The sequence below is a fragment of the Ignavibacteria bacterium genome (assembly GCA_017302895.1).
Taxonomy (GTDB): Bacteria; Bacteroidota; Ignavibacteria; order Ignavibacteriales; family Ignavibacteriaceae; genus UTCHB3.
In genome coordinates this window covers 1,326,445-1,384,115 of the sequence record JAFLBV010000001.1, presented here as the reverse complement: position 1 = coordinate 1,384,115, position 57,671 = coordinate 1,326,445, and the positions used below count along the sequence as shown (strand labels likewise).

The following is a 57,671-nucleotide window of genomic DNA, read 5'->3' as shown; positions in this document are numbered from 1 at the left end:
CCGTTTTGTCGTTCAAGGGAGTCGAAGTTCCGTGGGCATTTATGTAGTCAATTTTTTCAAGTGGAACACCTGCATCCCTCAAAGCTTCCTTCATTGCCCTGACGGCACCACTTCCTTCAGGATCGGGAGCTGTCATGTGGTAGGCATCGCCCGTTAAACCGATACCCGCAAGTTCGGCGTAAATTTTTGCACCGCGTCTTTTTGCGTGTTCATACTCTTCAAGAATAACAGACCCCGAGCCTTCACCCAGTACAAATCCGTTCCTGTCCTTATCAAATGGTCTGCTCGCTTCCTTGTAGCGGTCGTTCCATGTCGAGATTGCCCGCATGGCACCAAATCCGCCAATTCCGAGTTCTGTAGCAGCAGCTTCAGCACCCCCGCAAATCATCGCATCTGCAGCCCCGCGCTGAATGAGCATGAAGGCGTCCGCAATTGCATGGGATGATGTGGCACAGGCAGATGTAGTGGAATAGTTGGGACCCTTCAAACCATATTTAATGGAGATGTGTCCGCCGGCTATATCCGCTATCATCATGGTAACAAAGAAGGGGGAGAGTTTTTTTGGGGAATTGTCGTTGTAGAAAACCTGAAACTGATTCTCAAGTGATTTCAATCCGCCGATACCACTTCCAAAAATCACTCCGAACCGCTCGGGATCATACGAACCCTCGGGAAATGCAGCGTCATCCCAAGCCTGCGTGGCAGATGCAAGGGCATACACCGAAAAAGTGTCGATTCGTTTGAGGTTTTTGAAATCTACATAAAGACCGGGATCGAAGTTCTTAACCTCGGCAGCAAATTTTGTGTCGAAGTTAGTGGTGTCAAATTTTGTGATCAGTTCTACTCCGTTTCTGCCGGAGAGGAGCCCGTCCCAATATTCATGAAGGTTGTTCCCGACGGGTGTAACCGAACCCAGACCGGTAACAACTACCCTTCTGTTATTCATAGGTGAGTGCCTGAAAAAAGTAAAGCCGGGTATCACTGCTCACTTCTGGGCAGCCCACCCGGCAAAAGAGAAGTTATTTTTTGCTTGTTTCTTCTTTGATGAAGGCAAGTGCAGCACCAACTGTATCAAGTTTTTCAACCTGATCTTCGGGTGCCTGAATGTTAAATTCTGATTCGAAAGCCATGAAAAGCTCCATGAGATCGAGTGAATCTGCCTGAAGATCGTTTCTGAAGCTTGCTTCAGGTGTGATCTGTGATTCTTCTACGCCAAGTTTGTCTTGAATAATTTGATTGAATTTTACTTCAATGTCCATTATCTACTCCTATTTGTTAAGTTAATAATAAAAAATTACATCGTCATCCCGCCATCGACGGCTATAACCTGTCCGGTTATATAGTCGGCAGCCGGAGAAACGAGGAACGCAACAGTTTTAGCGATGTGTCCGGGTTCTCCGAGAGCTTTTAGCGGAATATGATTTAATAATTCTTGTTTGATATCGTCTTTAAGTTTCGCAGTCATGTCAGTCTGAATAAAACCGGGGGCAACTGCATTACAAGTAATATTTCTGGAAGCAACTTCCTTTGCAACAGATTTGGTAAAGCCTATCATGCCCGCCTTGCTGGCTGCATAATTGGACTGTCCGGCATTTCCGGTAAGACCCACAACAGAAGTGATGTTGATGATTCTTCCAAATCTCTGCGACATCATCGGCTTCATTACAGCCTTTGTGTAGTTAAAAACACTCTTAAGATTGGCATCCATTACTTCGGTGAAATCGGCTTCTTTCATCATCATCAGAAATTTGTCACGGGTAATTCCTGCATTGTTCACCAGAAAGTCACATCCGCCGAGATTCTGAATCGTGAAATCGACCGCTTTTTGAGCATCCTCGAAACTTGCAGCATCAGCCTTGAATCCGAGTACTTTTCTTCCTTCGGCAGCGTGCTCAGCCTCGATGGCTTTTGCAGCTTCTTCCGAGGACTGATAAGTAAAAACGACAGAGCAGCCCTGTTTTGCCAGCTCTTCAACTATCGCTTTTCCGATTCCTCTGGAGCCGCCTGTTACGAGTGCTCTCTTCTCTTTTAATTCTGTCATATTGGGTTCGAAATATATTAAATATTAGTTAATAATGAATATAGAGCTATAAATATTTTTCAATATCTGCGTATTTATCTATTCCGGCGGTTGCAACAGAGGGGTCAATCCTCTTTACAAGACCTTGCAACACTCTTCCCGGACCCACTTCGACAAATTCATCGAAGCCGTCAGCTATCATGTTGCGAATTGTATCCTCCCACAAAACAGGTGCAGTTACCTGTAAAAAGAGATTTTTCTTTATCTCTTCCTTCTCTGTGACGGGTTTGGCGGTCACATTTGCGTAAACCGGAAATTTTGCGTCATAGAAATGAACTGTATCAAGTTTTGCTTCGAGTTTGTCTTTTGCAGATTGCATAAGCGGGGAATGAAATGCTCCCGAAACGGGAAGCTGAGTGACAAGCCTTGCCTTGGCTGCTTTTGCGAGTTCCATCGCTTTCAAGACACCATCGACACTTCCCGAAAGTACAATCTGTCCGGGCGAATTGAAGTTGGCACATTGAACTATGCCTGTTGCGGATGCCTCGGCACAAATCTCTTCGAGAGCGGGTCTGTCGAGACCGATTACCGCAGCCATTGTACCGGGAAAATCGGTTCCTGCCTGCTGCATTGCCTGACCTCTGAACCTCACGAGCTTTACAGCATCATAAAATTGCACGGCGTTGCAGGCAACCAGAGCTGAATATTCACCGAGTGAATGCCCCGCAGCTCCTTCAAAATCGAGTCGTCTTAGAAGTGATGCAAGCACAACGCTGTGAACAAAAATTGCAGGCTGTGTATATTCAGTCTGCTTCAGATCGGTTTCGGGACCGTTAAACATTATAAAGGAAAGGGGAACTCCGAGCGCATCATCTGCGGTCTTGATCATTTCTTTGGCTTCAACAGAATTGTCGTAGAGGTCTTTTGCCATTCCGACATACTGCGAACCCTGTCCGGGAAAAAGTAGAGCCCTCTTTGCCATTTTAGTCCATGCTCCAGGTAAGATAAATCGAACCCCATGTAAATCCGGCACCAAAGGCGGCAAGAATCACATTATCACCCTTTTTTACTTTTCCGGCTCTGTAATATTCTGCCAGACAGGTGGGGATGGTGCCCGAGGTTGTATTTCCATATTTTTCAATATTCAGCATCACTTTGTCCATACCGACTCCCATTCTGCTCGCAGTGGAATCGATGATGCGAAGGTTTGCCTGATGTGGTGCGAGCCAAGCCACATCCTCACCCTTCAAACCGTTTTTCTCCATAATCTCAGCCGACACTTCTGCCATTCCGAGAACCGCTCTTTTGTAAACGGCTTTCCCTTCCTGATAGAGGTAGTGCATCTTGTTGTCAACGGTCTCATGTGATGGTGGATTAAGGCTTCCGCCACCTTTCATGTGCAAATAATCGGCTCCTGAACCGTCAACATGAAGTATCGAATCCTTTATTCCGAGGGATTTATCCTCAGTCGGCTCAAGCAAAACCGCTCCGGCTGCATCTCCGAACAATATACAATTGTTCCTGTCAGAGTAGTCCACAATGGAACTCATCTTGTCAGCACCGATTACGACCACCTTCTTATATGCGCCCGATGCCACAAGACTGGCACCTGTCTGAAGCGCAAAAAGGAATCCTGAGCATGCTGCTGAAAGGTCGAATCCCCAGGCGTTTTTCGCTCCGATTTTTTCCTGTACCAGGCATGCGGTTGCAGGGAAAAGCATGTCGGGGGTCACGGTGGCTACAATAATTGCGTCAATCTCTTCGGCTTTCAGATCCGAAGAGTCCATTAAATCTTTTAAGGCACCATAAGCGAGGTCGCTTGTGGCACCATTTCTTAAAATTCTTCTCTCTTTAATTCCGGTTCTCGAAACTATCCATTCATCATTCGTATCAAGGTAACTTGAAAAATAATCATTGTCGAGCACCTCATCAGGCACATACATGCCTACCGCGGTAATCGTGGCATTTATTTTGGAATTGTTGGTCATTCGGGGTTTCCTTCGTTGTGGTCGATATTACGGGTTGCAATCGCACTCGCGAGTTTCGCAAGCAGGTCTTTCCGGTGTGCTTCTGCAGCTTTGTGTATCATATTTTTAATTGCAAGAGGTGAACTTGATCCGTGTCCTATTATCGTTATCCCGTTCACACCGAGAAGCGGCACACCACCGTAATTTTCATAGTTGAGCTTTGAAAAGATCGATTTTAATGAACTTTTGAACAAGCCAACTTTAATTTTATTAAAAATGCCCTGATCTGCATACTCTTTAAAGAGATGCTTCAGCAGGTACATTACTCCTTCTGCAAATTTTAAAAGGATATTGCCGGTAAAACCGTCGCAAACGGCTACATCCACATTTCCTTTAAATATATCCTTCCCCTCCACATTCCCTATAAAATTGAGACCGAGGGGTTTTATCATCTGCAGGGCTTTTTTTGAAACTTCGTTCCCTTTGCTTTCTTCCTCACCCACACTTATAACACCGACTCTTGGATTCGGTTTTCCAAGCATCTCTTCGGCATAAATGGAACCGAGGACGGCATATTCCGCAAGGTGATGGGCTTTCGAATCAACACTCGCACCGGCATCGAATATTGTGCAAAAACCGCCGATACATGGCATCAGTGTGCCAATCGTAGGGCGGTCTATTCCTTTAATTTTCCGGTAAATCAATGTTGAAAACAACATGACAGCACCGGTGTTTCCGGCACTCACAAATGCATCAGCGTTGCCGTCTTTTACTAAACGCAATCCGACAGCCAATGAAGAATCCTGTTTCGCCTTGTATGCCTGAGCAGGCTGGTCACTCATCGCTACAACCTGACTTGAGTTTATGATACGGTTTTTGTCGAATTGAAGATTGTTCTCCGCAAGCACCTGCTCTATCCGGTTTTTATCTCCGGTGAGCCACACTTCCAGATCTTTGTCTTCCCTCTCCGCATCAATAGCCCCTTTTATCTCGTTCAGGGGGGCAAAATCCCCACCCATCGCATCAAGCACAACTCTACACTTGCCGGATATTTTTCCGGGGCTTTGCATCTTATTCGCCGGTCAGACTATTTCTTGGGCAGAAACATCGATCTTCCTGCATAATATCCGCAGGAAGGGCATGCATGGTGATTCATCTTTACTTCACCACAATTTGGACATGAACCTACTGAAGGAGCAACAGCTTTATAGTGTGTTCTTCTTTTGTCTCTTCTGGTTCTCGACATTTTTCTTTTAGGATTTGGCATCGCTAATTTCCGTCAATTTAAGTTATTAATTAATCTTCTTTAAAATCGTCTTTTAGTTTCTCAAGATCCGCCCATACAGGGTTTATCGGGTCTTTTTCACATTTACAATCACTTTTGTTCAGGTCTGTTCCGCAGCGGGGGCAAAGTCCTTTGCAATCCTCACTGCACAATTTCTTGAACGGTATATCCAGATATGCATAGTCGTACAACTCGGTTGTAATATCTATTTTATCCGCTTCCCTCGATAAATAATTTACATCGGGATCATCCGTCTCCTGACTTCTTTCATCAAAAAGATAGAGAAGTGTAAAGCTGATATCCCGCTTCGACTCGAAGTCTGTCGTGCACCTGTCGCACTCAAATTTCGCATTTACAAGCAAATTCACATCCACCAATAGCTGCTGATGTGTCTTGTCAATCGATATAAAAAGTTCGTAATTACCGTAAAATGGCGCTTCCAGACCAAGTTCTGACACATTTCCTGTGTAATCCAACTCGTTCCTGCCAAACTCCAATGCGGATATCTTTATTTTCAACGCAATTGTCCAAAAAATCGAACTACAAATATAAGAACCCAAGACCATTATTACAAATAATTTATTGCAGCGAGTAGAGCCCTTGTGGCGATATATGGGTAGAACCTGGGCGACACTTCAAAATGAGCCCTTGTGGCGACATATGGGTAGGGGACGCAGATACACGCAGATTAAACAGATTAACGCAGAGAGGCTTATGGTAACACGGATTTCACGGATGTAACACGGATCCCCACGGATGGAAGAATGGAACACGGATTTAACGGATGTAACGTGCCGAAGGCATCCCTTTGGGAGATTCTCACGGATTTTCAATCTGTATTGTTTATTCACAAATTATCATAATCTGAAAAGGAGCGACAATCGTCCTCGATTGTCCTACCGACAAACTCGCGAAATCTGAAAAGGAGCGACAATCGTCCTCGATTGTCCTACCGACAAACTCTCATAATCTGAAAAGGAGCGACAATCGTCCTCGATTGTCATACCGACAAACCCGCGAAATCTGAAAAGGAGCGACAATCGTCCTCGATTGTCCTGCCGACAAACTCTCTAAATCTGAAAAGGAGCGACAATCGTCCTCGATTGTCCTACCGACAAACCTTCGAAATCTGAAAAGGAGTGACAATTCCGCAATTATTGGATCACTTGTCAAGTGTTTTTTCTTGAATTATCTCTTTCAGTTTCTTCCTTCAACCTGAAAGCAACAATTTTTTGGATGAGTTCGACCGGAAGCGGTTGACCTAACGGGAATTGTATCGTGCCTTTCGAACACTTCCATTGTTTCAATTCCTCTGCAAATGTTGCAACACCCGACGCTCCGGGGAAAAGGCTGACATGATTTTTGAAAGCTGCAAAATACACAACCACCCGCCTGAGACGAAATGCCGGCATGCCGTAACTTATGCACTCTGTTGTACCGGGTGCAGCATTAGAAATTATTTCGCGCAGCGAACGAAGCATTTCCTTTGCGTTTTCATCAGCTTCAGAAATGTACTGATCTATCGAGGAGAGGTCTTTTCTCATACATCGGACTCCTTCAATGATTAATAAAATTCATCTGCCTAAAATACAACTCTGCGGGTAAAGATAAAATTTTCTCAGCATCAATCCCCCCTCTCTCCCCGATAATCATCCCCCCAAAAATAGTTATATTTGGCATTGTTCAAAAGAGATTTCTTCACTGGTTATTCACTGGGGGTGTTTCATAAAATAACAGGACTGATCCTTCAGCACTTGGGAAATACTCCTCAAAAGTTATGGTACCAAATAATGTTAAAGTGGAGGGGAGCGTTGATATCGATACAACAACTGTCGCTCTTTACCCAAGAGCCAACCGGTGGGATTATGTCATCGGATTTAACGGCAAGGTCATATTTGTGGAAGTTCATCCGGCAACCACTGGCGAAGTGGATGTGGTACTAAAGAAATTGGATTGGCTCAAGAACTGGTTAAACTCAAAGGCTCCGGATATTGCAAAATTAAGAGCACCGGAACCCTTCTATTGGGTTCAGTCAAAAAATTTCCAAATATTAAAGCATACTCCAAAATATCGAAGAGCTGTTCAGAAAGGAATTCTGCCGGTTTCGAAAGTGACGCTTAATCCGGGTTGAGACTATCCAAGCAGGCGATAAATATCTGTAGTACTTTAACGCCGGAAAGGTACACTATACTCTGCACTACCTGATGCCCGAAAACTTTTTGCCGATGAGCATTGATCAAAGTGCTCTGGAAAGAAAAAATATATTTTTCGAAGCTCAACTATGAGGATTAGAGAGAAATATTCTCGCCATGATATCTTAATTCCTTATTTAATTATCTTACTTTTTGGTGAACCAGTACAAACCTTTTCAGGGGACAGATAAGGGCAAGGCTTTAAAGGATTAGTATGCCAATTTTAAAATCACCACACTAGAAGCCCGGGTTTCCAAAGTTATACTATTTAATAATTTCAGAAACTGTAAGTGAGCGTGTTTTTTGAATGTGTGTATAATCCATTACTCCACCTTTACCATTATGGATTCTTCCACTTAACGCAACCTCTGAAGTAACATCGGTTTTTAATTTCTGAAGTTTGCCAAGATCGTCATTATAGAATATTCTCCCATCGTAGGTAAACTTAGTCCTGTCAAATTTTACACCCTGTTCCTTAAGTTGAGGAAATAAATCGCAAGAGAAATCATACCCCACCTCAATTACAGAGATGTTGCTTCCTTTATATTTACCTTTTTCTCTCAAGGTATAAAGTATGGTGGTATTTAAGTTGTACCCGCCAATAATGTTTTTTTCAGGTCTCTTGTCTTTGAAGGTTTCGTTTGCCTTAAGTGACCCAGGAGAGAACGATACGAATACCTGCCTGATTATATCTTCGAGACGACTTTTTATCAAATCGGCAGTTATATTTTTATGATCTGAATCCATTTCACCATCCCTCTGAATGGTTATGGCATCTACTATACTGTTTATCCCAAATATTTCGCGAATTCCTCCGTTCTTGTCGATTCTCACAAAAAACGGGTGGGAGGTTAAAGCCTTTTCAGACCTATAGTCAACCTCTTTCGCAGAGTCGAGTTTGTCGCCCGTCCTGTACTCACTAATTTCACCATTAATTTTCGACTTTATATTAATGCTTCTGATGGTCACTTTTACTTCTGCTATCTTGGTTATATCTACATTCTTGACCTCGAAATCGACAAGGTGTACATATTTGAGATGCATTTTTGTGTCAACTACTTGCTCTGTTTTCGCATCGAGGGAGAAATCTATGATGGAAGTAATCTTATAAGTGAATTTATCCCCCTTTAAGAGTTTGTATTCGAACTTCGATTTACCTTTTGCCGGTTCAACATCCTCGAGAGTCAGATAGCCCGTATCCATATCTATATAATTCTTGAGGATATGGGACACGTCTGAAGTATCAGTACTTTGTAAACTTACATCTCTCACAGGTGTACTGTCACCGAATACTCCAACGGGGGTAATAGTGAAAATATATTTCTCTACTGTCGGGTCTTTTTGTATACTTACTGTACCATAATCATACCAAGACTGAAGATCGTCAAAATGTTTATTAAAGGATTCCGCATCTCCTTCAGGGTTTTTTAGATCAACTATGATCGTACCCCGTTCGGTTGTAAGTTTGACCTGATCCCTTGGATGAGGTAAGATTATGGTGAATAAAATTATTGCAAAAAAAAATGATTTTTTCATCTATCTCCATTCAATGCCTATTAAGGGCACTGTACTGGTTCACCAAAAAGTAGAATAGTTAGTTATGAAGTTAAGATTAAGCATTAGAAACCGTCAACTATAATGAATGTATTAGTTGTTATTTTAATACTATCATTTTTTTCGTATTCTGAAATCTCAGCCCACCTTCAAGTGCATATGCCTCAAGTGAATAGAAATAAACTCCACTTGCAAATCCTGATCCATCAAATTCGATTTCATAATTATTTGCTCCCTGTATTTCATTAACAATTTGTTTAACCATTTCACCTAAAGAGTTATAAATCCGAATTTTTACCGTGCTTGTATTTGGGATGGAATACCTGATCTTTGTTACTGGATTAAACGGATTGGGAAAATTTTGAAATAAAGCAAAATTCACAGGAACACCATGAAAGTCAACTTGTATGGTCGGTGTATAAGTAAATGATCCATCATAATCAATCTGCTTTACCCGATAAAAATACAGATCCTCTTCTATCGGAGAATCGATAAAACTGTAGCCTCTCGGTTTGGTGGTAGTTCCATTGCCGTCGATAAAACCTATCCTTGTGAAATCCTTTTCATTTAGGTTTTTCCTTTCAATTTCAAAACCCCTGTTATTTGTCTCTGTTTGTGTTTCCCATTTTAATGAAATCTTATTTCCACTCTGAACTCCGGTAAAAGATGTCAATTCAACAGGTACAAACCCCTCCCCATTTATTTTGAAATAAACCGTGTCAGATTTTCCCTTGTAGCTGACTATTGCACAGGTTTCCCCGTTTCCAACAGCTTCAAATGTTTTTTCGCTATCGTTAAACCTTACAATATTTTCATTTTCAACAACGGTAGAGATACATGTTCCCTGAGTACCAATTTCAGAAAGAAATGTATCGAAAACGCCCTTAAAGTTAGGGGTCTGTCTATCCCCTTTACGCATTTTAAATACTTTTTGAGTTACATTGAATGATATCAGACTTTCATCCGTTGATACAATTACCGGTATTTCCTTGGTTGATAGTATTACCGAATCACCCCTTTGATAAAATGCATAAATTAAAACCTTTTGTGTATCTAAATAATTACCATCCGTTTGTACACTAAAATTATAACTAAAATTCTTTTCTGAAGTTTGAAAACTATTAGTCTGAAATATGATACCGACATTTGACAAACCGGTTGTATCACTAATATAAAATGAAATGTTTTTATTACTGTTCACATTGAAAGAAGAAAATGGAATGGGTTCGAAAGGAGTTATGAATGTAGTATCTAATTTCGATATCACTGCAGTATTGATTTTATCTGCCAATTTTGTACTGGTAGAGTAAGTTTGGGAGAAGTACCCTAAAAGTGGCGAATCAATACTTGAATTCAATATCTCAATTACTTTATTATAGGTAGCATTAACAATGCCCGGCGAACCTGTTAATTGAGAATGGAAATATCCACTAATGTAGGATATATTTGAGGCTGTTATATCAGGATCCGATCCCTGGCTGTTTGTACTAACAATAAAATCACTATTAGCTATAAAATCATTTTGGTTATTAAATGAATAAAGATTTTCGTTAATTTTCTTCAAAAAATTTCTTTTTGAAAAATAAAATGGTTTATTATGAAACAGGTCTAAAAAGGATAAGCCGATGGGAAAAAATTTATTATAATTTAATTGGTCAATAATTGAATTTGGAATATTGTTTATATCCGGTTCATTGCCATCTATCATATCACCCACTATTGCATTAGCTTTAATAGCAGAGGTATTAAATTTTACTCCGCCGTTAATTCTCAAATCATTAACCGCCGGCGATACTCGATAGTTAAAATCAAAAAACGCATTGAGAAAAAATCCTGGACAAAGACTGAAAATTTTTGCGATATAGGCACCGGATGTATTTAGACTATATAAATAATCTGCCCAAGGCGAACCTCTATGCGGCGTATCAATTGTGATGAGTTTATTAATAAAACCACTATTATAATTTCTGGGTGTCTTAAAACTACTGTTCAGATAGGTTTCACAATAGCGGGGTAATATGCCTCCCATACTATGACCAACATAATATAACTGATTACAGGCAACCCGTTTATCCACTCTCGTTGATTCGATTACATCTTCAAAAGAATCTCCATCAAGAGAATTATTCAACTTTAATAAGCCTTTCGCATTATACTCATAATGGTCTCTATTGCCGATTGGTGGAGTCGAAATAATTGGAAATAAATAACTATATTCAATCTTTAGAGGATAATGATCCCATAAAACTGGGTAGTCACCCAAACCATGTACTAACATTAAAGGGGGTCGGTAAATTTTAATGGGATTAACAGGTACGATTTCAAAAGTGTTATCTGTATATGTCGCATTTATTGTTAATTGTACCTCTCTGGAACCATCAAATTCATCCCCGTAGCCGGTTCTGACGAAATCGTCAGGAGCTACATACCATACCCAAAATGTATCGTTAATTGCAGAATTAACTGACGCTGAAAGTAAATTCGCTCCATTTGCCTCATCAGACCACTGATCAATAACAGATGCAACTTTTAACTTTCCATTAGTTCTCAAATCAGAAGTTCCATCATTCAGTGAAAATTCTACTTTGCTTATATCCTTACCCGTGCTTGGATTTATTTTATATAAACGGATATAAATCCTTGAAATTCCATCTGCCACACACCCGATTGGTTTTCCCAGCCGGTTGTTATAACTGTAATCCCACATGAAATCCGCTTTAAGATTGGTGAGTGCCTGATTTGAAACTGTAAATACTGCGCTTACTTCGTTTCTGGAAGTGTTATAAAAATCGATAATTTTAATTCTATAATTTTGTCCCGGCTGATCTAGGCTAATACCTTTGTTTAGATTTACAAATTCATCTATTGGGCCTAAACCATACAAACTATCTTTTCTATTCCATGTCGAGCCACCATCAGAAGATAAATCAATAAAATATTTGTACTTTCTCCAGGCACCAACCATTGGATAATTAGATGATAAACTCATTTTATCTGTCCATGAGACTCTAAACTCCTGTCCGGGATAGGCCATATATCCACTGGAAGGCGCAGTTACTTTAATGGAATAAATAACAGGCGCACTGGAAATGATTTCAAATGATCTATTAATTGTGTATTTATTTGTTGTTATATCGTAACCAACTACATTATAATTGCCAGGCGGATAAGTTGAAGCATTAAAATTATAACTAATTTCTCCGTTTGAATTTACATTCATTATTACTTGTGGAATATTAACCCCTGAAGAGCTTGTGAATCCCAAAGATACCTGTCCTCCGTGAGTAAATTGATTACCGGTAATTTCAAGGACGCCAGATTGGATAATTGTAGAGGAAGATATTTGTATGTGTGGAAATGTCGTGATTGCAATCATTTCAGAAAGTGGACGACGCCAAACCCTATGCCAAAATGTTCCTGCAAACAGATTTACTCCACTGAGAGCAAGAGCAGAAATAATCAAATCAGTACCAGGTAATCCACTATTTACAGCAGTCCAACTCGTTCCATTATTAGTTGAGAGATATACTCCACCATAATAGGTCGCTGCAAACAGATTTGCTCCACTGACAGCAAAACCATTAACCATCGATCCATCAGGTAATCCATTATTTACAGCAGTCCAACTTGTCCCATTATTTGTTGAGAGATATACTCCACCACCTCGAGTCCCTGCAAACATATTTGTTCCAATGAAAGCAAAATGATCAACATACATTGCAATACCAGTTAATCCACTATTTACAGGAGCCCAGGTTGTTCCATTATTAGTTGAGAGATATACTCCATGACTATAAGTCCCGGCAAACAGATTTGTTCCACTGACAGCAAATGCACTAACAATCAATCCATCAGGTAGTCCATTATTTACAGGAGTCCAGCTGGTTCCATTATTTGTCGAGAGATATACTCCTAGAACATAAATCCCTGCAAACAGATTTGTTCCACTGACAGCAAGAGAAGTAACCTCCCATCCATCAGGTAGTCCATTATTTACAGGAGTCCAGCTGGTTCCATTATTTGTCGAGAGATATACTCCACCCCGAGTCCCTGCAAACAAATTTGTGCCATCGACAGCAAGAGCATTAACAAACAACCCACGACCAGTTATTCCATTATTGACCCCTGTCCAGCTTGTTCCATGATCTGTTGAGAGATATATTCCTGGTCCAAAATTTCCAGAAGAAATAGTCCCAGCAAACAGATTTGTTCCACAGACAGCCAAGCATCTTACCATTTGATCTGGTCCGTTGGTTTGTACCCATTGAGCTAATGTGAAACTTGATGAAAGTAACATATAAATGATAATATAGACAAATGTGCTCTTGGATTTCATTGAATACTCCTAAAAACATTTTATGCACAAATATTATACATGTGGATTGATTCAGTTGCCCGAAATACGATGCCGGTCCACTAAAAAGTTGAATAATCAGTTTAAATTAAGAAAATATATCGAGAATATTTCTCTTTGATATTAATAGTTGAGATTCAAACAATTTACTTTTTCTTTCAGCAATTCTTTGATCGTTTCTTCTGAGCAAAAAGTCTTCAGAATTGGAAAATGCAGAACTCTGTGTAGTCTTTCGATTCCATTGTTCTCAATCTATCTTGTGCGCTGATTTTCGCATCATTATTGTCAAAACCGGGTTTAATTTCAGACACTCATGAGAATTTAACCTTTAAGAAATTCCTTCTTACTGTTTGTTTATGGATAATCTGCTTCTCACCGGCTTTTCTATTTACAGGTGCCTCGAAGATACCCATGGCTCTCTCAAACTAACGCATTTTCCTTTGAAGAATTACAGGTACCGGAAAATCGTACTTCCTGGAAGCATCTGATACTTTCATTCCGCCATCCATAATATCACTTAATAACTCTTTCTTCTTTATTAAAATATATTTGGACTTTTTAGCATTTTAGGAAGCGCCAAATTTATTTAACTAAATTCATGAAATTCTACTTTCTTGTGAAGATTAACAATACCACAAGAGGAGCTACAAATAGCAATCATCAATCAGGTAAATAACCCTCGAGAGAAACATTTCCTGAAAGGCTGTATAATGTCTGGGAATTAGTAGTATTACTGATTATTTTAGATATAATCAATATTATTACAAAATAAATTCGTAAACCTACTAATTTTTGATACGACTCAAACTAAAATTTATGGAAAAAGCATTATACATTGAATCAAAAAAAGATTTTGTTAAATCAATTTGGCTTAACTTAACCATCTTTAGATCAAAAAGCAAGTACTTTTCCACTAAAACAAGGAAATATATGAATATTTTGTAAATATATTCTTTAAATAATTACGAATGTTTATTATAACAATTCTTAATTATCTAAAATATTTTTCAAATCCTCCTTTATAATAAAAAAAAACCCATCATGTTTTCGATGCTTTTCTTATAACACAATTGACTATTTCGTACTTGTTTCCTAAAAAGTCTAATTATTGGTTTCTAACTTAAAAATCATATCGTGGAAATTCCCTGTGACCAAATTAGTCGAAATCAAGTCAATTAATTTTTTCTTCACTCGAAACGATTTCGAAAATCCAATCCACATCTTCAAAATCCTACTCCCCCCTAAACGCCCTCTGCAACTCTGCCTGAAAATTGTCATCCAGTTCTTTCAGTTGGGACTGCATTTTTTGTTTGAGCGTATCTGTTATTTCCGCCTGAAAATTGACCACCTGACAAACAAAAATTTTTATAGTTGTAGATGGATGACAATAAAAGTACTCAAGAAGAAGAACCCCGGGATGAGTAATCGAGAGATTGCCCGTCAGTTAAAATGTTCACATAATACTGTGAAAGCAGCTCTTTCCAAAGATGAATCACCGGTATACAAGCGTCCCCCAAAAGTCAATCAGCAATTAAACGGGTATTCTGAGTATATACGGGAGCTGCGGTTAAAGAAACATCTTAAAGGTTCCAGGATATTCGAGGAGCTAAAGAGCAAAGGATATACGGGAGGGAAAACAACACTCTACTCATATCTCAAAGAGATAGATGAGATTGCCTCACAACCCAAAGGATATACCCGTTATGAGACAGCCCCCGGAGAGCAATCCCAATTCGATTGGTCTGACTACACAGTAATGATCGGCGGGAGCCTGACGAAGGTACATGTATTCACCTACATAAACGGATACTCCCGGTTCAGAGTCTTTGAGGCATCCCTTGATGTAACTCAGGGAAGTACTTTTGATGCACTGCAGAAGTCTCTCAGGGAGTCTGGAGGAGTCCCGGAAAGAATACAGACCGACAATGCATCTGTCTTTATTACAAATGCATCGGTAAACAACTTCAGAATAAATCCTCACTATGCATCTTTGTCGGCACACTACGGGTTTGAGGTGACACGGTCATTACCGGGACATCCCTGGAGTAAGGGAAAGGTAGAGAAGTCGAATCAGTATCTCGAAGATCATTTTATTTCGGGTAATGAGTACTTCACATTTGAAGAGTTCTTAAGACAACTAAAGGAGTTCCAGCATAAGGTAAACGACAGGGCGCATTCAACCACAAAAGGGATTCCCTCTTTAATGATTGAAGAAGAGAGAGACTCCTTCATTCCTCTGCCTGTCAAAGACTTTATCAGTGTCAGGGAGGTAATCCGAAAGATATCCTCTGACGGGATGCTCTCTTTTGGCGGGAGCAGGTATTCTGTTCCTCTTGAATATGCAAACAAGCAAGCCTGGATAAAGGTATCACGGGGATACTTCCTTGAGGTTTACTCTGAAAAAGGGAAACTTATCGCATCACACAGAATATCCCTGACCAAAAATGAAGTGATAATCAACAAAGATCACTTTGCTCCAAGACTGCATCATCTGCGAACCGCAACAGGACTGAAGGGAATAATTCTGTTGCAATATCCCGAACTCGAAGAATATGTCAGTCGTCTCCTTATACAGAACAAGAAACATCCCACTACAGCCATCAAGGGAGTAGTCTCAGTAATGAATCTGTACAACAGAGAAGATTTTATTGCCGCATGCAGGGAATGCATAAGATACAATACCTTCTCCCTGTCGGTCTTGAACGGATTTTTGCAGTCGGTTAAACCGGAGATAAAGGTAAATGAGACAGGCACAAAAGCAGTACTTCCCAAAGGGGAAGGACTGACCAGGAGATTGAATGAATACAAACTTTTCTAATCTTTTTGAAAGGGAGAAGGAGATGACAGGTTATTCACTTCTCTCCCCTTCGCAAAGATTTTGTTTTTTGTTCCACTTAAAAATAATCAACAAGGATTAAATTATGAAGAAGAATGTTGAATTGCCGCCCGGTAATCTTACCATCAATCAGAAAGTGGAAGGAATACTCAAGTCCCTCGCACTTCACAGAATAGCAGAATGTTATCTGAGGGAAGCCGAGATGGCGGTAAATACGAAGGTATCATATCAGGAGTATCTCCTTAAACTTCTTGAGGAACAGGTTACCAACAGAATTGAGAGATCAATTAACAGAAAGATGCAGATTGCGGGCTTCCCCCAGATTAAGAGGCTTGAAGAGTTTGACTTTACATATCAGCCAAAGTTGAATGAGAGTCTGATCAGAGAACTTGCAAATTGCAGCTATATAGGCAAAGGAGTCAATGTCATCTTTGTCGGACCTCCGGGAGTCGGTAAAACACACCTTGCTATCGCTCTTGGAATAAAGGCTGTCTCTCAAAGATACAGGGTACTCTATACACAAGCTCAGAATCTTCTGGAACAACTTGTCGCTGCTGAGGCTGCCGGAGTCCTGAATAAAACTCTTGATGCTTTATCACGATATGACTTGTTGATCATTGATGAACTGGGTTACCTTTCGTTTGCAAAAGATGCATCAAGAATATTCTTTCAACTCATATCTAAAAAGTATGAGAAAACCTCTTGTATTCTTACGACCAATAAACCTTTTGAACTTTGGGGAGAGATCTTTAACGATGAGATTGTGGCTTCCGCGATTCTTGACAGGCTTTTACATCATTCTCATCCTGTTTTGATATCCGGAAAAAGCTTCAGAATGAAAAATATTCTCGATAATTAATTATATTTAGCCGGTCAATTTTCAGCGAATTATTGGTCAGTTTTCAGACGAAATAAACAAGAAGGAGAGATATCATGTCAAACAATTATATTGAAGCGATTACAACAAATAAAAAGTTGGTGCTTAGAATCTGTCTAGGTGCAGTTATTCTATTGGTGTTAATAGTCGCTACGAAGCAGATACTATACCCGATATTTGACAGCCAATTTGTAGTGGTTGAAGGAAAAACATTTGAGTACAGGGGACAGAGTTGGTCAAAATTTGAGATCGCTAAATTCGAAGTAACTCAAGAGTTGTGGGAGAGTGTAATGGCGAAAAACCATTCAACTTTTAAAGGAAGTAAAAGACCCGCCAATGATTTTAATTGGTATCTCGCGGTGGAATTTTGTAATAAACTAAGTGAAAAAGAAGGTCTGCAGCGGGTATACTCAGGTCGTGGCAAGGAAATTACATGTGATTTCACCGCGAACGGGTACAGATTACCAACCGAGGAAGAATGGGAATATGCTGCAAGTGGAGGCAATAAGAGTAAAGGTTATGTGTATTCAGGTAGTAATAATCTTGAAGAAGTTGGTTGGTATTCCTGCAGTGGAACAGAGGAAGTGGGTAAGAAAAAGCCAAATGAACTTGGACTATATGACATGAGTGGGAATGCACCAGAGTGGTGTTGGGATATGGGCGACTATAGTTTCTCGCGTGTTCTGCGTGGTGGTGGTTGGGACACTAGTGAAGAGTACTGCAGGGTGTCTCGAAGTAGAAATGTAGGAGCCTCACATACTAATAACGGACGAAGAGGTTTACGGCTAGTAAGGACAAGGTGATAGCATTTTATAGAAGCAGATAAGACCACCCCTTTTAAGCCGAGAGGAAAGATGAAAAAGTCCTCTTTTTCTTGGAGACTGTTCAAAGTTTTGGAGAATGTCCGGGAGTGTCAGTGGTTTTGTGTAATTTGAAATAGTCTATAGTTTTGGTAGGAGCTCATGAACCCATTTTTGGGTACAGTCAAAAAATTTACGAATATTCAAATATACTCCACAGTATCGGAGAGCTATTCAGAAAGGGATCCTCCCGGTCTCGAAAGTGACGCTTAATCCGGGTTGAGACTATCCAAGCAGGCGATAAATATGTGTAATACTTTAGTGGCGGAAAGGTACACTGTTCTCTGCATTACCTGATGCCTAATTACTTTTTTCTTGGAAGAATTCATAAAAGTATTACGGAGGAAAAATTATCTTGTTAGAGGCTCAACAGTTAAAATCAGTGAGATATATTCATTCAATGATATCTTAATTCATTAACCAATTAATCTACTTATCGGTGAACCATTACAATTTAGCGTTGGCTATAGGCATAATTTCACCTCCAAAATAAGCCAAACTCTTAACACCACCTTTTTTTCAGCCGAAACGAGGGAATAACAAAGATTCTTAACTAAACTGATTTATGTTACCTATTATTTCATCATCTATTATTGTATATATTCCTGACCCAGTAGGCCACTTCCCATAATTATTACGATTATCCCCACCCATAATGTTTTTCTCACATAAAACAGTCCAGATTATTCTATAATCATGCCTCTCTAAAAATTCCATTATTGCAGATTTTCTAAAGTACAAGCACGAATCACCCGAATCCCCCTCTGAGTTGTCAAAGCATACCAATTCTCCATTTTCAGAATACATATAACTTTCATTGATTTTATATGAAAGCTTAAGTAATTCAACAATCCGACCACATGGCTTTAATAATCGTAACACTTTTTCTTTTGAAAAATCATATTCAGCTTCCCATAAATACGATTCGGTAGTGACGATAATATCTCCGATTTCTTTGTCATTTTCTCTATCATATAATTTGCTTACATGTTCTCCGCCGTAATATTCTTTTTTGAAAAACTGATGCGCCGGAGACCAGTAATATTCCCTGTTAAATATTTCATATCTATCCTGCGATTCTGGCATCCATCTTCCCATAAAGTTTTTGTCAAGCAACCATTTGCAGACATTTTCATACTGGTCTGCAGGGACAAGATAGCTCTTGATAATATACCAAAAACTTTTCTGCGGAATTGAATAGTATTCATGACCCAATATTCTCTCTTCAGTTAAATCATAATGACCCTCAAGCATTACCCATTCTTTTGAGCTATTTTCTATCAATAATTTTGGATCCGGTATATCCGAAATGCTTTTCAACCATTGATGATTATCTGTGCTCCAATTGTTATATTCAATTTTTGGTTGGATATTCAATAAATTGGTTACAGAGTATTTACCGATTGTTGAAGGATCAATATCTCTTGAGAAAGGTTCCCATGGACCACAATAATCTATCAATTCTATCTCATCACCCCATAACCAAGGTACCTTCATTGGGTAATTATCTGATACCTGTGCCAAAAGCTCATGCAAAGCAATCCACTGGTATTTTTTCCCAATTCTTTCTGCTTCATGGTAATGACGGTCGCGATATCCTATTTTGTGATCAAACGAACCATGTTTCTCTGCACAATAACCCATATCAAAAATCTTTTTGATGGCAATGTTTTTCAGATCGGAGATATTAAGTTCCTCCCAATAATTAAATGCACTCTGAAAAACATACCTTCCAAAATCTCCGTAATGCACATTTTTACCATTTCTTGAATGTTCAACTTCCATTGAATAAAGTATTTTATTGATACTCCAATAATAATCTCTGAAGTTAGAACTATTATGATCAATTTCGTATTTCTCTATTTCAATATCCTGAGGTATAGGTGGGAAATTACTTTTATACGGGGGCTGAATCAATTTTACATCAATATTCAACTCTATTCCCAAGGTTAAAGTATATTCTATGATGTTTCGGGCATAATCTCTCATTAACACATGTGGATATACTTTCTCTTGATGGAAAATTGTTTCGTATATATACTCACTTAATTCTTTAAAGTTTTGCCTTGTTTCACTTCGTAAGATACAACCATATGCAGAAGCATAGATACGCTCATTGACATACGGATCATTGACATCCGCAAATTTTTTCAGCAAATTGATCACGATATGAATTCTATTTTCCAGAATACAAATGAGGGCTTTTGTCGCTGAATCCCTTAGTTTACGATTGGAACTTGTTAGAAACCAAGCGAGCATTGTTGCGGCCAATTCGATGGATTCATCAGAGATGTGATTTTTACCTTCTGACGACCAAGCCCAATCTATCAATCTCTTTACTGACCAATCATCATTATACCAGCTATGTATTAATTGGGTCCACCATTCGTCGCGTCCAGCTAATGAATAACGACTAAGCACCGCATGAGTTTTATTTGCATTGAAGCAATGTTTAGGATTGATAGCCACTGCAATTATTGTATCCCAATAATAATCATGCGTCCCCTCAAAGTTTAGAACTACATTATTTATATAGTCAACTACTCTCTCCTCAATCAATGATTTGTTCTTCCTCCAAAGTAGGCTGCTAACAAATGCTTCAGCTATTTCATAATTATCATTCTCTCTTAATAACTCAAATAATTCAATTCCGTACTTTTCAGGTAATTGAATTGAGAGTGCTTCGATTATTCCTCTATTTTGATTAATCGCATATTCATCTTTTATAAAGTTAAATAATGCACCCTGAGATTCAAAACACTCCTTAATTTTTTCATTTGATACTTTTTCTAAGATTTCAGAAACGACTAAATGATCATCAAAGCGCTCATACGATATATATATACCTTCTTCATAACTTCCTTTTTCTTTCCAAAATAGATTTTTTGAAAAAATCCCTTCGGCAATCAACTCTTCAGCCAAATTCCCATTAATATTATATTTTCTTTGGATTTCAGTTATAATTTCAACTGCAGTATCGAGTGGCACATAAAATAAATTGTGAATCGATTTATACTTTGTTATTTCATGTATAATTTTTTTAACTAGATTTAATTCCTGTAAATAATTAAAATTTTTGGGCAAAGAAAGCTTTTTATTAATACTGGAGATAAAAAAATCAAAAACTTGAGTAATACCGTCAATCCCGTCTGGAATTTTTGTGAACCCCGCCTTATTAAGTCCCTCGCAGAAAATTTTTAAAAAGAGAGGATTCTGAAATTCAGGATGCAAAAGTGGAACACTTGGCAATTCAATGTTGTAATTCTTGAAGAATAATTTTGATGCTTCATACTCAACATTCCTGAATCCAAAATGAGTAAATTGTATAAGTTCCCTAGATAAATTTTTAATATTATCTTCAAATAATTTAAGATAGGATGAACGAATTGAAATAACCAATCCTAACCAGCTGTACTTTGAAATCGATTTAATGAAGCCGTTCAAGTTATCCGGCCAAAACTTTCTACCAGCCCCCTCATTGATAGCATCAATTATTATCATTAATCTAGTCCTTGAAATTTGGGCCTTACAATTTAACGCCTCAAGAAATTCGTCAAATCTACAATTTAAATCCAACTGATCTAATATTTGTTTCTGCGGATTTTCCTCTCGATTGAAATGTTGGCCAAGAAGTAAAATTGAATATTTCCCTTCTTTTTGACGAATATTGGCTATGTCTGCTAGTAGATGCGATTTACCTACACCAGCCTCTCCGTCTAACAATAGGTATGGTTTATTAAATAAGCCTACTGTTTTGCTGACTATAAATGACTCAAAATTTACAATTTGCGAATAAGCATTTCTTAAATTGTATTTCAAATACTCAAGACTTTCTTTAGATCTTTGATTTAATTTAGGAATTAACTCATCAATTATTTTATCAATACTATTTAGAATTGATGTTACTTCTTTCATCTTAGATACCAATATTCCAAAATCGTACTGGTTCTCTTTAATCGAAATTATATTTATATATTCCTGGTTAAGAGAATCACAAAAACGAGTCAAAGTACTAAATTGCTTTGATAATTCACTATCCTCATATCCTGATTTAATTTTTTTGAGACTGATTAGGAGATCATCGAATTGTTTGTGTAATTGTGCATAAAATTTATTGTCACGAGCTATACCATCAAATATTTTAACAATATCTAATTCAAAGTTTATCTCTGATGTATAACGATTTCCCAAGTTAGCGATCGATATTTCAAGTTTATCTTCAAACCATTCGTCATTAAAGTATTCTTTATCAAACCAAAATTTTAAAAAACCCGCATTCTCCTGTTTTTGAAATCTTTGAATGAAATCAGAATGCCACCAAGGAATGAATTCAATGGTAAGATTTCGCAATTTTGCCCATCCTTGCCATTTTACAATATGTTCATCCCATTTCTGAAGGAGAGATTTTCTTCCTTCAACTCTCGCATCGGGAGGATCTATTGGGATTGCGATTATATATTTAACAACTTTTGGGTGCTTACTCATCACTGTTTTCACAGATTCATCAAGTTGTTTCCATTGGCTAGTATCAAGACTGGATGTGAAATATTTTGCCTGCCAAGCCCATTCTGTGTCATCATTCAGAATCCATAGGCATTCAACTCCAGCATCAGGTTTACCTATTCTGAAGTAATGTCTCTTATTCGAAATATCTTCTTTTCGAGCTAACTGGGAAACTAGTTCTTCGAATCCTTCTTTTTGATCACCATTTATTGGTCTGATATTGTGCCAGTTAATGCTCATACATTCCTCTTTTATCATTCATGAACTGTATGGATGTGGTGTGTTCTAACGGTGGAGTTGAGAAATATCCCATGTACTGCATATATATTTTCTATAAAAGGTCTTGGTACTTTGCTCAACATAAAACTCTTGCTTTCAGGATTGTAATATTTTACCTGGTCACCAAAAAGTGGAATAGTTAGTTAATTAATACGGATACCATTTAAAGATGTTTCGTTGATATCTTAATAGTTGAGCTTCAACCAATTTATTTTCTCTTTCTTCACTTGAAACGATTCTAATAAAATCCAATCCACATCTCTAAACTTCTACTCCCCCCCTAAACGACCTCTGAAGCTGTGCCTGAAAATTGTTTTGCAGTTCTCTTAATTGGGTTTGCATTTTTTGTTTTAACGATTCGGTATTTTGAACTATTTCTGAAAATTGACTTTGCAATGCAATTGGTGGAGAGTAAACAGAAGTTTCATTCAAGCTCCTTGAATTTACTCTAGGCAAATTTGCCCCTACCGTACATTTTATCATTTGTGATACGAAATAATCGGACCGAATCAAATAACAAATAAAATGCTTTTGTGATTTATCTTTTATAGGCATTAACGGCAAAATATCTGTTGAGCAAATGCCTTCACGCTGGGGTAGTGCTACTTTATTCAAATAAGGACGAAGTTTTCCATAAAGCACATTTTCGTTTGTGAATACGAATTTTGTACTTTTTAATAAAGCAGAATTGGATGAAGAAGTTTTGATAATCCTTCCAGTTTCCTTTTCAATATCTTCCAGTCCAATATAATAGTCACTATTTTTAATTTTAATAGGAGATATTTGTTCTTTCTCAATTTTGCAAATATCCTCAAATTTAACTTTCTCCCACCCCTTCGGATTACTGACCGGATCCCCAAACATATCCAGGAAAACTGCTTTTATATAGTCATCCAAATATGAAATTGCTTGTTTTCGTTTTTCAATGAGTGATTGAGCCAGATCAAGAATTTTTACAATGCGGTGTTGTTCTTCGATTGTTGGGAGAGGAATCGGGTATTCTTTCACAATCGTGGCAGATATATTTTGAAGAGCCACTCCTCGTGCTAAGCCGATAAGTTCAGATTTTGAATAATCTAGCCAATACTTTAAATACTTAAAGTATAGCACTTCCGGATTTTTCGGAATAAGACCCAAAATTGCTTGATTCGTTGACATCTCTCTACCAGCAATCGCAGTCTTACCAACAGAGCCATAGAGTGCCAAAAAGATTGTGTCCTTTTTAAATATTTTGTTGTTGATGGATTTAAGACCATCTTGGGTTATTGATTCTTTAGTGGTGAAAAGATAACCACCCTCGGCATTTTCAATATCCCCAATTTTTGCCCATGGGACATCACCACCATAATATCCATCAATACCCCGGCGAGGCGTTCCACCGCTAAACACTTTACAAATATCGCCTATTTTTTTTATTGGACTATCTGAGCTCATAACCCCTTCAACTCATTAATCCCCAGAACAATCTCCTCCTCAAGAGCCTCAATCTTAGCCAAGATTTCCTTCGGGTCTTGATACACAACCTCTTTATGTTCTGCCACCTTATACCGGTTGATGCTTAAATCGAGGTCGTTATTTTCAATTTCGGTTTTTTCGACATGGAAGAATTTACTGCCTCTGTCATTCTCTGTTTGTTCCGTTCTTGAATTCCATTTTGTAACGATATCGCTCAGATCGTTGGCATCAATTTTATTCCTTTTGTCATCAAGACTGTAACCGTCAGCCTGCATATCGTAAAACCACACTTTTTCGGTAGTTCCGCCTTTAACGAAAACCAAAATGGCGGTACTCACTCCCGCATAGGGCTTAAATATTCCACTTGGCATCGAAATAATCCCCTGAAGTTCACAGTCATCAAGGAGCATTTTTCTCGCCTGCTTGTGGGCATTGCTCGAACCGAACAAAACGCCGTCAGGAACAATTACCCCTGCCCTGCCTCCGGTTTTTAAGGAATTGATGATTCTGTTCAAAAACAGCAGCTCCGTTTTTGTGGTTTGCAGCGACAGGGAATCGTTGATATCTCCCTTGTCAATGCTCCCCTTAAACGGCGGATTTGCCATGATAACATCATAAATCCCGTCCTCATTGTAGTATTTGGAAAGTGTATCCTTCTGCTCGATATTCGGACTTGAGATGCCATGCATCATAAGATTCATTAAAGCGATGCGAACCATGCTTTCATCGGCATCATATCCGTAAAAAGTCTTCTCCTTCAGATGAGTCCACTGTCTTTCATCCGTGAGTTTGTCGCCAAGCAGTCCACGCACCAGGCCGTTTTCATCAACCTGTCGATTCTGATCACTCGTAAATTGTGTGATGATATGTTGATATGCCCCCAGTAAAAAGCCGGCGGTTCCCGCTGCGGGGTCACAGATGGTGTCACCCAGCTTGGGGTTTACCAGTTCACACATAAGTTGAATAATATGCCTTGGGGTTCTGAACTGCCCCAGTTTACCCGCAGTAGTGATTTCGGAAAGTAAAAACTCGTAGAGGTCGCCCTGTGTATCCTGAAAGCCCTGCCCTTCCATCTGTTGCTTTAAAATCTCTTCAAAAATTTCATCAATAATTGATACAGCTTCAACCAGGAGAGAGGGTTTCGAAATGATAAAAACAGCATTGGTCATATATTTTGCAAATGGAGCATCATCTTTCCCCAGTTTTTTGAGGAACGGAAAGACATTATTTTGAATGTGATCGCGCATCTCTCCCCCCTCCAGTTGTCGAAAATGGCTCCACCTCAGAACCTCTTTTTCCCCTTCAAAAAGGGATTGATAAGATTCTCCCGTAAAATCCGAATCCTGTTTCTTTTTAAGATCAAGTTCGTCCAGTCGTTTCATAAACAACAGGTATGAAATCTGTTCAATTGCGGTAAGAGGATTTGCAATTCCCCCGCTCCAAAGTTTATCCCATAAACGGTTGATCGATGATTTTAGAGTCTGATTAAGCATAGTTTAAAATTCTGTCCGTTAATTGTAAAATTTCCTGTTGCAGTTGATGATCAAACAGCCCCAAAAAGCCGTTATTGTGGAATTTTGTGAATGGTTCGGAAACCAGATCCTTTTTACTTAGTTCTCCATTTTCAATGATAAATGATTGAAGAGTCTGAATAAACTGAATCTGTTTTGTTGTTAAATTATTGTGTTCGGCTATAAATCCGTCAAAAGCGGTTGTTACCTTTTGCGGGAAAGTAACCAGTCCGCTGACACCCATGATATATTTTATCAGGTCGAGAAATTTAACTTTTCGTGCTTCATACGCCTTTTGTAAATTTTCCTCAGTGGGATACGGATCATTTTCCTGTAAGGTGGCAGCGAGCTGGTTTAATTCTTCATCCGTTATGCTTTCACCAAGTTTGATTTTGCGAAGCACGACATTTTTTTGTTCAAGGTTTTTGATGAGAGCTTCCACACGGTCACGGTATTTTTGCACGGTGATTCTTTCGTGTCCGGCACCAAACTTGATGTATCCTTTCTCATGTGTAACATCCTCCAGATCGAGTGACACCTGGCTTTGTTTTACGGGGTCACGCAACTTCATCAGGGGACCCAGTTTTTCAACAAGGTTGTTTAACTCAGGCTCACCCCCTTTTTGCAGATAACCGCCTGTGAGGACGTAATTAATCAAATCCTTCTCTTTTGCCACCACATTTACATTCAGAGGAAGATCAGCAACCATTTCGATTATTGCATTTGAAGTTCTCAAAAGCAGGTTCTCCCTTAACTTCTTTTCCTGCTTTTCATCAATTTTTGCGATTGAGTATAACAGCACCTTCAATTCGAAATACATTGCATCAAAATCTTCACCCGAACGGGTACGCATCAGAGGAGCTATCTCATTCTGCAGGAACTCCGTTTTTTCTTTTGTCAGGTCTGACCAGTAATTATCATCGATCCGGTCAAGTTTCGTTTTTGCATCAAGGATCACCACATTGTTTTGGGGCAAGGAGGCTATTTCAGCTTTCAGCCTGTTTATGCAATCTTCAATGACCGGGGTCTTTTTTAACGACTGAGCCAAAGTCAGTTTTTGAAGCCGGGTTAAAAACAGTCTGACGGGTAACGGAATGGATGGTTTCTCAGTTACCCCGCCGGGTTCAATCATGAAATAGTCAAAGTTTCCCCAGCAGTCGATTATCAAAAATTTATCTTTTGTTTTACACCAGGGTTTTATCTTTTTTGGTTCGAGAAGGCGGGTTCCCCGTCCGATCATCTGCCAGAATTTGGTGTATGAAAAGACAGGTTTAGCAAAAACAAGATTGACCAGTTCCCTGACATCAAGACCCGTGTCGAGCATATCAACACTGATTGCGATGCGGGGGAAGTTTTTATTCACAAATTGATCGAGTAATCCCCCCTTGCCGTAAACCTTTGGGTCCTCCGATACAATTACTTTTGCGATCTCCCCTTTATACTCGGGAAACAGGTCATCAAAAACTTCCCGAAGTCTTTGGGCATGTGCGATTGTCATTGCAAAAAATATGGTTTTCCCCGGAAGAACTCCACTTTCGTCCTTTATACACTCTTCCATAAATTCCCTGACAATCAGGGTATTGGTGCCAAGATTTGTGACACTTTTCTCGATTTCGGTACCTTCGAAATTAATTTCCTCGGGTTCTTTCCCGGCTTTGAGTAATCGCTTTTGATCCTCAATCGAAATTGTCTCTTTTCTGATCCCCTCTTTTAAGAATCTCGTTCTGATTTTCAGAACCTCAAAATCGCAGAGATAGGGAGGATTGTTTTTTAATGCCTCTTCATAGGAATACGCAAATGTCGGGAGTCCGTCTTCACACTGAAAAAGTTTAAATGTATTCCGTTCAAGAGCATCTTTTGGGGTGGCCGTTAAACCAGTTTGAAGGGCATCAAAATAATCGAATATGTTTTTGTAAACATTGTAAATCGACCGGTGACTTTCGTCGGCAACAATCAAATCAAAAAAGAAGGGACTCAGCCTGTAATCGTCATCTTCAATGATATTGAGCATTGTCTGGTAGGTTGTCACATAAACTCTCCGGTTTGTGACAAATTTGGTTTCACCCCTCTGAGGCCAAAGGGGAGCATTGGGGAGATATTCCCTGAACGCATCAAGTGCCTGATTCATCAGGGCAATTCTGTCAACCAGAAACAAAACTCTTTGCACCCTGTTTGTCCTCATGAGAACATCAATCATCGACACACAGGTACGGGTTTTTCCGGTACCTGTTGCCATCACCAAAAGAAATTTCCTTCTTGCGTGGTCGATTCCTTCAAATACAGAACGGATCGCCTCAATTTGATATGGTCTGCCACTGATCTCAGTATTGATAAGTTCTTTGGAGAGAGGTTTTTCATGTTCCCGCAGGAACATCAACCTTTCGAGGTCTTTTTTTGTGGGGAATCCATAAACTTTGCGTGGGGGGTATTTCTCGGTATCCCAGAAATAGATGTCATTGCCGTTAGTGTAAAAAACGAACGGAAGTCTACCTTTTAGTTGAGCCTGAATGTTTTTTGCGTATTGCTTAGCCTGTTCCTGGCCAATTCTTGCATCACGGGAGGATTTTTTTGCTTCAACAACCGCCAAAGGATAACCGTCATCACCGAGAAGAGCATAGTCAGCATAACGATGCCCGTCATACAGATGCCCATCTTCCTGTACGGAATCCGGGCTTTTGATCTTTATATCCAGTTCTCTTTTGACTTGGGCAGGATTGTTTACATTCCAACCGGCTTTGGCGAGCCGATGGTCAATTATATCCTGGCGCGTTTTAGCTTCGTTCATAATAAAATTCAATAATTTAGATTCTGCTAAATTATGAATATTGTTGGAATATCCAAACATCTCTAAAGCCGGTTAAAGCTTTATTTTCATTCCGTACCACTCACACCTCCCCCCTCCATCATCCCCTAAAAAATAGTTATATTTGGAATCGTTCAAAAAGAGATTATTTCAACCGGTTCAATTGTAAAATGAAAAAGCAAAAAATATCCAACTGGGGCAGATTCCCCTCGGTTGAAGCTGAAATTTATGACCTGACCGACGAGGTTCGTGCCCGGCAACGAGTAAAATCCCTCAATCCTGTAATTGCGCGGGGTCTTGGCAGATCCTACGGCGACAGCTCCCTCGGTGAGAACATCATTTCGACTGTCGATTACAACCGTTTTATCTCTTTTGACGAGGCTGCGGGGGTTCTGAAATGTGAAGCCGGGGTCTCGTTTGCTGACATTCTGGAGGTTTTTGTGCCAAAAGGGTGGTTTTTGCCTGTTACGCCCGGAACAAAGTATATAACGGTTGGCGGCGCAATTGCATCCGATGTCCACGGTAAAAATCACCACAAAGAGGGTTCTTTTGGCGACTGGGTAAGGGAGATGAAAATTCTGGTGGCTTCGGGTGAAGTTCTGCTCTGCTCCCCCTCCCAAAACGAGGATCTCTTTTTTGCTACAATCGGCGGTATGGGGCTTACGGGTGTGATACTCGAAGCGGAATTTGCGCTGAAGAAAATCGAGACTTCCTTCATTTCGCAGGAGACACTTCCCGCTGAGAATCTTGAAAAAGTGATGCAGCTTTTCAGCGAATCAAAGAAATTCACTTATTCGGTAGCGTGGATCGACTGTCTGGCAAAAGGGAAAAATCTGGGAAAATCGATCCTTTATCTCGGTGAACACGCACCATTATCCACCATTGAGGAGACAGTTTTCAAAGATATTCCGCTTTGGTATCACGGAAAAGGAAAGCTCGGAGTCCCCTTTGATTTTCCCTCGGGTTCGCTTAACTCCCTGACGGTTAAAATGTTCAACGGTCTTTATTATGAAATGAACAAACTGAAGGGAAACGGCATAGTCCACCTTGATCCTTTCTTTTATCCTCTGGATTCCGTGAACAACTGGAACCGCATCTATGGCAAAAAAGGCTTCCTGCAATATCAGTTCGTACTTCCGCTGAACAAAAGTTTTGAGGGGATGACAGAAGTGCTGCAGACCATCGCTAAAGAAGGCAGAGGCTCGTTCCTCGCCGTACTTAAACTGTTCGGCAGACAGGATTCCCTGATCTCCTTCCCGATGGAGGGTTACACCCTGGCTCTCGATTTTCCGATTATGCCGGGACTGATGAAATTCCTCACCAGACTTGATGAAATTGTCCTGAAATATGACGGCAGATTCTACTTTACGAAGGATTCCCGCCTGAAAGCGGATGTTTTTAAGAAGGGTTATCCGCATCTGAACGACTTTCTCGAAATAAAACGAAAATATGACCCGCAAAATATCTTTGCATCTACACAATCAAAAAGGCTGGAGTTGACATGAAATTTGTTCTAATCATAGGTGCCGGAAGTGGAATAGCCAAGGCTACCGCTGCTGAATTTGCAAAAGCCTGCTATGGTCTCTATCTCGCCGGGCGAAACATGGACGACCTCAAAAAAACGGCCTCCGACCTTGCAATCAGACACAACACAGATGCCAAAGCCCTCCATTTTGATGTGCTCGACTACAACTCCCACAAATCTTTTTTCGACGAACTCGACCCGAAGCCTTCGATAGTAATAACCGCCGCGGGACTTCTCGGTGACCAGACAGAAGCTCAAAATGATTTTGCCGCAGCTCAGAAAACTCTGGATACTAATCTTACCGGGCTCGTAAGCATCCTGAACATCGCAGCGAACCACTTCGAGGCTGAAGGAAAAGGCTCGATAATCGGCATTTCCAGTGTGGCAGGTGACCGCGGAAGAATGAAAAACTACATCTACGGAGCAGCAAAAGCGGGCTTTACTGCATATCTTTCAGGTATGAGGCAACGCCTCAACAAAAAAGGCGTTTTTGTAATGTCGGTTCAACCGGGATTTGTGAATACAAAAATGATAGAGGGTCTCGAAACTCCAAAACCCCTGACAGCACAGCCGGAACAGGTCGCAAAACTTATCTACAACGGCTGGAAAGCAAGGAAACCGGTGATTTACACACCCGGTTACTGGCGACTGATTATGTTCGTTGTCAGATCGATTCCCGAGAAAATTTTCCAAAAACTCGACCTGTGATTTGTGTTGCACCCCTCTTATGGTGCAAATTCAAACCGTAAAATTCCTTAACTTGTCGTTTCAATTTATTCGAAATTTGTAAAGCACAGAGAAAATGAGAGAAAACTATCTTGTATTTGGCAGTCCCGTTATAGAACAGGAAGAAATTGACGAAGTAGTAAATACATTAAAGTCGGGTTGGATTGGAACGGGTCCAAAAGTTGCACAGTTTGAAGAAGAATTCAAAGAATATGTCGGTGCAAAGTATGCAATAGCAGTTGCAAGCTGCACGGCAGGGCTCCACCTTAGTGTAGTGGCTCTCGGAATTAAAGAGGGTGACGAGGTAATCGTTCCGGCTCTTACCTTCGCAGCAACCGCCAATGCAGTTATACATTCAGGTGCCAAACCCGTTTTCGCTGATGTTGACCGCGATACAATGACTCTCGATTTCGATGATGTTAGACGCAAGATAACCTCCCGCACCAAGGCAATAATCCCCGTTCACTTCGCCGGAAGAGCAGTGGACATGGAAAAGCTTTATGAAATTGCCCATGAATACGGTATCCATATCATCAATGACACCGCACATGCGATAGAAACAGAATTCAAAGGGAAAAAGATAGGTTGCTTCGACGACATTTCAAGCTACAGCTTCTATGTAACAAAAAATCTGACCACAGGCGAAGGCGGAATGATCGTAACAAACAATGAAGCTATTGCGAACAGATTAAAAATTTATGCTCTCCACGGAATGAGCAAGGATGCGTGGAAACGGTTCTCGGATGATGGTTATAAACACTATCAGGTGGTTTTTCCCGGCTTCAAGTATAACATGACCGACATTCAGGCTTCCCTCGGAATTCACCAGCTCCGGAAGGTTGAAAGACTACACCAGCGGAGAGAGGAAATCTGGAACACTTACAACGAAAGATTGAAGCATCTCCCCTTGATTCTTCCTGCTGCGGCAGACCCGGAATCCCGGCACGGACTCCACCTCTACATTATACTTGTGGACGACACAAAAACCTCCGTTACCCGTGACCAGCTCATTTTCGAAATGCACAAAAGGAAAATCGGAACAGGTGTCCATTACCTCGGACTCAACTGGCATCCGTTCTATCAGCAGGAATTTGGCTACAAAATCGGCGATTTCCCGAATTCTGACTTCATTTCGGCAAGAACCCTCTCAATTCCGTTCTCTGCCAAACTGACGGATCAGGATGTAAACGATGTTGTCGAGGCTCTCGAAGATATTCTAAAACAGAGTTAATTTTCGTAGTAGTAGGCACCAAAAAGGCGGATTGCGGGGGCTCCCCGTGCGTCTTTAATTTTTAGTCTTACCTTGGTTACTTCTGCCGGAGTCTCAAGTTTTAGTATTCTTGACCTCCCAATGGTAGTCCCGTCAGCGAGAAAAATCCAGGAACCGTTCACGAAGCCCTCTATCTCGAACCCCTTCACTCTTTGTCCGTATCTTATAGCTTCCTCTATTCTAAAATAGTTGATCCGCTTCGAAGTCCCCAAATCCACCGTCAGGTCAGCACTCACAACTCCCCTTTCAGTAACCCAGAAAGTACCCCTGCTGCCGTCGATTGCCATTGCAGGTGAGAAAAGCGTGTCATCAAGTCTGGTATTACTGGCTGAAGCAATTCCGCCCCGCAAAAGATTGGTTCTGAATATATCATCGATAATTCTTCTAAAACCGAGCAGACTGTTTACATCATTCTCATGAAAGACTCCATCAGGAGTGGGAGGAACATTTAGAAGAAGCTGACTGTTCCGTCCAACCGACTTAAGGTATAAATCGGCAAGGTAGGCGGGAGATTTCACTTCATTGTCCTGATAATCATGGTAAAACCAGGCAGGTCTTATCGAAACATCACATTCTGTGGGCCACCAGACATCCACATTTGAAACTCCGTGGTGTGCAGGATGTGAATAAGTGAATGACCAGTCGGTTTCCGACCCGAGACCGTCCTCGTTACCAACCCATCTTATATCAGGGCCCATTATCGCCATTAGAGACTTCGGTTGAAGTGCCTTCGAAAGTTGGGCGAAACTCAACCAGTCGAACATCGGATGTGTAATTACCGGATTCCTCCCCAGGTATCCGTCAAGCCAAATCTCGTTTACTTCACCATATTTTGTGCAAAGCTCTCTTGTTTGATCTCTGTAATAATCGTTATAAGCGGGAGTACCGTAGAGTGGGGAGTTCCTGTCCCACATCGAAAGATAGTAGCCGAATTTCATTCCCTGTGCGGCACACTCATCGGAAAACTCCTTTACTATGTCCCCTCTTCCAACCTGATAAGGACTGTTTTTAATGGAATGTTCGGTGTAATCGGTCTGCCAGATGCAAAATCCGTCGTGGTGTTTCGCAGTAAGAATGAGATATTTGAAACCTGCCGCTTTTGCAACAGATACCCATTGCTTCACATCAACTTTGGGCGGATTAAAAAGGGATGGACTTTCGTTCCCCTCTCCGATATCCTTGCCCGTAAATGTATTCATTCCGTAATGAATGAACATTACAAGTTCAGCATCCTGCCAGGCAAGTTGAGGCTCTGATGGCACAGGATAAACATTCTCTATTCCCGGGGAAGTGACGGTGTCATTCCGGTTTGGTAATTCTTCAGCGACGGGGTTCACAATTGAGTTGTTGCATGATGCGAAAAGCAGTGAAAGCAACGGCAGGAGCAATAATACAGCACTTCTGTTTTTGGTTCCGGACATCATTGATCGTTCTAATTTAAAAATTTAATCGGGGAAATATATCAATAATGTTTCGGGTATAAAAGTATAAAAGGAACCTGAACGGGGGGTGCCCGAACTCCTTCTCAATTTTTAGCTTACAAAATAATTATATTGCAGTTTGATTTAAAATTCTTTTTATCCGCAGACCATAATTTGAAAAATAACAGAAAACAGAAATGACTGAAGAGCGAAAAATTGAAATGCTTGATATCCTGGTTGTACTTGTCAGGAAAAAATTCCTCCTCTTGTTTGTTGCAGTCCTCACTGCAGCACTGGGATACTTGTCAGTCTATTACTTTATCGATGAAAAATTTGAATCCACAGCCGTTGTTGTCCCCTACGAGTCAGGGAAATCGGGAGGAATGTCATCCCTCCTTAAAAACATCTCAGGCTTGCCGATAGGCGGGCTCTCAAATCTTGGCGGTTCCACTTCAAATCTCGATTTTTATCTCACAATAGTTTACAGCAGATCGACTCTTACTGAAATAATCGATAAATTCGACCTTCGAAAGGAGTATGACCAGAAGTACTTCGCCGATGTGCTCAAAAGGGTGATCGAAGATATTACTGTAGTAAACAACGATGATCTCTCGGTTTCAGTTGCTGTAAGGAATAAAAGTCCCAAAAAAGCAGCGGATATAGCAAATTATATAGTTGATGTTCTGAACAAAAAAGTCCTCGAAATCAATACCCGGAAAACCAAGGACAACAGAATTTTCCTCGAAAAAAGATACAAAGAAGTGGTTGCCGAACTTAAAGATGCCGAAGACAGACTTGAAGAATACCAGAAAAAAAATGGTGTCTTTGAAGCTGAGCAGCAGGTAAAAGCGAGCGTGACCGCATTTGCAGATCTCGAAATGGAGCTTGCAAGAAAACAGGTTGAATATGAAACAGCCGAGAAAATGCTGGGTGAAAACACTCCTTCTGTTAAAAACCTTAAAGATGCACTTGCCTCCCTCGAGAAAAAAGTAAATGACATCAAAAACGGAAAGAACGGGAAGTCAGTTCTGATTCCGATGGGTTCACTCCCCACAAAAGCGATTGAGTATTTCAGGCTTTACAGAGATGTAAAGATCAACTCCGAGATGATCGAGTTTCTTCTCCCTGTTTATGAGCAGGCAAAATTCGATGAGCAAAAGGAAATTCCTGTAATTCTCTCAATCGACAAAGCGGTTCCCTCGGATAAAAAAGTGTATCCCCCGAGGATGGTCTATGCCATTTTGATTTCCCTTTTTGCCACGGGTATTATTGCTTTTGGTCTTGTAATGAAGGAAGTTGCGGGTAATGTGTCCGATCCAAAAGTAAAATTTGTGCTCCGGAATATCTTGTCGATCAGGAGAAAAGAAGATTAAAGCAGGCACTTCACCGGAATTCGGGCGGGACCTCAGGAATAACTTTTTTCTGACCGGTTTTGTCCTTCTGCTTGTTCTTCCGCTTACTTTTTTACTCGGTGATTTTGGTGAAAAGCGAACCACCCAGGTGATCCTCCTAGGTCTCCCCTTCCTCCTCCTCGGTTTTCTGAATTTCAGACTCGCACTTGTAATTTTTGTTGGCTCTCTCTTCATCGACATTAATCCCGTTTTTCTATACAGCCTCTCTTTCCTTGTAATTCCATATCTCCTTCTTGTTTTTGTTGTACTGAATAAAGGATTCAGCCTCGATGAACTTAAAACTCCGTTTTTTGTCATAACCGTTGTTTTCGTAAGTTTCATGCTCCCCTCCTTTTTCAACAGTCTGGCGAAGACAAACGGCGGTTTTAACATGTTCATGTGGCCCGGATTTGTTCTGCTCTTCACACTTCTTGCAGTGGCTCTGAAAGATCTCGACAAAATCAATTTCCTCACAAAAGCCTACCTCACCTTGGTCGCTTTGAACTCCGTCTATGCAATTTTTCAGGGGATAACCACAGGAAGAAGAGCATTTGGTTTCGCAGGAATTATGTTCGTCGATATTCTTGGAATCGCGATTATCATTGTTTTTATTCTGCTGCTCCATGCAAAAGGAAAAACAAAAGCAGGATATGGTGCCCTGTTTGCTCTTCTCATACTTGCAATGATATTCAACAAGACGAGAAATGTCTGGATAAATGTTGCTTTTGTTATGATGATCTCTTTCATCCATGTGGCGGTTAAAGCCCGGTTCCTGCAGATGGACAGAACAAAAATCCTCCGCTACGGTACCGTTGCACTCCTTTTTGTTGCTCTCTCGGGGGGACTCCTTATCAGTTTCTACGGAACAACATTTTTCCGGATTGAAGAGAAGCAGAAACTCTCAGCAGAAAGTCTTGAAGTGGCTGATGTAAACAATTCCCTCGTTACCCGTTACTTTATCTGGAGTACCGGGTACAACGGCTTCAAAGACAACCCTGTTTTTGGCATCGGCATGTATTCTTTTGCCTATTCCTCAAAGTTTTACAACGAACTCCCCGACAATATTTATAAAAAGTTTGTTTCCGGACTCACACTCCATCAGGGATTTTATTCAATGCTGGTTGAAACGGGTATCTTCGGATTTACCGGACTCCTGATCTTTCTCACGGTGCTGTTTCGGAAATCGAGAAGAGTTTACATTGAAGCGGAAAATACCCCGCAGTTCCTCCACGCATTTATTGCGTTTTGGGTGCTGATTTACATAATGACTTCCCTGATGTTCACAGATGCCTGGTTTTGGGGAAGGGGAATTGTGATGTGGGGAACTGTTCTCGGAGTAATCTCTGCAATAAATAATATCAACAAAAGGGAACGGGAAGCATCACAACAATGAGTGAAAAACGGGACAACCTCTGGCTTGCCGCTCATTACATCTTCACAATGATCGCTTCACTGGTGTCGCTCAAATTCAATCTTATGAACTTTGGAAGCGATATTTTCGGAGTCTGGGTGCTGATCTCCTCCATCTGGGGACTGAGTAATGTTGTCGATCTCGGCTTCGGACTCGCGCTGATCAGAGCAGTATCAAAAGAAAGAGACAATCCCGATATTCTCGGCAAAGTGACTTCCACCGGTTTTGTGTTCTTTTTCCTCTTCGGATTTGTAATTCTCTCCATAGGTTTTCTTATTGGTAATTATTACTACATAGAAAATCCTTCTCTCATCAACGGCTCAATTAAACTTTCTGCGACGAATACCAACCTCCTTCTCGGTATCTTTTTCTATGTCAACTATATTTCCACCTTCTTCAGATCTGTTTATGAGGGACTGGGAAAATTCATATTCTACAGCAAAATAGCGATAAGCTACAGCCTGCTTACTCTTCTGGCTGCATTTTTTTCGTGGCTTTTTGCTCTGGATATTGCGGGACTTGCAGCCCTGATGCTGGCAGCAGCTACAATTCAGCTCTTACTTCTTGCAACTTTCAGCAGAACATCAAAGATGCTCCCCGGATTCAAACCGACAAACTTCAATTTTGACATTTTCAAAGGGCTTTTCAGTTTCAGTATTGGAGTTCAGGGTGCTACAATTTTGGGAACTGCCGTCGACCCCGTCCTGAAATATATTATTGGCAGCGGACTGAATGTCTCCTTTGTAGGATATTATGACATAGCGAAACGGTTCTCGCAGGCATCATCGGGACTTTTCTTTGCAGCTTTCAGAACCATCTACCCAAAAGCGGCGAGAATCGAAAAAGAAGAGGAAAAGGGGTTCCTCCTCAACGAAGTTCTTTCCCTCTCCAAAAAAGGAATTCTGTACGGCGGTCTCGTCTTCATGGCGGCTTCTCCCCTTTTTGCTGCCATTTTTATCTATTTCTATTCTTCACCCCTCTCATACAACATTTTCCTTCTACTCACACTTGTTGAGTCGGTAAATCTCTTTGGCTATTCTTATTATTCGATGTTAATGGGAACGGGGAAAGCGAAATTCCTTGCACTTATTCAGTTGATTAACCTGATCGGAGTGGCGGTTTTCCTCTATTTTGGCATTAAAATAACGGGTTCCTACACGGGAATCGCCGGATATGCGCTGACAATAATTCTCGGAAATTTCTTCATGCTTTCGTGGATAAAACATACGGTCGATTACTCCCGACTCCGATATCTTCTTGATGCGGGAGGAATTAAACTGATCGCCCAGTTCGGGATAATATGTGCGGCTTTCATTGCTCTTTACAATCTGGAGTTAAATCCATTTTATATTGCTTTCGGGCTGACTGCCGCATGGCTGATACTTTTCGGTTCAAACCTCAAAAGTCTCATTGAAATTTTATCAAACCTGTTAAAACCGGCAAAACAAGGTTAATTTTGGCAAAACATAAATACACAGTATCCGCTGTAATCTCACTCTTCAAAGGTGAAAAATTTATCAGAGGCAGAATCGAAGACCTTCTCGCCCAGACCCTCGGCAAGGAAGTTGAGATTATAATTGTCGACAGCAACTCTCCCCAAAATGAAAAAAAGATAATCGATGAATATCTCCCCGGGAACGACAATATTAAATACCTTCGAACTCCGGAAACCGAATCGATGTACACATCCTGGAACAGGGGTATTGAAATGTCGTCAGGCAGGTACATAACCAACGCAAATGTTGACGACCGTTTGGCTCCGTTCGCTCTCGAAAAACTTGTCGCCGAAATCGAAAAGGATGAAAAAACAGGTCTTGTCTACGGTGACTATTTTGTCTCCCCCGTTGAAAATGAATCGTTCGATGAGGCATCCCGGAATGAAAGAACAATCCACATCACCGACATGTATTCCCCACTCAGGTTGTTAAACGGCTACATGTGCGGACCCCAGTCACTCTGGCGGCGGGAAGTTCACACCTTCCATAAAATTCATTTTGATGGCTCTTTTGAAGTAACAGGCGACTACAAGTTCGTTGCTGATGTAAGTAAAGTGTACGAAATCAGGAAGATAAATTCCAATCTCGGTGTCTATTTCAGATCACCAGCGGATGAAAACAAAGAATACCAGAATCTTGACAAAACCATACACGAAGCATTTAAGATAAAGCTGGAGCTGATTAATCACTTTCTTGATAATGGTGTTATCGACTCAGATTCCGGTGTGACAAATTTAATGCGGCTTTTTCGTTCTCTCCCTGTGAGAATTTCAGCCCTGTTCTGGAAAATATCAGCAGAGCCTGTGATCAATTACGAGACCATCTACTGGATAATTGCAGTGTCAGCCGAAAGAGAAGGTGATTACAAGACTGTGAAAAAAATTATATCCCGATTCAAAAAATTCCCAAAAGCTGTCTATATCCAAAATTATGAGAAACATCTCACTGCGAAGGGGGTAATATGATCGAAAAGATTGGCGTCGGTATCGTTACTTACCAGCGACAGGAGTTTTTCCGGAATTTGTTTGTATCCATCCCCGCTTGTGATGAGCTTGTGGTCGTGAATGATGGAGCATCATATCCTGCCGAAGCATACAGCGGAAGAAAAGCTGAAATAATTCAGCACAAAAAAAACAAGGGTGTTGGCAAATCTAAAAACGATGCAATGAGATACCTGCTTGAAAAGGGATGCAAACACATATTTATACTCGAAGATGACATCCTGATAAAAGACCCCTCCGTTTTCGAAAAATACATTTCCATTTCAAAAAAAACGGGCATTCAGCACTTCAACTACGCTTATCACGGTCCCCTCAACAAAAATAAGGACGGCTCACCAAAGACAAGAGGTTTGGCAACCTATGACGGGGAACCTCTCGTGATTCTGAATGAACATATTCCGGGAGCTTTTTCCTACTTCACAAGGGAAATTCTCGAGCAAACCGGATTGATCGACGAGTGGTATTACAACGCTTGGGAGCATGTTGACCTTACAACCAGAATAACCAAACTTTCAGCTCACACCCCTTTTTGGTGGTTTGCGGATATTTTTGGCAGCGACCTGCTGATCGGTGATCAAGACCAGGACCTCTCCAAAAGCTCCATCAGAAAAAATAATTTCTCCTTTATGCTTTGGTTTAGAATATTTTCCCGCTACTATCGGCTGAAACACGGTTACATCCCCTACAAGACTCCCGATTCTACTCCCGAGGAAGTGGAGAGACAACTTACCGGCATTTTTACCAAATATTGCGGCGGAAAACCCATCCCAAAAATAAAAATTTCCACCTCCAATTGAACGGTAAGAGGCTCATTTTAATCATTAATAATTTTTCTTGATTTCCTGATCGCCATTCCCTATATTTGTAAGCTATATTTCTTTAAATTTTTGGAACACCATGGATTCCGAAATTAAGGTCTTCTCAGGAAGATCAAATCGTCCGCTTGCCGAAAAAATTGTAAACTATATGGGCAGGCGTTTGGATGTCGATAAACGACTTGGGGCATTAGAGATCAAAAAGTTCAGCGATGGCGAGATCTGGGTGAAATACGGTGAAAATGTTCGCGGAAGCGATGTTTACCTCGTCCAGTCAACCAACCCCCCTGCTGAAAATTTGATGGAGCTGCTCATAATGCTTGATGCAGCCAAAAGGGCTTCCGCTAAGCGGATCACGGCTATAATTCCATATTTTGGATATGCCCGGCAAGACAGAAAAGATCAGCCAAGGGTGGCAATTACTGCCAAACTTGTAGCTAACCTGATTACTTCTGCAGGTGCCGACCGTGTGATCACAATGGATTTGCATACCCCTCAGATCCAGGGATTCTTTGATATCCCCTTCGATCACCTTTATGGTTCAATTGTATTTTATAACGAGCTTAAGCATCTCAGCAGTAATCTTGCTGTTATTTCACCCGATGTAGGTGGAATAAAAATGGCAAGAGCCTATGCCAACAAGCTTGATGCATCTCTTGTGGTGAGCGATAAACGACGCCCCACCCAGAATGTCGCCGAGATAGCACATATTATCGGTGATGTCGAAGGGAAGGATGTCCTCATTGTCGATGATCTCATCGATACCGCAGGAACATTCAAGGGAACTGTTGAATCTCTCAAAAAAAGAGGTGCCAACAAAATTTATGCCTCTGTTACACATCCCGTACTTTCAGGTCCGGCATGTGACAGAATTCTGGAATCAGATATTGAAAAAATATTTGTCCTCGATACTATCCCACTCGGAGAGGACAAAATCGAAAAATTAGGAAACAAAATTCAGGTACTTAGCGCTTCAGCCATTTTTGGTGAGGCTATATTAAGAATCAACAAACACGAGTCAATCAGTTCTTTATTCGACAAGGATAAAGGATAGTTGCCTTAACGGAGAAACAAATGGAAACAAAGGTTGTAAACGCGTCTGTAAGGACACTTTTCGGAAAATCAGGAAGGAATCAATTAAAGAGCCAAGCTAAAGTACCGGGCATCTTCTACGCTAACAAGACAGAGCCTGTTGCAATAGAAGCACTTGAAAATTCCATAAAACAAATCTACTTCACTTCTAAAAGCTACCTTATCAATCTCGAGATTGAAGGGAAAGAAACTCAGCAGTGCGTGCTTAAAGATGTGCAGGTTGACCCTGTAACCGACAGAATTATCCACTTCGACATGTACGGTCTCACCAAAGGTGAAAAAGTTACTATTGATGTTCCTGTTAAATATGAAGGAAACTCCATCGGCGTCATCCAGGGCGGTCAGCTCCAGATCAATCTTCACAAGCTTACCATTCAGTGCTTGCCAAAAGATCTGCCAAACGCATTTACTGTGGACATTTCACCATTGAAACTTGGACACAGCTTTAATGTCGGCAAATTGAATGTGGAAAATATTACCATTCTTCACCCTGCTGAAACAGTGCTTTGCACCATTACAATTCCTCGCGGTGTTGAAATCCCTGTCGAGACTGAAGAAGAAATGAAAGAGCCCGAGGTTATCTCGAGAGGCAAGGATAAAGACGACGAATAACTTTGAAGATCATTGTTGGGCTGGGGAATCCCGGCAAAAGATATGAGAAAACCCGGCATAACGCGGGTTTTATCTTTCTTGACTCGTTCGCAACTTTGCATTCTTTAAAGTTTTCTCCCTCTAAACATGATTATTACCAGGCACGGGGCTCCATAAACGGGAACCCCTTCTTGCTGGTTAAGCCTGTTACTTATGTAAATTTAAGCGGTAACGCCGTTAAAAATGTACTCGACGAGTATGGCGCCTCACCTGAGGACCTGCTTGTTATCCATGATGAGATCAATCTGATGCCCGGCACCTTCAAAGTCAAAAAAAATGGCGGCGATGGTGGTCATAATGGCATCAGCTCAATTATTTATGCCATCGAAGACGACAACTTCCCGCGAATCCGGATCGGTATCGGTAACTCCTTCCGCCCCGGTGAAATGGCAGACTTCGTTCTTGAGCCTTTTACCAAAGAGGAGGAAGAACTGCTGTCAGGCATCATGGAAAGTTGTTTTGTGTTAATGAACAGTTTCGTTGCTTCGGGAGTAAAAGGGCTTCTCGATGCCAACAGTAAAACGATAAATAAAAAAACAAACGGCGAATAATTAATCCGGGAGATTAAATGGAAAAATATATCATCTATATTTTGCCCCTCTTTGGTATTCTAAGTCTGCTCTTCACCTATATGAAAGCAAACTGGATATCCAAACAGGAAGTGGGCACTGAAAAGATGAAGCGCATTTCAGGATACATAGCAGAGGGTGCGATGGCTTTCCTGAAGGCGGAGTACAGAGTACTGGCAATTTTTGTTGCTATTGTAGCTGTCCTGCTGGCTGTAACCGCTAACATGAAAGAAGATTCGCATCCATTGGTTGCTGTTTCTTTTGTTTTGGGAGCGTTTTGTTCAGCACTTGCAGGCTTTATTGGCATGAGAGCCGCTACAAAAGCAAATGTAAGAACAACAAATGCAGCGCGGAAAAGCCTCGGTGCAGCACTTAACATCGCATTCACCGGTGGCTCGGTTATGGGTCTCGGCGTTGTGGGTCTTGGTGTTTTGGGTCTTGGCTTGCTTTTAGCCATCTACTCGCAATTATGGCTACCGCAGGAAGTTTTTGCTGATAAAGCACAACTTGCAAATGCTGTAAGTAAAGTAATCACAGTTATTACAGGATTTTCGTTCGGCGCCTCTTCGATTGCCCTTTTCGCAAGAGTCGGCGGTGGAATCTATACTAAAGCAGCCGATGTCGGTGCTGACCTTGTCGGAAAAGTGGAAGCAGGTATTCCTGAAGATCATCCGCTTAACCCCGCAACCATTGCTGACAATGTCGGCGATAATGTCGGTGATGTTGCCGGTATGGGTGCAGATCTTTTTGAAAGCTATGTCGGTGCTATAGTGGGAACCATGGTTCTCGGCGCCGCTTTTATCCCGGTTCAGACTTTTTCTGAACATTTTGGGGGACTTGGTGCTGTGCTTTTGCCTCTCGCAATTGCCGCGCTCGGAATTGTAATGTCAATCATTGGCACCTATTTTGTTAAGGTAAAAGAGGGTGGAAATCCTCAAAAAGCTCTTAACACGGGTGAATTTTTATCTTCGTTCTTTACAATAATCGGTCTTTGGTTCCTGATTCAGTATATGCTGCCGGGCTCATGGTCGTATGACGATCCCCTTTATGGTCAGGTAAGGGAATATACTGCCAACGGCGTTTTCATAGCTACTGTAATCGGTCTTGTTTCCGGTCTCCTGATCGGACTTGTAACCGAATACTACACAGGTACCGGAAAAGGTCCCGTTATGAACATCGTCCGTCAGTCAATGACAGGAACTGCAACCAACATTATCGCCGGACTTAGTACCGGTATGATGTCAACAGCAATCCCGATTATCATCATAGCTTTTGCTATTGTGGTTTCTTTCGAACTCGCGGGCCTTTATGGTATCGCAATTTCTGCTGTGGGTATGCTCTCCAATCTTGGAATTCAGCTCGCAGTTGATGCTTACGGACCAATTTCCGATAACGCAGGCGGTATCGCTCAAATGGCTGATCTGCCAAAGGAAGTAAGGGAAAGAACAGATAAACTTGATGCAGTCGGTAACACCACTGCTGCAATCGGTAAAGGTTTTGCGATAGGTTCTGCCGCACTAACAGCACTGGCTTTGTTTGGTGCTTTTATGACCGCTGCAGATTTGAAGGTAATTGATATTTCGAAAGCGAAAGTAATCGCGGGCCTGTTCCTCGGTGGCGCTGTTCCGTTCCTCTTTTCGGCTATGGCTATGATGGCGGTTGGTAAAGCTGCCATGTCAATGATCGAAGAGGTAAGAAGACAGTTTGCTTCAATTCCCGAGTTGAAAGCAGCACTAAATGTGATGCGTAAAAACGACGGAAAAGAGAGAGACACATGGTCAAAAGCTGACCAGGATACTTTTGATTCAGCAGAGGGTAAGGCAGAGTACGGAAAATGCGTTGAGATTTCAACAGCTTCTGCCATCAAACAGATGGTACTTCCAAGCTTGCTCGCTGTTATTGTACCTGTACTTACCGGATTCCTCGGTGGTCCCGAAATGCTCGGCGGCCTGCTCGCAGGTGTAACGGTAACTGGCGTTTTGATGGCTATCTTTCAGTCAAACGCCGGTGGTGCCTGGGATAACGCAAAGAAAATGTTTGAAGAAGGCGTTGAATACAACGGACAAATGTATTACAAAGGTTCTGAACCGCATAAAGCCGCTGTTGTTGGTGACACTGTGGGTGATCCATTCAAGGATACCTCCGGTCCATCACTCAACATCCTCATCAAATTGATGTCGGTTGTGGCTTTGGTTATCGCACCATTGATTAAAGTAATCAAATAATTTTTTTATTGTTCATTTATTTATTAACCCTACCCGGTTTCCCAAAACCGGGTCATTGCCCATAGGGAGGATTCTTGAGAAGAAATCACTATGAAACAGCCGTTATTATTAATGCGGCTCTGGATGACGAACAGATCGAAGCCGAATTGGTGAAGATCAGCGGTATAATCACCGATGGTGGTGGCGTTATATCGGAAACTGAAAAGTGGGGCAGGAAAAGACTTGCTTACACTATCAACAAAAACAGAATTGGCTACTATGTTATCTACAGGTTCGAAGCACCCGTGGATCTCATCGCAGAATTCGAAAGACTTCTTAAAATCGATGAGGCTGTTGTAAGGTTCCTTACCATCAGACTCGAAAAAGAGGCTCTCGAATATTTTGCCAACAAGAAAACCGAAGCTGAAGCTGCTGAACTTGAAGCAGTCGAATTTGAAGTGGTGGCTGATGATGAAGCAGATGTAATTGAAACCGAAGCTGATGAAGCCGAGGTCGAAGTTGAAGCTGAACCCGTTGCGGTTGTAGAGGAGCCGGTGGCTGAAAAAGTCGTCGAAACTCCCGTTATTGAAGCAGCAGAAGAAGTTGTAGCAGAGAAGACAGACGATACCGACGAACAGTCGAAGTAGATATGAACAGAGGAGATCAATTATGGCTGAGTTGAAGATGCCGGAAATTAACTATGTGGTTATTGCCGGTAATTTGACAAAAGACCCTGTTTACAGGCACACTACCAATGGTACACCTGTAGTCAATTTTACCATCGCATCCAACAGAAAATTTAAGGATTCCGGAAGCCAGTGGCAGGAAGATGTCTGTTTTGTTGGAATTGTTGCTTGGAACAAACTGGCTGAAAGTTGCCGTGAGCGTGTAAGAAAGGGTTCAGCCGTACTCGTCGATGGCGAACTGCAATCACGAACCTGGAGAGGTGAAGATGGCAGCAGCCGCAGTATCGTTGAAATCAAAGCAAGACGGATTCAATTCCTTAATAAACGATTTAAACCGACCGGTGAAGAGGTCTATGAAGAAGCTATTTCTGATTATGACGACGATTCTGCCGGTTACACATCCGATTCTTTCGACAAGTTCCTTACTGAAGAAGAATCTAAACTTATTAAAGAGTAATTATGATACATAACAACAACAATAACTTTAGCAACAACAGAAACAAAATGCGTATGTTGAAGCCCAATAAAGTCTGCAGATTTACTCAGATGGGCATCAAATACATCGATTACAAAGATGTAAAACTCCTCCAGAAATTCGTTACCGAACAGGGAAAAATTATCCCTAAGCGAATCACCGGAACCTGCGCTAAATATCACCGCCAATTAACAACTGCTATCAAAAGAGCAAGACACATGGCGATTCTGCCTTATGTCGCTGATTCTTTGAAATAACCAACAGGAGAAGTGATCATGAAAGTAATATTAAGACAAAATATCGATTCTCTTGGAAAGGTTGGCGATACCATCGATGTAAACGAAGGCTACGCTCTCAACTACCTCATCCCAAAAAAATATGCCTATGCTGCCCTCAAAGGCAACCTTAGAGCTATTGAAGATGAGAAAAAACTTATCGTTAAGAGAAGAGAAAAAGAAGTGGCCGCAGCCACCCAGCTCGCTACTGCCATCGAAAATGTGAAAATTGAACTCACCGTTCAAGCCGGCGAAGAAGACAAACTCTTTGGATCCGTTACTTCACAGATGATTGCTGACGGTTTGAAAGAAAAAGGATTCGACCTCGACAAAAGATCTATCGAACTCCACGAACCTATCAAAGCTCTCGGCATCTACGATGTACCCGTGAAACTTCACTCATCCGTAACCGCAAAGATCAAAGTCTTTGTTGTGAAAGAGCAGAGCTAAGATCAAGTTATTACTTATGACTTATTAGTTATGAGTTTTTGACGAAAGTCAGTAGTGAATACTGAAAATATTAAAAGGCTGTCTCAAAAGAGGCGGCCTTTTCTATTTTCATACCGTCAAATATGACCAATTTCCCAGCCCTTTAGGGCGAAATATGGATAGAATTCGGCGTCAAAACCCCAAGAAAGCCCTCTGGGCGACATATGGATAGAATGCCAGTTATGATTTATGAATTATCAGTTATTAGTTAATCACAACCCCGCAGGGGTGGCATATGGATAGAATAGAGCGACCAACCCCAAGATGGCCCTTTAGGGCGACATATGGATAGAATCCGGCGACAAACCACAAGAAAGCCCTTTAGGGGCGACATATGGATAGAATCTAATGACAAACCCCAGGAAAGCCCTTTAGGGCGACATATGGATAGAAAATGTTTTTTGAAGCAAAGTAAATTTCTCCTGAAAAGATGGAGTTAATTTCGAAGGGGAGACTCTGATTGAGGTAAGGATTATTCTTTTGAACAAAAAACACCGCTAAGTCGTTTTTTTATAGTTTTGGGATTGGTTGCGAATCTCTACACATATGTCGCCACAAGGGCTCTCTTCGAACGGGTCGGCAGGTTTCTACCCACATGTCGCCGCAAGGGCTCTCTGTGAACAGGTCGGCAGGATTCTACCCATATGTCGCCGCAAGGGCTCTCTGAAGATTTGTCACCGGGTCTCTACACATATGTCGCCACAAGAACTATTTCAACTCAGCTAATAGCTCATAGATCATAGCTAATAGCTAATACCTAAAAACTCATAACTCATAATTCAAAACTCATAACTAAAACCTACTCTTTCCCTCCCACATAAAAATTCAATCCTCCTGCTCCAATCCACTTGTTTTCATTTCTGTCGATAGCTATGGAGAGGGCGGAATTGTCTTTTATTCCCGAGTTTGCGGTGGTGTATCGTTTGAATTTACCGTGAGTGAGGAAGAAAACTCCTGCATCGGCGGTGGAGACCCATACATTTCCGAGATTGGATACTGCAATTCCGGAGACTATGGAACCGTTAAATCCTGAATTTCCCGGAGTGTAATTTGTGAAATACTTGCCGTTGAAGGCTGAGACACCAACGGGAGAAACGGTCCCAATGTACCCGATCCAAAGATCACCCTTTTGGTCGATGACAATCCTGTTAACATACTGACCGGGAATGTTTGAGGTAACTGTATTGTAGATTGTCCAGTTGCCTGTAGCCTGAGATAACAGGGCAATACCTTCGCCGTGTGTTCCAATGAAAACATTACCGGTGCCGTCTGATTTTACGGCATTAATTCTGTTTGTTGGAAGTCCGCTGTTGCCTGAATTATAAACCTTGAATGAGACTCCGTCAAACTTCACCAAACCGGCAGAATAGGTGCCAAGCCAGACATTTCCGTAAATATCGATATCTATCGAGTTGATGTAGTTATCGGGAAGGTTGCTGTTCGCTTTGTTAAAAACTGTCCAAACACCGTTGTCATATCTGCCAAAACCTTCAGTTGTGGCAACCCAGATTCTGTTTTGCTTCTCAATTACAAAATCGAGAATGTAATTGTCGGGTATCCCTGAATTGGAGCGGTCAAAAATGGTCCATGCTTGACCGTCATACTTCACAAGTCCCTTCCCGTTGGTAGCGAGCCACTTGTTGTCCTGATAATCGATCAGAATTTTATTGATCGTATTCATCGGCAGTGGTGAATTGGAGGAGTTCCAGTTTTGCCACCAGTCAGCGGGATTTTCCTTCATTTCCAATGCCATTGTGTCCTGCTGGTCACGGGCTACGAGTGTGTAGAAAGTGGTGTCAACATATTTGCTCAATTTCAGATCAATTTTATAGAATCCCGGTTCGAGCCCCTCAAGTACGGTTGGTGTGGTTTTCCCCGTATTTTTATTGTTGAAGAAGACAACAGCGCCCGGAGGTTGTGAAACAACAGTAAGACTGCTGAATTTCAAACCCGGAAGTACCGGTGGCTCCTCTTCACACCCGGCGAAGAAAAGTAAAAGGCACATCAATAATATTATCGGTTTTCTTTTCATAGGGTCATGCAATTGTTCTAAAACGAGGAATAAAAAATCTATTCTTTTAGTGTAGAATATAAGGCTTTTGAAGCAAAAATGGTAATGTAAATAAACCGACAGAGTTCCAGAATTAGGAAATCCGAGAAAACAGGAAAAAATTTGAGACTGAAATAAAATAAAATTGAAAAATTCCAGTTCGACCTCACGGGTTATGACAAGATTTTTGACATTTTGATCGAATTGCTTAAATTATATATAAAATTTACAATTCTTTAAAATATCTATTTTAGTTGGCTACTTTAAATGATCTTTTACATTTCCGCACTCATTTTGTCAATATTGTACATTGGAGTTTGGTTCTATTTCTCTAAAAAGACAAGCAAAAGTATTGCTCCGATAAGAGGTTTTTTTTCGGAATTAGAAAAGATAACTCAGGGGCTTAGGTACTGGACTTTTCGTACTTTAATTGAACTCAAAGCTAAATCAATCGACCCGCCTTGGACGCCGCCTATCCTCAAGATATTTCCTGTCAAAAGAATAAATATTGACCTGATAGATAGATACAAGAATGAATTTGCTGCCTTGGATCAAACTCGAAGTGTTTTTAATAGGACTTTCATCCAAAACGAAACCGAATTATGCACCGCTCTTTTTCAAAGAGTTAACGGTCTTCCTCTCACAGAGAAGCAGTGCGAGGCTGTGATTATTGATGAGTTCAGACACTTGGTGGTCGCGGGGGCTGGTACTGGAAAAACAAGTACCCTTGTTGCAAAAATTGTTTATTTGACAGAGAGGTTGGGGGTTAACCCTTCTAGAATTCTTGCACTTTCTTTTACCAAGGTCGCTGTTGATGAAATGAGACAGCGTTTAAAAGCGATAACTGGAAAAGAGATAGCAGTCAGGACTATAAGTTCATTTGGACTAAATGTCATTCGGGAATTAGCAGGAAATATTTCCAAAGTTTCCGAAATGGCCCCTGAACAAAAAGATTCTTCACAATTCGGAAAGTTCTTCGAAACCGAGATCAATAAAAATGTTAGTGATCTGAATTATCAGGGAGAATTTGTTGAGTTCCTGATGGTGCACCTTCCGTTTCCAAAAACAACTGACGAATACAGAAAAGAATCTGAGCAAATTCGAGCAACTCAAAAAGAATTAGCCCTTGACGGCAAAATTTACCGTAGTAATGAGGAAATTATCATTGCTAATTTTCTCTATTTGAATGGTGTGAAATACGAGTATGAGAAGTGTTACACCACCAATGACCGTACCCAGTATGAGAATTACAAACCTGATTTTTATCTAAAAGATTATGGCATCTGGATTGAGCATTTCGCTTTAATTAATGAGCGTGGGGATGTACCCCCATTTTTTTCAGGACAGGGACGAAAATCGGCGAGTCAACTGTATAACGAACAAAGGAATTGGAAACTAAAACTTCATAAAGCAAATGGTACCTTACTAATTCAGACATTTTCTTTTCAAGTAAAGGATGGTACTCTTCTTAAGGAACTTGGAAAAAGTTTATCAAGGTATGGTATCAAGCTGAAGAATCCGGAAGAAGTTTACATTAGATTGAAAGAGTCAAGTTCTTTCAAGAATATGATAACCCTCATATCAACTTTTATTACTCTAATCAGGTCATGTTCCCTTTCAGTAGACGATTTACGCGAAAAGATCTCAAAGAATAAATTGGGAAGAAGATATGAGGTATTTGTCAACCTGATAGAACCCCTGTTGATAGGATATGAAGAATATTTACGGATCAATAATCTGATTGATTTTTCCGATATGGTGAATAAAGCCACCGACTTTATCATTGAGGAAAAACCCGACTTAGCAATTGATTATATACTTATTGATGAGTTTCAGGATCTTTCCGTTGGACAAATGAGACTTATCAAGGCAATTCTACAAAACAATCCAAGCATTAAATTATTCGGCGTCGGAGATGATTGGCAATCAATATACCGATTCGCTGGTGTGGATGTTAGCATGATGACTAACTTTGAGAACTATTTCGGTAAAGCAGAGATAACCAGACTCGAAACTACATTCAGGTTCTCGCAGGAAATTGCTGATGCTTCCTCAAATTTTGTAATGAAAAATCCGTCTCAGATCAAGAAAAAAATTACATCCACAAAGACGCAGATAAATGGTTCAATAAAGCTTGTGTCAGTTTATCCGGACTATTTTTATTCCAAACCTGGTTCTTCTTTGCCAGTTAATGATCCCCTGAATTATATCCTAGATGAAATACACAAAACGAGGGGTGACAACAAGACTTCAATATTAATCCTCGGCAGATTCAAAACAGATATTCAGCATTTTATACAACCTGTTTTTAGGAAATATCATAAATATGATATTGCGTACAGGACTGTGCATGCGGCAAAAGGTGCAGAAGCTGATTTCACAATTCTTTGGAATGTGAACGGGAATACCTTCCCTTGCTCAAAAGAGGATGATCCGGTTCTGAATCTTGTGTTAGCACAAAACGATGAAATCATGAACGCCGAAGAAAGACGACTATTTTATGTAGCGCTTACTCGAACCAAAAATATAGTATATGTTCTTTATACTGTGAATAATCTGTCACCATTCATAGAGGAAATGCAAGGAATCTATGTCAATTATCAGTCCTGCCCTTCACCAGATTGTAATGGGATACTTGTAACACGGATAAACAATAAAGATAATTCGATATTTCTTGGTTGCACAAACTTTCCTCAATGCAAACAGACGCGCTCGGTGCCAACTCAAAAAAATGTCATGAAATTTGAGAATTGGAATGTCCCCAAACCACAACCAAACGGGTCATTGGAATGTAAAATACAACAACCCAGATAATGTATTTTCTATCCTTTTATTCGAGTACGAAGTTGTGGACATTCTCTCAGAATAATTTTATAAAGACGCGTTGTATTCGTTGACCAGTTGATTGAGTAATTACCAAACAGCTCTTTTTCAATTTCTTTAAATTGGTTCCGTAGTTTTTGTACAGATATTTGATTTTCACCAATAACCGAAGAAATAAAAGAAATCCTCCCGTTAACTCCTTGAAGTAAAAGAAGCAAACGGAATATGGGGTAGTTTGAAAAGTGACTTTTTCGGTGTAGCCTGATTTTGGTTGGATTTATTAATTTTTGTTGTTGTTTTTGGTTCCGGATCAAATAATGAAAAGAACTCAAAGACAAATTTCTACTTAAGTATTCCTTTTCATAACTCTGATATGTCGCAAAAACCGATCCCCTTGAGACCTGACTTAATGCGCTGAATGGGTTATTTGAGATATTATGGAGAATGGCACTTGTATTTCGCAAATACTCCCTCTTAACATTCAACTTTGTGTTAACAACTAAACCCGTGACCACTTGCCTTTTGCCTCGAGGCATAATCCTGGATTTTGAATTATTTAATTTAAATCCAAATTTCTGAGTGATCTGAGATACTTCATCAATACATGTTTTTTCAATAGTCCTGGTCTCTGACGAAAAAACCATATCATCAGCGTATCTGCTATAAATTAAATTGTTCTTAGTTGCCCATTCGTTAAGTTCGAAATCCATTTCAAATACGACTGCATTTGACAGTATAGGGCTGGTAGGGGCTCCCTGAGGGAGCTTCCCATTAATTGTCGTCAACTTTATTAATAGTTCTAAGTCTTCGCTTTTTTGAACACCATGAGAACGAAAAATTTTCTCTAAGTGTTCAGATGTGATGCTTCCGAAAAAATCTTGAATATCGAGAGTGAGGATTGATTCTTTTGCAAGATGTAAACTTGCATGAGTGATTATGCTTTTTCCAACGACAAAGCCATGGGCACAACTGTGTGTGCGCAGTTGTTGGAAAAACGGAAGAAGCGACCGTTGTGATTTCCGAAGGAGTAGACCTGGAATACTTATTATTCTTTTGCCCCCTTTTTTCTTATTAACAACGATCTGTCTATAAGTGTAAAAAGTGGCTTTAGTATAATTTTTCCTTATTCCATCAAGAATTGCAGTGAGCATATGTCCCTTGATTTAAAAGCGTCGTATACTTTCGAGAGCCGTGCAGTCAGATTTAAGAGTCTAAAATTTCTTACAAAACCCTCGCACTCGTAATCCAAAGAATGACCCATCCTTACCTGTGATAATTACCGACAGATATTAAGTAATACAGAACTGATTACAAAAATTGAAATCAGCACATGCCTCGCAGTTCGCACGAGGTAGCTATACGACGCTTATTAAATTTATTATTTAACGCACTAAATTAATATCTTTTCACGATTTATTAAAACGAAAAAATTGAAAACTAAACACCCCCTGATTGCTTCTGATAAAGAACTATCTTAAAATAGTGTGACGAAGCTATTATATGTTCCAAAATCTGGGCCTGAAAATCTTCATATTTCAGAAATGTGGTCTCTGAAGTGAAGGCATATATCTCTAAAGGAATACCCGACTCGACGGGCTGGAGAAGTCTGGCAGAGACATTCAGATCACCCCGAATTTTTTCCTGCCGCATTAGGAACCATCTGATGTAGTTTCTGAAAAGCATCAGATTGGTAACATCTATATCCTTGGAACTCAAGTATGCGTCACTCATCAAAAACTCATCGAGAAAGGGTTTAATTCCCTCTTTTTCGTTAAGAGCAGCGAGTATTTCGGTATCAACAGCTCTCACCGACGAGACATCTATTATTAAAGACCTCTTGATCCGGCGGGCATTCAATTCCTGTATCCGTCTCCAGTTTTTGTATCCCACTTCCATCAGTTTGTAGGTCGGGATTATGGAAATGGTATTGTCCCCGTTTTGAACCTTGATTGTATGGAGTGAAATGTCGGTTACCGAGCCGTCTGCTCCAAATGCCGGCACTTCTATCCAATCCCCTTTTTCCACCAGATCGTAAGAATTTATCTGGATATTAACGATAAATGAAAGAATTGTATCACGGAAAACCAGCATCAGAATGGCAGTTAGAGCACTCAGACCGGTTAGTATCGACCACGGGCTTTGGTCTGTGAAAATACCCGCAATCACCACTAATGCCCAAAATCCTATCACTATCTTGATAATCTGAAGATATCCTTTCACAGGTTTTCTGTTCAGATTCTCGTTTTTCTCGTAGATCTCAATCAGTGCATCAATAGCGGAAAACACTATCAGCGTGGCGAGTATGGAATACCAGACATAGAGGAAAGTTTTTACTTCGGCTGTGTCTCCACCAAGCAGATAGGCAAATCTGTTCGCAACTATCGTGGGGAGAATAAAAATTGCCCGCCGAACAAATTTTTTGTTCAGTATAACATCATCAAACTTTGTCGCTGTTTTTCTGACAAGTTTGCTCACCACTTTTATTGCAATTGCCTGCAGAATTGCCCATGCAATTATTGCAACAGCCAGTATGCCAATGTATAAAAAAAGATTTTTGTCAGCCACACTGAAGTCTAAAAACTCCGGCATTTCATCTCCATTTCGTATCTTTGCTGTTTGGATCAGAATATAATAATACAGGAACAACAAAAATAATGAAGTCCATCTTCTTTTTACGCGAAAATGTCATATTTCTCAACCATGGTTCCTTCGGTGCATGTCCCATGCCTGTGATGAAGGAATACCAGACGAGACAAATCGAGCTCGAACAACAACCTGTCGAGTTTATGGACAGACGGCATGACGAACTTCTTTCCTCTGCCAGAGGCTGCCTCGCCGGTTATTTGGGATGTGAAAAAGAAGACATCGTATATGTATCCAATGCTACAACCGGAGTAAATTCGGTCGCAAGGTCACTTCCCCTTAAACCGGGTGACGAGGTGCTGATCAGCGACCAGGAATACGGTGCCCTCGAAAAGATGTGGAAATTCAGATGTGAAGAAACGGGTGCGAAGCTCGTGAAAGCCACAATTCCCCTTCCTGTATCCAAAAGTTCAGAGATTCGTGACGCCATGCTTGCGGCTGTAACGCCCGCAACAAAAGTTGTATTCATCAGCCACATTACCTCTGCAACCGCTCTCATTTTTCCGGTAATAGAGATTGTGGACGCACTTCGCGGGAAAAATATTTATACCGTTATCGATGCTGCGCATGCACCCGGACAAATCCCGGTAAATATCAGCGATATCGATCCCGATTTTTATACGGGCAACTGCCATAAGTGGATGATGGCTCCCAAGGGAACCGCTTTCCTCTATGCCAGGAAGGATATGCAGCACCTTCTTATTCCCTCGGTAATAAGTTGGGGAATGACACACAAAGCACCGACTTCTTCCCGCTTCATCGATGAATTCGAATACCAGGGCACCCGCGACATTTCGGGATTCCTCGCAGTTCCTGCCGCAATCAAGTTTATGAAGTTTCACGACTGGGAGCAAATTTCTCTTAAATGCCACAAACTGGTCCTCGAAACGAAAGAAAGAATGGAGCAGATTAAGGGAATGGAGAGCATTTATCCCTCCGACAGTTCACTGATCAAACAGATGGCTTCGGTAAAACTTCCCAAATCAGCTCCCGAAGACCTGAAGCAAAAGCTTTATGATGAGTTTAATATCGAGATCCCTGTGTTCAGCCACAATGGTGAAAGATTCATCAGGGTTTCGATCAATGGCTATAATACACTCGGTGACCTCGACAAACTGATTGAAGCACTTCACCATTTCCTCGATTAGGAAACCATTTTGCTTCATTTGTTGTCTAATATTTAAAGAATCAAATAATTAACGGGAATCTTTTGCGCCTCCTGATCATTCTAACCCTTTTTGCTTTAACGATTTTTGCCCAGCCGGGTGATATCGGCAATAAAATTATGCTCGCCCAGCAGTTTGAGCAGTTGAACCAGATCGAAAAGGCAAAAACCATTTATCTTGATCTGTACAAAGCCAATCCTGCGGATTACATGTTACTCGAGTCGGTGGTCAGAGTATGCAACCGCCTGAAGCAGTTTGACGAGTCGCTCACTTGGCTTGCTAAATGGAACGAACGCTCCCCGGGTGACATCAACGGCGTGAATCTCACGGGGAAAACACTCTTTCTTTCGGGAAAGGAAAAAGATGCTCTCGATTTGTGGCACGGATTCCTTAATAACGCCGGTTATGACATAAATTACACAAAAATTCTCGCCTACTCTGCCATAGAAGTGAAGGGTTTCGAAACCGCCATCTCTCTCCTCGAAAAGGGAAAGGAAGTGTCGGGCAAGCCAATCTATTTCCTTCTCGACCTCGGTTACCTCTACGGTTATGTCATGCAGTTCGACAAAGCCGCCGAAGCATATGTCGAATTGCTGCAACTCGAGCCCGGGCAGGCAGGTCAGATTGAAGGCAGAATAAAATCGACCTCCAACAACCCCGATGCCGTAAAGGAATATATCAAGGCTTTTGAGAAGGTTGACGACCCCGGCGAGGCTGCTCTCCGTGTCCTCTTTTCGCTTTATATCGATCAAAGATTGTTCGAAAAAGGGCTCCAAACCGCTCTCAAGCTTGAATCTTTTGGCAAGGAAAACGGTGTCTCCCTCTTCAGACTCGGTGAAGAATCTTTTTATGCGGGCGATTACCCTTCGGCTGTGACAGCCTATTCGACACTCCTCGAAAAATACCCGGGGAGGCCCGATAAACCGGTCATCAATCTGAATCTTGTAAAAGCTCTCGAAGAACTGTTAAATCTGAAATACCGTGAGCTGAATCCCGAATGGAAGCCTTACGACAGGGAAATCCTTCCCCCAAAGAGTGAATATGAAAAGGTAATCGGGAAATACAGCGAAATAATTTCCACATTCAAAAATTCGGAAACCGCCTCCGAAGCCATCTTCAGAACCGGCTATCTGTGGTTTAAGTTAAAGGACTACGACGAAGCCGAATCGTTTTTCGACAAACTGATTGAAGAGAGACCAAATTCCCAGTTTACTGCAAATTGCAGATTATTTAAAGGACTGATTGCCCTCAGAAAGGGTGAACTTGCACAGGCTGAACACGCTTTCAACGCGGCAATCACCTCTTTCACAACCGATCCCGATGTAAAAAACAGGGCGAAATTCAACCTGATGATGTGCAATCTTTTCAAAAACGATATCCCTGCAACGACTGCACTTCTTGCCGAAATTTTGAGTGTCCCGTCGGATAATCTTGCAAACGATGCCCTCGAACTCTCCCCTCTGCTGAATAAAAACATGGCGGACTCACTTTCCCTGATCTCTTTCGCTAAAGGGGAAGAGGAAATCATGAAGGGAAACCTGGAGGATGCCTATAAAATCTTCTCCGGATTAAGAACCGCTAATTCAAAAATAGTTGCGTCTGTGGCGGTTTTTCGTACCGCGGAACTTGCAGCCTCTCTCGACCGTTACGATGATGCCATCGCCGTTATCAATGAATCTGTCAAGGATCCAATGAACATATATGCGGATAAATCGTTATTTTTACAGGGAGAAATTTATAATTTTGGTAAAAAGGATATCCCAAAAGCTATCGCGGCTTATGAACAAATCCTCATAAACTTCCCAAAGTCCATCTTGTACGATAAAGCCAGGGAAACTATCTTGTCAATTAAAACCAACTGAGAAAATATGTCCAAAAGACTTTCAGATAAAAATGCCAGGTGCTCTTTCTGCGGAAGAGACTCAGGCGAAGTCAGCCTCATTGCCGGTCCCGATGTTTACATTTGTGAAGTTTGCGTCGAAAGCAGTGTCGAAATCCTCCGCTCAAATATCAGCGCTGTAAGACCAAAACAAAAAAAAGCGATGGATGTCACTCCGAGATTCATCTTCGACACACTCGGTGAACATGTAATCGGACAGGAAAGAGCCAAAAAAACTCTCGCCGTCGCCGTCTATAACCATTATAAAAGAGTGAATCAGATGGATTCATTCATGACTCTTAGCGATGTCGAAATCGAAAAAAGCAATATTATGCTTATCGGTCCGACCGGAACGGGCAAAACCCTGCTCGCAAAAACACTCTCAAAAATCCTTGATGTCCCTTTTGCAATTGCAGATGCCACAACCATTACAGAAGCAGGATATGTCGGTGATGATGTCGAGACCGTTCTTGTCCACCTCCTCCAGGCTTCCGATTACAATCTTGAAAAAGCACAGCGCGGCATAGTTTACATCGATGAAATCGACAAAATTGCCCGCAAAAGCGAAGGTTCATCAATTACCCGTGATGTGTCGGGCGAAGGCGTTCAGCAGGCACTCCTGAAAATTCTCGAAGGAACTGTAGCCGGTGTCCCCCCAAAAGGCGGAAGAAAACACCCCGAACAGAGCCTTATTTATGTAAACACCAAGAACATACTCTTCATTGTAGGCGGTGCTTTCGAGGGAATTGAAAAAATTATCTCGAACAGAATAAATCAGAGCAAAATGGGATTTGGTGCAGACGCCATCAGCACCGACCATCTCTCCGACGATGATCTCATCGGAATGGTAAAACCCGAGGATCTCCTGAGATTCGGACTTATCCCCGAGCTTATCGGAAGAATCCCCGTTCTCGCTCCGCTTCACTCATTGAGTAAAGAGGCTCTGTCGAGCATACTCCTCGAACCTAAAAATGCCATTTTGAAGCAGTATAAAAAGATTTTCGCCCTCGAAGATGTGGAACTTGAGTTCGATCCGTTCGCTATTGACGCAATCGTTCAAAAAGCAATCGAACGGAAAACAGGCGCCCGTGCTCTCCGCTCCATTGTCGAAGAGTTT

43 protein-coding genes (2 of these 43 only partly in view) are annotated in these 57,671 nt (G+C 41.0%); 24 read left to right on the top strand and 19 right to left on the bottom strand.

Annotated features, from left to right (window positions below; genetic code table 11):
* The 9 genes from fabF to J0L60_05380 all read right to left on the bottom strand — a co-directional run.
* Window positions 1-946: the 5' portion of a beta-ketoacyl-ACP synthase II gene (fabF, locus tag J0L60_05420; GenBank protein MBN8545559.1), read on the bottom strand. The gene continues 302 nt to the left of window position 1, outside the view; 946 of the gene's 1,248 nt are visible here — the first part of the coding sequence; its start codon is at window positions 944-946; its stop codon lies beyond the left edge, outside the window.
* Between the two features lie 73 nt (window positions 947-1,019).
* Window positions 1,020-1,259, bottom strand: a complete 240-nt coding sequence (gene acpP / locus J0L60_05415; GenBank protein MBN8545558.1) for an acyl carrier protein — start codon at window positions 1,257-1,259, stop codon at window positions 1,020-1,022.
* 35 nt (window positions 1,260-1,294) lie between these two features.
* Window positions 1,295-2,041 carry a 3-oxoacyl-[acyl-carrier-protein] reductase gene (gene fabG, locus J0L60_05410; GenBank protein MBN8545557.1) on the bottom strand — a complete coding sequence of 249 codons (747 nt, stop codon included), beginning with the start codon at window positions 2,039-2,041 and terminating at the stop codon, window positions 1,295-1,297.
* Window positions 2,042-2,087: 46 nt separating this feature from the next.
* Window positions 2,088-3,002 carry an ACP S-malonyltransferase gene (gene fabD / locus J0L60_05405; protein ID MBN8545556.1) on the bottom strand — a complete coding sequence of 305 codons (915 nt, stop codon included), beginning with the start codon at window positions 3,000-3,002 and terminating at the stop codon, window positions 2,088-2,090.
* A gap of 1 nt (window position 3,003) precedes the next feature.
* Window positions 3,004-4,008 carry a ketoacyl-ACP synthase III gene (locus tag J0L60_05400; protein MBN8545555.1) on the bottom strand — a complete coding sequence of 335 codons (1,005 nt, stop codon included), beginning with the start codon at window positions 4,006-4,008 and terminating at the stop codon, window positions 3,004-3,006.
* On the bottom strand, window positions 4,005-5,057 hold the full coding sequence (gene plsX, locus J0L60_05395; protein ID MBN8545554.1) for a phosphate acyltransferase PlsX: 1,053 nt from the start codon (window positions 5,055-5,057) through the stop codon (window positions 4,005-4,007). The genes J0L60_05400 and plsX overlap by 4 nt, the downstream gene beginning before the upstream one ends.
* Before the next feature lie 17 nt (window positions 5,058-5,074).
* Complete coding sequence (gene rpmF / locus J0L60_05390; GenBank protein ID MBN8545553.1) at window positions 5,075-5,254, bottom strand: 50S ribosomal protein L32; 180 nt, start codon at window positions 5,252-5,254, stop codon at window positions 5,075-5,077.
* Window positions 5,255-5,283: 29 nt separating this feature from the next.
* Entirely contained in the window at window positions 5,284-5,790 is a 507-nt protein-coding gene (locus tag J0L60_05385) for a DUF177 domain-containing protein (protein MBN8545552.1), read from the bottom strand.
* 651 nt (window positions 5,791-6,441) lie between these two features.
* Window positions 6,442-6,816, bottom strand: coding sequence for a DUF1801 domain-containing protein (locus J0L60_05380; protein ID MBN8545551.1), 375 nt, complete (start codon window positions 6,814-6,816; stop codon window positions 6,442-6,444).
* A gap of 233 nt (window positions 6,817-7,049) precedes the next feature.
* On the opposite strand from J0L60_05380, the gene J0L60_05375 reads away from it, so the two are divergent.
* Window positions 7,050-7,403 (top strand): hypothetical protein, encoded by a 354-nt coding sequence (locus J0L60_05375; protein MBN8545550.1) that lies wholly within the window; start codon window positions 7,050-7,052, stop codon window positions 7,401-7,403.
* A gap of 325 nt (window positions 7,404-7,728) precedes the next feature.
* On the opposite strand, the gene J0L60_05370 is transcribed toward J0L60_05375, so the two are convergent.
* Both J0L60_05370 and J0L60_05365 read right to left on the bottom strand, forming a co-directional pair.
* Window positions 7,729-9,000, bottom strand: coding sequence for a hypothetical protein (locus J0L60_05370; GenBank protein MBN8545549.1), 1,272 nt, complete (start codon window positions 8,998-9,000; stop codon window positions 7,729-7,731).
* A gap of 118 nt (window positions 9,001-9,118) precedes the next feature.
* The gene (locus tag J0L60_05365; protein ID MBN8545548.1) at window positions 9,119-13,354 is read right to left on the bottom strand and encodes a T9SS type A sorting domain-containing protein; all 4,236 of its coding nucleotides are present in this window, start codon (window positions 13,352-13,354) and stop codon (window positions 9,119-9,121) included.
* A gap of 1,399 nt (window positions 13,355-14,753) precedes the next feature.
* On the opposite strand from J0L60_05365, the gene istA reads away from it, so the two are divergent.
* The 3 genes from istA (at window position 14,754) to J0L60_05350 (ending at window position 17,888) form a co-directional block, all read left to right on the top strand.
* Window positions 14,754-16,190, top strand: a complete 1,437-nt coding sequence (gene istA, locus J0L60_05360) for an IS21 family transposase (GenBank protein ID MBN8545547.1) — start codon at window positions 14,754-14,756, stop codon at window positions 16,188-16,190.
* Window positions 16,191-16,293: 103 nt separating this feature from the next.
* Window positions 16,294-17,067, top strand: coding sequence for an IS21-like element helper ATPase IstB (gene istB / locus J0L60_05355; protein MBN8545546.1), 774 nt, complete (start codon window positions 16,294-16,296; stop codon window positions 17,065-17,067).
* Window positions 17,068-17,141: 74 nt separating this feature from the next.
* A complete protein-coding gene (locus J0L60_05350) occupies window positions 17,142-17,888 on the top strand; it encodes an SUMF1/EgtB/PvdO family nonheme iron enzyme (GenBank protein MBN8545545.1) in 747 nt (248 codons plus the stop codon).
* Between the two features lie 606 nt (window positions 17,889-18,494).
* On the opposite strand, the gene J0L60_05345 is transcribed toward J0L60_05350, so the two are convergent.
* From J0L60_05345 to J0L60_05330, 4 genes are all read right to left on the bottom strand, one after another.
* Window positions 18,495-22,688, bottom strand: coding sequence for an ATP-binding protein (locus J0L60_05345; GenBank protein ID MBN8545544.1), 4,194 nt, complete (start codon window positions 22,686-22,688; stop codon window positions 18,495-18,497).
* Window positions 22,689-22,988: 300 nt separating this feature from the next.
* Entirely contained in the window at window positions 22,989-24,161 is a 1,173-nt protein-coding gene (locus J0L60_05340; GenBank protein ID MBN8545543.1) for a restriction endonuclease subunit S, read from the bottom strand.
* Window positions 24,158-25,675, bottom strand: coding sequence for an SAM-dependent DNA methyltransferase (locus tag J0L60_05335; protein ID MBN8545542.1), 1,518 nt, complete (start codon window positions 25,673-25,675; stop codon window positions 24,158-24,160). The genes J0L60_05340 and J0L60_05335 overlap by 4 nt, the downstream gene beginning before the upstream one ends.
* The gene (locus tag J0L60_05330) at window positions 25,668-28,478 is read right to left on the bottom strand and encodes a DEAD/DEAH box helicase family protein (protein ID MBN8545541.1); all 2,811 of its coding nucleotides are present in this window, start codon (window positions 28,476-28,478) and stop codon (window positions 25,668-25,670) included. The genes J0L60_05335 and J0L60_05330 overlap by 8 nt, the downstream gene beginning before the upstream one ends.
* Before the next feature lie 188 nt (window positions 28,479-28,666).
* Between J0L60_05330 and J0L60_05325 the strand changes: the two genes are divergently transcribed.
* From J0L60_05325 to J0L60_05315, 3 genes are all read left to right on the top strand, one after another.
* Entirely contained in the window at window positions 28,667-30,001 is a 1,335-nt protein-coding gene (locus J0L60_05325) for an FAD-binding oxidoreductase (protein MBN8545540.1), read from the top strand.
* Window positions 29,998-30,729: an SDR family oxidoreductase gene (locus tag J0L60_05320; protein MBN8545539.1), complete on the top strand. Its 732-nt coding sequence runs from the start codon at window positions 29,998-30,000 to the stop codon at window positions 30,727-30,729. The genes J0L60_05325 and J0L60_05320 overlap by 4 nt, the downstream gene beginning before the upstream one ends.
* Before the next feature lie 94 nt (window positions 30,730-30,823).
* Entirely contained in the window at window positions 30,824-31,978 is a 1,155-nt protein-coding gene (locus tag J0L60_05315; protein ID MBN8545538.1) for a DegT/DnrJ/EryC1/StrS family aminotransferase, read from the top strand.
* Here the strand turns inward: J0L60_05315 and J0L60_05310 are convergent.
* The gene (locus J0L60_05310; protein ID MBN8545537.1) at window positions 31,975-33,438 is read right to left on the bottom strand and encodes an alpha-L-fucosidase; all 1,464 of its coding nucleotides are present in this window, start codon (window positions 33,436-33,438) and stop codon (window positions 31,975-31,977) included. The genes J0L60_05315 and J0L60_05310 overlap by 4 nt on opposite strands.
* Window positions 33,439-33,635: 197 nt before the next feature.
* Between J0L60_05310 and J0L60_05305 the strand changes: the two genes are divergently transcribed.
* From J0L60_05305 to J0L60_05245, 13 genes are all read left to right on the top strand, one after another.
* Window positions 33,636-34,811: a hypothetical protein gene (locus J0L60_05305; GenBank protein ID MBN8545536.1), complete on the top strand. Its 1,176-nt coding sequence runs from the start codon at window positions 33,636-33,638 to the stop codon at window positions 34,809-34,811.
* Window positions 34,768-36,222 carry an O-antigen ligase family protein gene (locus J0L60_05300; protein ID MBN8545535.1) on the top strand — a complete coding sequence of 485 codons (1,455 nt, stop codon included), beginning with the start codon at window positions 34,768-34,770 and terminating at the stop codon, window positions 36,220-36,222. The genes J0L60_05305 and J0L60_05300 overlap by 44 nt, the downstream gene beginning before the upstream one ends.
* Window positions 36,219-37,694 (top strand): oligosaccharide flippase family protein, encoded by a 1,476-nt coding sequence (locus tag J0L60_05295; protein MBN8545534.1) that lies wholly within the window; start codon window positions 36,219-36,221, stop codon window positions 37,692-37,694. Before J0L60_05300 ends, J0L60_05295 begins: the two co-directional genes overlap by 4 nt.
* Before the next feature lie 2 nt (window positions 37,695-37,696).
* A complete protein-coding gene (locus tag J0L60_05290) occupies window positions 37,697-38,701 on the top strand; it encodes a glycosyltransferase family 2 protein (protein MBN8545533.1) in 1,005 nt (334 codons plus the stop codon).
* Window positions 38,698-39,534 (top strand): glycosyltransferase subfamily GT2 protein, encoded by an 837-nt coding sequence (locus tag J0L60_05285; GenBank protein ID MBN8545532.1) that lies wholly within the window; start codon window positions 38,698-38,700, stop codon window positions 39,532-39,534. Before J0L60_05290 ends, J0L60_05285 begins: the two co-directional genes overlap by 4 nt.
* Window positions 39,535-39,634: 100 nt before the next feature.
* A complete protein-coding gene (locus J0L60_05280; protein MBN8545531.1) occupies window positions 39,635-40,606 on the top strand; it encodes a ribose-phosphate pyrophosphokinase in 972 nt (323 codons plus the stop codon).
* A 20-nt stretch (window positions 40,607-40,626) separates the two neighbouring features.
* Complete coding sequence (locus tag J0L60_05275; GenBank protein ID MBN8545530.1) at window positions 40,627-41,256, top strand: 50S ribosomal protein L25; 630 nt, start codon at window positions 40,627-40,629, stop codon at window positions 41,254-41,256.
* A gap of 2 nt (window positions 41,257-41,258) precedes the next feature.
* On the top strand, window positions 41,259-41,846 hold the full coding sequence (locus J0L60_05270; GenBank protein MBN8545529.1) for an aminoacyl-tRNA hydrolase: 588 nt from the start codon (window positions 41,259-41,261) through the stop codon (window positions 41,844-41,846).
* Between the two features lie 17 nt (window positions 41,847-41,863).
* A complete protein-coding gene (locus J0L60_05265) occupies window positions 41,864-44,089 on the top strand; it encodes a sodium-translocating pyrophosphatase (protein ID MBN8545528.1) in 2,226 nt (741 codons plus the stop codon).
* A 74-nt stretch (window positions 44,090-44,163) separates the two neighbouring features.
* Entirely contained in the window at window positions 44,164-44,715 is a 552-nt protein-coding gene (gene rpsF / locus J0L60_05260) for a 30S ribosomal protein S6 (GenBank protein MBN8545527.1), read from the top strand.
* 22 nt (window positions 44,716-44,737) lie between these two features.
* Window positions 44,738-45,211 carry a single-stranded DNA-binding protein gene (locus J0L60_05255; GenBank protein MBN8545526.1) on the top strand — a complete coding sequence of 158 codons (474 nt, stop codon included), beginning with the start codon at window positions 44,738-44,740 and terminating at the stop codon, window positions 45,209-45,211.
* Between the two features lie 47 nt (window positions 45,212-45,258).
* Window positions 45,259-45,486: a 30S ribosomal protein S18 gene (locus tag J0L60_05250; protein MBN8545525.1), complete on the top strand. Its 228-nt coding sequence runs from the start codon at window positions 45,259-45,261 to the stop codon at window positions 45,484-45,486.
* 18 nt (window positions 45,487-45,504) lie between these two features.
* Window positions 45,505-45,954 carry a 50S ribosomal protein L9 gene (locus J0L60_05245; protein ID MBN8545524.1) on the top strand — a complete coding sequence of 150 codons (450 nt, stop codon included), beginning with the start codon at window positions 45,505-45,507 and terminating at the stop codon, window positions 45,952-45,954.
* A gap of 838 nt (window positions 45,955-46,792) precedes the next feature.
* Here J0L60_05245 and J0L60_05240 read toward each other — a convergent pair.
* Window positions 46,793-48,001: a PEGA domain-containing protein gene (locus J0L60_05240; protein MBN8545523.1), complete on the bottom strand. Its 1,209-nt coding sequence runs from the start codon at window positions 47,999-48,001 to the stop codon at window positions 46,793-46,795.
* 588 nt (window positions 48,002-48,589) lie between these two features.
* On the opposite strand from J0L60_05240, the gene J0L60_05235 reads away from it, so the two are divergent.
* Entirely contained in the window at window positions 48,590-50,857 is a 2,268-nt protein-coding gene (locus J0L60_05235) for a UvrD-helicase domain-containing protein (GenBank protein MBN8545522.1), read from the top strand.
* A gap of 8 nt (window positions 50,858-50,865) precedes the next feature.
* On the opposite strand, the gene J0L60_05230 is transcribed toward J0L60_05235, so the two are convergent.
* Window positions 50,866-52,017, bottom strand: a complete 1,152-nt coding sequence (locus tag J0L60_05230; protein ID MBN8545521.1) for an RNA-directed DNA polymerase — start codon at window positions 52,015-52,017, stop codon at window positions 50,866-50,868.
* 286 nt (window positions 52,018-52,303) lie between these two features.
* Window positions 52,304-53,455, bottom strand: a complete 1,152-nt coding sequence (locus J0L60_05225; GenBank protein MBN8545520.1) for a mechanosensitive ion channel — start codon at window positions 53,453-53,455, stop codon at window positions 52,304-52,306.
* Between the two features lie 65 nt (window positions 53,456-53,520).
* Between J0L60_05225 and J0L60_05220 the strand changes: the two genes are divergently transcribed.
* The 3 genes from J0L60_05220 to clpX all read left to right on the top strand — a co-directional run.
* Window positions 53,521-54,657 carry an aminotransferase class V-fold PLP-dependent enzyme gene (locus J0L60_05220; GenBank protein ID MBN8545519.1) on the top strand — a complete coding sequence of 379 codons (1,137 nt, stop codon included), beginning with the start codon at window positions 53,521-53,523 and terminating at the stop codon, window positions 54,655-54,657.
* A gap of 62 nt (window positions 54,658-54,719) precedes the next feature.
* Window positions 54,720-56,537 carry a tetratricopeptide repeat protein gene (locus J0L60_05215; protein MBN8545518.1) on the top strand — a complete coding sequence of 606 codons (1,818 nt, stop codon included), beginning with the start codon at window positions 54,720-54,722 and terminating at the stop codon, window positions 56,535-56,537.
* Window positions 56,538-56,543: 6 nt separating this feature from the next.
* Window positions 56,544-57,671 carry the 5' portion of an ATP-dependent Clp protease ATP-binding subunit ClpX gene (clpX, locus tag J0L60_05210; protein MBN8545517.1) on the top strand. 123 nt of this gene lie beyond the right edge of the window, so only the first 1,128 of its 1,251 coding nucleotides appear in the window; the start codon lies at window positions 56,544-56,546; the stop codon falls past the right edge of the window.

Coding starts and splice junctions, on each gene's coding strand:
- acpP (MBN8545558.1), bottom strand. CDS start 1,259: ATGGACATTGAAGTAAAATTCAATCAAATTATTCAAGACAAACTTGGC.
- fabG (MBN8545557.1), bottom strand. CDS start 2,041: ATGACAGAATTAAAAGAGAAGAGAGCACTCGTAACAGGCGGCTCCAGA.
- fabD (MBN8545556.1), bottom strand. CDS start 3,002: ATGGCAAAGAGGGCTCTACTTTTTCCCGGACAGGGTTCGCAGTATGTC.
- J0L60_05400 (MBN8545555.1), bottom strand. CDS start 4,008: ATGACCAACAATTCCAAAATAAATGCCACGATTACCGCGGTAGGCATG.
- plsX (MBN8545554.1), bottom strand. CDS start 5,057: ATGCAAAGCCCCGGAAAAATATCCGGCAAGTGTAGAGTTGTGCTTGAT.
- rpmF (MBN8545553.1), bottom strand. CDS start 5,254: ATGCCAAATCCTAAAAGAAAAATGTCGAGAACCAGAAGAGACAAAAGA.
- J0L60_05380 (MBN8545551.1), bottom strand. CDS start 6,816: ATGAGAAAAGACCTCTCCTCGATAGATCAGTACATTTCTGAAGCTGAT.
- J0L60_05375 (MBN8545550.1), top strand. CDS start 7,050: ATGGTACCAAATAATGTTAAAGTGGAGGGGAGCGTTGATATCGATACA.
- J0L60_05370 (MBN8545549.1), bottom strand. CDS start 9,000: ATGAAAAAATCATTTTTTTTTGCAATAATTTTATTCACCATAATCTTA.
- J0L60_05365 (MBN8545548.1), bottom strand. CDS start 13,354: ATGAAATCCAAGAGCACATTTGTCTATATTATCATTTATATGTTACTT.
- istA (MBN8545547.1), top strand. CDS start 14,754: ATGACAATAAAAGTACTCAAGAAGAAGAACCCCGGGATGAGTAATCGA.
- istB (MBN8545546.1), top strand. CDS start 16,294: ATGAAGAAGAATGTTGAATTGCCGCCCGGTAATCTTACCATCAATCAG.
- J0L60_05350 (MBN8545545.1), top strand. CDS start 17,142: ATGTCAAACAATTATATTGAAGCGATTACAACAAATAAAAAGTTGGTG.
- J0L60_05345 (MBN8545544.1), bottom strand. CDS start 22,688: ATGAGCATTAACTGGCACAATATCAGACCAATAAATGGTGATCAAAAA.
- J0L60_05340 (MBN8545543.1), bottom strand. CDS start 24,161: ATGAGCTCAGATAGTCCAATAAAAAAAATAGGCGATATTTGTAAAGTG.
- J0L60_05335 (MBN8545542.1), bottom strand. CDS start 25,675: ATGCTTAATCAGACTCTAAAATCATCGATCAACCGTTTATGGGATAAA.
- J0L60_05330 (MBN8545541.1), bottom strand. CDS start 28,478: ATGAACGAAGCTAAAACGCGCCAGGATATAATTGACCATCGGCTCGCC.
- J0L60_05325 (MBN8545540.1), top strand. CDS start 28,667: ATGAAAAAGCAAAAAATATCCAACTGGGGCAGATTCCCCTCGGTTGAA.
- J0L60_05320 (MBN8545539.1), top strand. CDS start 29,998: ATGAAATTTGTTCTAATCATAGGTGCCGGAAGTGGAATAGCCAAGGCT.
- J0L60_05315 (MBN8545538.1), top strand. CDS start 30,824: ATGAGAGAAAACTATCTTGTATTTGGCAGTCCCGTTATAGAACAGGAA.
- J0L60_05310 (MBN8545537.1), bottom strand. CDS start 33,438: ATGTCCGGAACCAAAAACAGAAGTGCTGTATTATTGCTCCTGCCGTTG.
- J0L60_05305 (MBN8545536.1), top strand. CDS start 33,636: ATGACTGAAGAGCGAAAAATTGAAATGCTTGATATCCTGGTTGTACTT.
- J0L60_05295 (MBN8545534.1), top strand. CDS start 36,219: ATGAGTGAAAAACGGGACAACCTCTGGCTTGCCGCTCATTACATCTTC.
- J0L60_05285 (MBN8545532.1), top strand. CDS start 38,698: ATGATCGAAAAGATTGGCGTCGGTATCGTTACTTACCAGCGACAGGAG.
- J0L60_05280 (MBN8545531.1), top strand. CDS start 39,635: ATGGATTCCGAAATTAAGGTCTTCTCAGGAAGATCAAATCGTCCGCTT.
- J0L60_05275 (MBN8545530.1), top strand. CDS start 40,627: ATGGAAACAAAGGTTGTAAACGCGTCTGTAAGGACACTTTTCGGAAAA.
- J0L60_05265 (MBN8545528.1), top strand. CDS start 41,864: ATGGAAAAATATATCATCTATATTTTGCCCCTCTTTGGTATTCTAAGT.
- J0L60_05255 (MBN8545526.1), top strand. CDS start 44,738: ATGGCTGAGTTGAAGATGCCGGAAATTAACTATGTGGTTATTGCCGGT.
- J0L60_05250 (MBN8545525.1), top strand. CDS start 45,259: ATGCGTATGTTGAAGCCCAATAAAGTCTGCAGATTTACTCAGATGGGC.
- J0L60_05245 (MBN8545524.1), top strand. CDS start 45,505: ATGAAAGTAATATTAAGACAAAATATCGATTCTCTTGGAAAGGTTGGC.
- J0L60_05230 (MBN8545521.1), bottom strand. CDS start 52,017: ATGCTCACTGCAATTCTTGATGGAATAAGGAAAAATTATACTAAAGCC.
- J0L60_05225 (MBN8545520.1), bottom strand. CDS start 53,455: ATGCCGGAGTTTTTAGACTTCAGTGTGGCTGACAAAAATCTTTTTTTA.
- J0L60_05220 (MBN8545519.1), top strand. CDS start 53,521: ATGAAGTCCATCTTCTTTTTACGCGAAAATGTCATATTTCTCAACCAT.